Below are 54,047 nucleotides of genomic sequence, written 5' to 3'. Positions count from 1 at the left end.
AGCAGCATGCGGATCGCCACCACCAGCACGATGAAGGCCAGCGCCAGCCGCAGATATTCGGGCTTCATCTTGAGCGCCAGTCGCGCGCCGAGCTGGGCGCCGGTGACGCTGCCGATCAACAGCAGCCCGGTCAGCACCAGGTCGACCGCGCGGGTCGTCATCGCGTGGACCATCGTCGTCGCGGCGGTGACGAACAGGATCTGGAACAGCGAGGTGCCGACCACGACCCGCGCCGACATGCCGAGGATGTAGATCATCGCCGGCACCAGGATGAAGCCGCCGCCGACGCCCATCAGCACCGTCATCACGCCGGTCAGGAAGCCGAGCAGGAAGGGCGCGAGCGGGGAGATGTAGAGGCCCGACCGGTAGAAGCGCCAGCGGAACGGCAGCATCGCGATCAGCGGATGGTGCCGCCGCCCGCTGCCGGGCGGCGATTCGCCGCGCCACTCCGCCAGGATCGCGCCGATCGCGTCGCGCGCCATGACCGCGCCGATGCCGCCGAGCATGACGACGTACATCACCGTCACGACCGTATCGATCTGGCCGGCCTCCTGGAGCAGGCGGAACAGGAAGCCGCCGGCGAGCGAGCCGATCGCGCCGCCCGCGACCAGCACCGCGCCCATATGATAGTCGACCCCGTCGCGGCTGCCATGGGCGAGCACGCCCGAGACGCTGGCGCCGGTGATCTGCGGCGCGGAGGAGGCGACCGCGACGGCGGGCGGGATGCCGTAGAAGATCATCAGCGGCGTCGTCAGGAAGCCTCCGCCCACGCCGAACATCCCCGACAGCACGCCGACCAGCCCGCCCAGGCCGATGATCACCAGCATGTTCACCGAAAGGCCGGCGATGGGCAGGTACAGATCCATGGCGCAGGGCTAGAGCATTTTGGGGGGCGGGGGGAAGGCCGCAGGGCGGAAATATCCCTCCTTTCCCGTCCTGCCTCCGGAGAAGGTGATGGAGAATCCTTGCCCATCGCCCGTCATGCGATATATCCGGGCCTATGGTTCCCTTTTCGTTCTGTTCCGTCGACATGTGCGCATTGCCGGAGGGCGGACTGTTCCACCCCGGCTCGGCTAGCCTGCTGCTCGCCGACCTGCATCTCGAAAAGGCGAGCAGCTATGCGGCGCGCGGCCAGATGCTGCCGCCCTATGATTCGATCGAGACGCTGCGTCGGGTCGCGGCGCTGGCCGGGCGGACCGGGGCGCGGGCGCTCTACTGCCTCGGCGACAGCTTCCACGATCGCGGGGGCATCGCCCGGCTGGGGGAGGAGGCGCGCGGGCTGCTCGGCGAGCTGACCGCGCGGCTGCGCTGGACCTGGATCGTCGGCAACCATGACCGCGCCTTCGACGATCCGCTCGGCGGCCATGTCGTCGCGGAGGCCGAGCTGACGGGGCTGTGGCTGCGCCACGAAGCCGACCCGGCCGATCCTCGCCCGGAGATCTCCGGTCATTACCATCCCAAATACAAGGTCACGCTGCGCGGCCGCCGGGTGTCGCGCCCCTGTTTCGTCGCCGGGCGGAGCAAGCTGATCCTGCCGTCCTTCGGGGTGCTGACCGGGGGGATGGACGCCGCCGATCCGGCGATCCTGCGCGCGGTCGGCCGCGACGCCCGCGCGCTGATCCCGATCCGGGAGAAGCTGCTGGGCTTCCCGCTCGCGGCCTGACGGGGCCAGATAGAGGTTGCCTGACCGGCCCGACCGCCTATCCTTGGGCGAGCTGTAGGATTTCGTGCCAGCCATGCGTTACCAGCTTAGCCCCGTGACCGCGCAGTTCCGCGATGCGGGAACCGAACGGGCGTTCCGGGCCTCGATCCTGCCCAAGGTGCAGGAGGACAGCTGGCTGACGCTGATCGTCGCCGCGGCGGGCATGGCGATGTTCAGCATCTCCGATTACGGCTTCCTCGGCCTGTCGCCGGAATTCTACCTGCTGCTCGGAATCCGGGCGACGCTGATCGTGACCTGCCTGGTCCTCGCGTTCGTGCTGCGGTCGTCGGACGCGTTGCTGACGCGGCCCTGGCTGCTCAGCGTCGCGCCGGTGATGATCGCCACCGGATCGCTGTCGATGATCGTGCTGCGGCCGCATACCCTGACGACGCAGTTCATCGCCGTGGTGATCATCGTCATGGCCTTCTATCTCTTCTCGCCGGTTCTGCTGTGGGGGATGATCGGCGCGAGCCTCTATCTCGGGATCGGCTTCCTCGCCGGCGCCTGGTATTGGGGCAGCCTGCCGTGGGACACGGTGCGCGCCTATGGCCTGTTGCTGATCATGGCGAACGTCGTGGGCTATGTCGTCGCCCGGCGCCTCGCCCGCCTCCAGCGCCAGCAGTTCGAGGCGCTGAGCGAGGAGCGGCTGTCGAAGCAGCGCCTGATGGAGGAGGTCGCGCGCCGCGAGGCGCTGGAGACGCGGCTGCGGATCATGGCCGACACCGACGAGCTGACCGGCCTCGCCAATCGGCGCTGCTTCCTCGAACGGGCGCGGACGGCGTTCGGCATGGCGCGGAGCCGCGAGCGCCCGTTCAGCCTCTGCATGATCGACGTCGACAATTTCAAGGCGATCAACGACGGCTGGGGCCATGACTGCGGCGACGCGGTGCTGCGCGAGGTCGCCGCGGCCTGCCTGCGGACCTTCCGCGAGGGGGATGCGGTCGGCCGTTTCGGCGGAGAGGAGTTCGTCGCGGCGCTGCCCGGCGCCGACATGGCCGACGCCCGCCGGATCGCCGAACGGCTGCGCGAGACGATCGCGGGCTTGCGGCTCGAAGCGCCGCTCGCCGATCTGCGGGTGACCGTGACGATCGGCCTTGCCGAGGTGGAGCCGCTGGAAACCTCGCTCGCACCCGCCCTCAAGCGCGCCGACGCGGCCCTCTATCAGGGCAAGCGCAGCGGGCGGAACATGGTCCTGGACATGGATGCCGGCGGCGGCGGGCCTGGCGAGGCCGGAGCTCAGCCGACCGGGTAGACCGTCACCGCCTGCTTGCGGAAATGGGTGGGGAAGGCGACCTTGAGCGCCTCGACCTTCGGCAGGTCGTTGTAGACGATATAGGGATAGTCCGGCTTCCGGGTCAGGAAGTCCTGGTGGTATTTCTCGGCGGGGAAGAAGCCGCGATAGAGCTCCACCTTGGTGACGATCGGCGTCTTCCACAGCTTCGCCGTGCCGAGCTGCGCGACATAGGCCTGGGCCACAGCCTGCTGCTGCTTCGTCGTCGGGAAGATCGCGGTGCGATATTGGGGACCGCGATCGGGACCCTGGCGGTTGAGCGTGGTCGGATCGGCCACCACCGCGAAATAGATGCGCAGCAAGGTGCCATAGCTGATCCGCCGCGGATCATAGGTGATCTTGACCGCCTCGGCATGGCCGGTGGTGCCGGTGCCGACCGTCTCGTAATCGGCGGTCTGCGCGACCCCGCCCGAATAGCCCGACACCGCCGACGACACGCCGTCGACATGCTGGAACACGCCCTGAACGCCCCAGAAGCAGCCGCCCGCCAGCACGGCGGTGGCGGTCGCGCCCTGTTCCGCCGGATCGACGGCGGGCGCCGGAACCCGGACGATCGGACCGGGATCGACCCGCGGAGCCGGCGCGACGGCCGGGCTGCGGGTCGCCATCGTTCCGGCGGCGACGAGCAGCAGCACACCGGCGGAAATCCCGGCGATCAGCGGCCGGTTAGGACTGTCCGTCAAAAGGGCATCCTTTTTTCCATTCTGTGTCCATTATGTCACAGTTATGGGGAGCCGCAAAATGTTTATCAACTTTTTGCGGGCCTCAGGCGCCGGCGCGGGCATCCGCCCGCTTGGCTTTCCTCGCATAAGCTCGGGCGCGCATTCGCGCTTGCGGAGCCTTGCAGGCTCCGGCGGCGCGAACGGCCGCCGGAGGCAATTACCATCTTCCTACTTCAGCTCGCCGCAGGCGGCCTGGATCCGCTGGCAGGCTTCGGTGAGGATCGCTTCCGACGTGGCGTAGCTCACCCGGAAGGCGGGCTCGAGGCCGAAGGCCGCGCCGTGGACCGCGGCGACGCGGTGGTCGTCGAGGAAATAGTCGATCAGGTCGGCGTCGTTGGCGATGACCTTGCCCGACGGGGTCTTGAGGCCGATCAGCCCCGACACGTCGGGATAGACGTAGAAGGCGCCTTCGGGGCGGGGGCAGTTGATGCCCTTCGCCTGGTTGAGCATCGAGACGACGAGGTCGCGGCGCTTCTGGAAGGCGACGGCCCGCTCCTTGAGGAAGCTCTGGTCGCCCGAGAGCGCGGCGGTCGCCGCCGCCTGCGCGATCGAGCAGGGGTTGGAGGTCGACTGCGACTGCAGCTTCGCCATCGCCTTGATGAGCGGGGCCGGCCCGCCGGCGAAGCCGATCCGCCAGCCGGTCATCGAATAGGCCTTCGAGCAGCCGTTGATCGTCAGCGTCCGATCGTACAGGTCCGGCGCGACCTGCGCGATCGTGGCGAATTCGAAGCCGTCGTAGAGGATGTGCTCATACATGTCGTCGGTCATGACCCAGACATGCGGATGGCGGCGCAGCACCTCGGCGATCGCCTTGAGCTCGTCGGCCGAATAGGCGGCGCCCGACGGGTTGGACGGCGAGTTGAGCAGCACCCACTTGGTCTGCGGCGTGATCGCCGCGTCGATCTGCTCGGGCGTCACCTTGTAGTTCTTGTCGGCGCCGGCCTTGATGAACACCGGCGTGCCGCCCGCGAACTGGACGATGTCGGGATAGCTGACCCAATAGGGCGCCGGGATGATCACCTCGTCGCCGGCCGAGACGGTGGCGACCAGCGCGTTGAACAGCGTGTGCTTGCCGCCGACGTTGACGCTGATCTGCGACGCTTCGTAGGTCAGGCCGTTGTCGCGCCTGAACTTGGCGGCGATCGCGGCCTTCAGCTCGGCGGTGCCGTCGACGTTGGTGTATTTGGTCTGGCCCTTGCGGATCGCCTCGATCGCGGCTTCCTTGACGAACTCGGGCGTGTCGAAGTCGGGCTCGCCCGCCGACAGGCCGATCACGTTGATCCCCTTCGCCTTCAGCTCGAGGACGCGGCTCGACATGGCGAGCGTGGGCGAGGGCGAGATGCGGTTGAGGGCAGGGGCGATGAGGCTCATGGCGCGGCGCTTTCCTGATTGGGACGGTTGGGAAACGCGCGCGCTATAGGGGAGAGGAACCGAAGCCTCAACCATGAGCTTGAGCCTTGTCCGGGGCGGAGGGCCCGAAAGCCGATCAGCCGCGCGCCGTCGCCGGCCGGGCGGCGATCAGGCCGCGCAGCGAATTGCCGATGAAGAAGCCGCCGTTGAGGTCGGCGGGGCGGAGGTCGCCCTCGATCGCCTCGCCCTCGTCGAGCAGGCGCGCGCGCAGGACGCCGGGCAGCAGCGATCCGCCGCGCGGCGTGACCAGCCGGCCGTCGCGCGGCACGAAGAGGCTGGTGAAGCTGCCCTCGGTCAGCAGCCCGTCGGGCGTCACGAACAGCACCTCGAAGGTCCCGGCCCGATGGCGGGCCTCGTCGAGGAAGGCGCGGTCGCTGGTCTTGTGGCGCAGGCGCGGGTCGGACGCGGCGACCGGCAGCGGCACGATCGCGACGTCGACCGGCTCGGCGGGCCGTTCCGGGATCGTGCGGACCTCGATCGACAGCGCGCCGCTCGGCGCCAGCATCAGCCGGACGCGGGCGTCGTTGGTCAGGCGGAAGGTCGAGGCCTGGAGGTCGTTGCGGCAGTCATGGCGGTTGAAGGCGAAGCCCAGCGCATCGGCGCTCGCCTTCATCCGGGCGAGATGGCGTTCCAGCTCGACGAAACCGTCGAGCGCCTCGAACCGCATCGTCTCGATCAGATCGAACGACCCTGTCGTCATCGCGACCACACGCCCCTGTTCACCACGCCCCTGTTCACAATGCCACGCCCCAGATACGTCGCCGCCCGTCCGCTGGTTTCGAGTCGGCAACGGTGGCCAGTCTATCCGCAAGCCATCGATTCGCCTCGGAAATTTTGCGCGAGGATCAGCCTGCCGATCATGCGGGCGGGACGGGCGTCTTGCAATGGCGCGCGCCAGCGATCATCTCGGCCGCATGACCAGCCCCGCCATGCCGCCGCTCAAGGCCGCGATCATCCCCGTCACCGCCTTCCAGCAGAACTGCACCCTCATCTGGTGCACGGCCACGATGAAAGGCGCCTTCGTCGATGCCGGCGGCGATCTCGAACGGCTCAAGGCGGCTGCGGCCGAACATGGCGTGATGATCGAGAAGCTGCTCGTCACCCATGGCCATATCGACCATTGCGGCGGCACCGGCATCCTGGCCGAGCAGCTCGGCGTGCCGATCGAGGGGCCGCATCCGGAGGATCGCTTCTGGATAGCGCGGCTGGGCGACGACGGGCGCGGCTATGGGATCGAGGGCCGGCCGTTCGAGCCCGACCGCTGGCTCGACGACGGCGACCAGGTGACGGTGGGCGACCTCGTGCTCGACGTCATCCACTGCCCGGGCCACACGCCGGGCCATGTCGTCTTCCATCATGCGCCGTCGAACCTGGCGCTGGTCGGCGACGTGCTGTTCCAGGGATCGATCGGCCGCACCGATTTCCCGCGCGGCAACCATGGCGACCTGATCGCCTCGATCACGCGCAAGCTCTGGCCGCTCGGCGGCGAGACGGCGTTCGTGCCGGGGCACGGGCCGATGTCGACCTTCGCCCACGAACGGGCGACCAACCCGTTCGTGGGGGACCGGGTGGTTGGGGGATGAGGTCTAGGCTTTAGGTTTGTTTAGCCCTCAAGCGCCGGGCGCCGGGCATCCGCCCGGCTTGGCTTTCCTCGCATAAGCTCGGGCGCGCGTTCGCGCTTGCGGAGCCCTGACGGGCTCCGACGATCAACTTGTGCAGTGAAACGGGACGCGCCAGCGTCTCGCAAGGCCGAACGGCCGCCCGAGCTTATGCGAGGATAGCCAAGTGCGCGGATGCGCATGCCGGCGCCTGAGGCTCAACCAATCAATGCCCCGCGCCGAGACTGTCGCTGGTGACGGTCGTGATCACGCCGTCCCTGGTCGTATAGGGGATGGTCAGCGCGTAGATGGCGAGGCCGAGCAGCACGGCCCAGGTCGTCAGGATGCCGGCGGCGCGGAGCGGGTTGGCGGTCTGGCGGTCGAGCCCGAACGGGTGCAGCACCCGGCCGATGATGTAGATGATGCCGGCGCCCCACAGCCAGTGGTTGGTGCCGCGGGCGAACTCGATCAGCCCCATCAGGATCAGCACCAGCGGTGTATATTCGATGAAGTTGAGCTGGGCGCGCATCCGTGCGGACAGCAGCGCGTTGCCGCCGTCGCCGATCAGCACCTTGCCCTTGACCCGGACGGCGACGATCCGGATCGCCAGCCATAGGTTCAGGATCGCGGCGGCCCCGGCGATCGTCAGCGTGATGGGCAGGATCATCTTTCCCCCTCCTTGCAATGAGCTGCGTGCTTGGCAGGTCGCGGCGCTACTTGCAACGCGGAGCGAAATCGCTATAGGTCGCGCGCTCGCGGCGAGCCCGCCCCCCTTGGGGGTCCCGGGCGTTCGTCGCTTTATTTGTTTAGCTAGGAACAGGTGCCGACATGGCCGTCCCCAAGAGAAAAACCTCGCCCTCGCGGCGCAACATGCGTCGCAGCCATCACGCGCTGACCGCCGAGGCGTTCCAGGAATGCCCGAACTGCGGCGAGCTGAAGCGTCCGCATAACCTGTGCAACGCCTGCGGCCACTATAACGGTCGCGAAATCGTCTCGGTCGAGGCCTGACAAAAGGCCAAACGGGGGCATGAGCGTGGACGAGGCACCGCGAATCGCCATTGATGCGATGGGCGGTGATGGCGGCCCGGCGACGATCATCGCCGGCGCCGCGCAGGCGCGCGATCGCGATTCGTCCCTGCGCCTTACCTTCACCGGTGACGAGACGGTGATTCGCGCCGAAATGGCGCGTTTCCCGCAGCTCGCCGATTCGATCGTCGTCCATTGCGACGACGTCATCACCGGCGACGACAAGCCCAGCCAGGCGATCCGGCGCACCAAGAGCAGCTCGATGGGAGCCGCCATCCTCGCGGTGAAGGCCGGCGAGGCGGCGGCGGCGCTGTCGGCGGGCAACACCGGCGCGCTGATGGCGATCGCCAAGCTGTCGCTGAGGACGATGCACGGCATCGACCGGCCGGCGCTGGCCGCGCTGATGCCGACGCTCGGCGACAACGACCTGGTCATGCTCGACCTCGGCGCCAACACCGATTGCGACGCGCGCAACCTGGTCGAGTTCGCGGTGATGGGCGCCGCCTATTCGCGGCTCGCGCTCGGCATCGAATCGCCGCGCGTCCGCCTGCTCAACATCGGCACCGAGGAACTGAAGGGCACCGGCGAGCTCAAGGAAGCCGCCGCGATGCTCCGGCAGCAGACCGGCGGCGCCTGGCGCTTCGACGGCTTCATCGAGGCCGACCGGCTGGGCCGGGGCGAGGCCGACGTGATCGTCAGCGACGGTTTCTCCGGCAATATCGCGCTCAAGTCGATCGAGGGCACCGCCCGCTTCATCACCGACCTGCTGCGCCGCGCCTTCTCCAGCTCGCTGCGGTCGAAGGCGGGCTTCATCCTGTCGCGGCCGGCCTTCGCGCTGCTGCGCCACCATCTCGATCCGAACAATCACAACGGCGCGGTCTTCCTCGGCCTCAACGGCCTGGTGGTGAAGAGCCATGGCGGCGCCGACGAGAAGGGCATCGCCAACGCCATCGCGGTCGCGGCGAAGATCGCCCGCGAGGATCTGACCCGTCGGATCACCGACGATCTCGAGGATTTCCGCAGTCATGCGGTGCAGACGGAAGGGGTAGCGTGAGCGGACAGGCGATGCGGCGGGCCGTGGTGATCGGCACCGGATCGGCGCTTCCGCGCCGCCAGGTCAGCAATGCCGAGCTCGCCCGGACCGTGGACACCTCGGACGAGTGGATCGTCGAGCGGACCGGCATCCGCAACCGCTACGTCGCCGGCGAGGGCGAGACGACCTCGACCCTCGCGACCGAAGCCGCGCGCAAGGCGATCGAGGCGGCGGGGATCGCGCCGTCCGACATCGGGCTGATCATCCTGGCGACGGCGACGCCCGACCAGACCTTCCCCGCCTCGGCGACGATGGTCCAAGCGGCGCTCGGCATCGGCGATTGCGTGGCGTTCGACGTGCAGGCGGTCTGTTCGGGCTTCCTCTACGCACTGTCGGTGGCCGACAGCATGATCCGCGGCGGCTCCGCCACCCACGCGCTGGTGATCGGCGCGGAGACGTTCAGCCGCATCCTCGACTGGGAGGACCGGACGACCTGCGTGCTGTTTGGCGACGGCGCCGGCGCGGTGGTACTCAAGGCCGAGGAGGGCGGCGATCGCGGCGTGCTCGCGACCCGGCTCCATGCCGACGGCCGCCATAACCAGCTTCTCTATGTCGACGGCGGCCCGTCGACGACCCAGACCGTCGGCAAGCTCCGCATGAAGGGGCAGGAGGTGTTCCGCCACGCCGTCACCAACCTCGCCCAGGTGCTGCGCGAGGTGATGGGCGATGCCGGGCTGACCGTCGACGACATCGACTGGGTGGTGCCGCACCAAGCCAACCGGCGCATCCTCGACGCCACGGCGCGCAAGCTCGGCCTGCCCGCCGAGCGGGTGATCGTCACCGTCGACCAGCATGCCAATACCTCGGCCGCCTCGGTGCCGCTGGCGCTCGACGTCGCGGTTCGCGACGGGCGGATCAAGCCCGGCGATCTGCTGGTGCTCGAGGCGATGGGTGGCGGCTTCACTTGGGGCGCCGCGGCGATTCGCTATTGATATCGTCGTGCCCGGTCTTTGACCGGTCCCGAGCGGATATCGCTCAGGCGCCGCGCGGGCTTTGCCAGGCGGCGATGGGTCAGGATCATCGCCGCTTGGCATGAACCCTTTGGAATCGGCTTTGATTCGCCCTCCGGTCGCCGTAAGGTGTCCGATACTCAATGTGATTGGGGGGCTGTATGGCGTTGGATCGGGGGACTTTGACGCGAGCGGATCTGTCGGAGGAAGTGCATCGCGAGATCGGCCTGTCGCGCGCGGACTCCGCGGCGGTGGTCGAGCAGGTGCTGGAGCATATGTGCCTCGCGCTCGCCCGTGGCGAGAATGTGAAGATATCGGGCTTCGGGAGCTTCATCCTGCGGGAGAAGGGACAGCGGATCGGCCGCAATCCCAAGACCGGGGTCGAGGTGCCGATCGCGCCGCGCCGCGTGTTGACCTTCCGTGCCAGCCAGATGCTCCGTGATCGGATTGTTTCGGGTAATTAAGGCGTATTTTCAATGACTTCTGGCGGAGAGAAGGCCGAAGACGCATTCCGTACCATCGGGGAGCTTTCGGCCGAACTCGGCATCCAGCAGCATATCCTGCGCTATTGGGAAACACGTTTTCCGCAGCTTCGTCCGCTCCAGCGGGCCGGGAATCGCCGCTATTACCGTCCCGCCGATGCGGCGCTGGTGCGGCGCATCCACAGCCTGCTCAACGAGCAGGGCTACACGATTCGCGGCGTCCAGAAGCTGCTGGCGCAGAAGGCTGCGCCCGCCGAGCAGGCGCCCGAGCCCGCCGCCCCGGCGCCGATCGCGCCGCAGCCGGTGCTGGTCGTGAACCAGTCGACCATCCCCTCGCCGGCGCGCGCCGAGTTGCAGGCGATTCGCGAATCGCTGGTCCAGGCGCTCGCGGCGGACATGGATTGAGCTGAGCGCCCGTTTTCCGAACCTTCATCGTCATCCCGGCGAAAGCCGGGATCTCCCTGCCTTGTCATGGCTTCGCGGCGCTGGGCGAAGAAAAGTGAGATCCCGGCTTTCGCCGGGATGACGGGGAGAGGACGTCAGTCCTGGTCCGGCCCCAGCCCGGGGTCGAGGTCCCGCGGCCGCACGAACAGCGACAGCAGGCCGCCATTGGGGCGGACGTCGTCCCAGCGTTCGACCGGGAAGCTGATCTCGGCGATGCTCGCGGTCGGGAATTTCTCCTCGACCTGGTCGCGCGCCGCGTCGTCGGGGCGGTCGGGGACCAGCATCAGCACCAGATCCTCGAGCCCCGGATTATGGCCGACCAGCAGCAGATTGTCGTAGCGGTCGTCGGCCTCCTGGACGACGTCGAGCAGCGACACCGCCGAGGCGAGGTAGACGCGCTTGTCCCAGGCGGGGGCGATCGTCTCGCCGGTCCCCTCGGCCAGATGCTCGATCGTCTCGACGCAGCGGGCGGCGGGCGAGGAGACGACATGGTCGAAATGCATGTCGTGATCGCGCAGATACTGGCCGATCCGGTGCGCGGCGCGCTTGCCGCGGCCGTTCAGCGGACGGTCGAAATCCCGCGCGACCGGATCGTCCCAGCCCGACTTGGCATGGCGCAACAGCGTCAGCTTCTTCACGATCCCCGGGCTCTCCTTCGGCATGATCCGGTGATGCCCGAAAGATGCGACGGAAGGAAGACCGCAGCGGCGCCCGATCGCGGCATGGGCCGGGACCGGGCGCCGTTCGGGCTCAGAAACGCCGGGTCACGGTGGCGAAGATGTTGCGCTCCGCCCCGATGAAGCAGTCGCCGCGCGACAAGCAGGCGGCATAATATTTCTTGTTGAACAGGTTGGTCGCGTTGATCGCGAACGACCAGTCGCGCCAGCTCACCTCCGCCAGCGCGTCGAACAGCGTGTAGGACGGGGTGCGGACGATCCTGGTGCTGGTGGCGCCGATCGTCCGCGAATAGTTGACGCCGACATAGCGGACGCCGCCGCCGAGGCGGAGGCTGGTGTCGGGATCGACGGCCAGGGTCTTGGTGCCCCACAGCGACGCGCTCTTCTTCGGGACGTTGTCGAGCTGGACGCCGGTGTCGCTCGGTTCGGCCTTGTTGTAGCTGTAATTGGCGATGAGCTGGAAATTGCCGGGCAGGTCGCGGCTCGCCTCGACCTCGAAACCCTTCGAGGTCATCGTGCCGATCTGGGTCTGGCCCCGGATCGTGCCGCCGCTGCCGTCGTCGATGACGATCTCGACCGGGCGGTTGTGCTCGCGGATGTCATAGGCGGTCAGGGTGACGAGCGTCCGGGCGTCGGGGTGGAATTTGACGCCGCCCTCGAACTGCCGCCCGGTCTTCGCCTTGAACGGGTCGCCGGTGATCGTCGTGCCCGAGATCGGCTCGAAGGATTCGGTGTAGCTGAAGAAGGGCGACACGCCCTTGACGATCTCGGCGATGATGCCGGCGCGGAAGGTGGTGGCGTTCTCCTTCTCCGCCGGGGAGCCCGCCGCCTTGGTGCGGACATGGTCGCGCCGCCCGCCGACGACGATCGACACGCGGTCCCACAGCCGGACCTGGTCCTGGATATAGACGCCGATCTGCTTCTGGCGGGTGTCCTCGCTGGAGGTGAAGGCGGTCGGCAGGCCGCCGCCGAAGTTCGACAGCGCGGCATAATCGATGTCGTAGATGTCGATGAACTCATAGTCGAAGCCGCCGGTCTTGCGGACGCGGTTCCAGCTATAGTCGATGCCGGCCAGCACCAGATGCTCGATGCCGGCGCCGGTGTCGAACTTGAACTGGATGTTGTTGTCGGTGGAGAAGATGTTCATCCGCGCATAGCTGCCGTCGGCATAGAGGCCGATGATCCGCTTGGCGGGATCGAGATAGGGATCGTCCGGATTGGCGTAGCTGTCCGGATAATGGGTCAGATAGGTGACGTCGCTGTCGATATAGCGCGCCTTGAGGCTGATCTTCACCTGGTCGTTCAGGCGATGCTCGACGATGCCGGTGCCTTGCAGCAGGCGGCCGTCATAGCGGTCCCAGCCCGGCTTGCCGATGAACAGGCCGTTGCCGAGCTTGCCGTTCGGGTTCGGGTAGAGCGTGCCGACCAGCGGCAGGAACTGCGCGGTCGAGCCGCCGTCATCCTCCTGGTAGAGGCCGAGCAGGGTGACGTCGGTGTCCTCGCCCGGCTGCCAGCGCAGCGACGGCGACACCATCACCCGGTCGTCGGGGACATGGTCGGTCTGGGTATCGGCGTCGCGGACGCGGGCGACGATGCGGGCGGCGAGGCCGTCGGTCAGCGGCCCGGTCAGGTCGGCGAGCGCCTCCTTGCGGTCGAACGATCCGTAGCGCAGCGAGACCTCGCCCGCCGTCTGGAACTCGGGCACCTTGGAGGCGAGGTTGATCAGCCCGCCGATCGAGCCCTGCCCGAACAGCACCGAGGCCGGGCCGCGCACCACGTCGACGCGGGAGAAGTTGTACGGGTCGGCGCGGATGCTGGCATAATAGCTGAAGATGTCGCGCATGCCGTCGCGGAACTGGAGCGCGTCGATGCCGCGGATGAAGGCGCCGTCGACCCGGCTGTCGGGGCCATAGGGATTGGCGATCACGCCCGAGACGTAGCGCAGCGTGTCGGAGACCGAGAGCGCGCCCTGCGCCAGGTAGACGTCGTCGGTGACGACGGTGAGCGCCTGCGGCGTCTGGGTCAGCGGCGTGTCGGTCTTGGTGCCGCTGTTGGTGCGTTCGAGCAGGCCGGTGACGATGATCTGCTGGCTGGCGTCGGCGGCATCGGCGTCCGCATCGGCGGCGTCGGCGGCATGGGCCGCGATCGGCAGCAGGGCGGTGGTCGCGACGAGCGCGAGGCGCAGGGCGAGGCTGGGACGATTCATGGTGACGGGCTCCGGGATCAGAAGCTGCGGGTGAGCGAGAGGCGCCAGTTGCGCGGTTCGCCCGGCGTGACGCGGTCGACGCAGCAGGCGTCGGGGAAGTAGCGCTTGTCGAACAGGTTGTTGACGTTGAGGCGGACGCCCCACGGCCCGAAGCGGTAGGAGATACCGGCGTCGACCAGCGCATAGCTGGGCAGCCTGAAGGCCGCGATCGGATCGGGCACGCCGTCGCCGTCGACATCCTCGGGATAGTTCGCCCCGATCTTGTCGCTGTTGTACTGGAAGGCGAGGTTCAGCCCGAGGCCGGCGAGCGGCCCCTGCGGCACGACATATTCGCCGAACAGGTTGAGGTTGTGCCTGGGCACGTTCTGCAGCCGCGCGCCGACCGGGAGGAGGTTGTCCTTGGTGATCTTCGCGTCGAGATAGGCATAGGCGATCGACAGCGTCCAGGCCGGGGTCGGCCGCCAGGTCGCCTCGACCTCGACGCCGCGGCTGCGCTGCTCGCCCGTGCTGATGAAGAAGAAGGGGTTGGCCGGGTCTTCGGTCGCGACGTTCTGCCGGGTCAGCTCGAAGATCGAGACCATGCCGGTCAGCCGGCTGTCGGGGCTCTGGACCTTGATGCCGGTCTCGATGTTGCGGCCGGTCTCGGGCGGCAGGGCGTCGCCGGCGACGGTGAAGGAGCCGGCCTGCGGCACGAAGGATTTCGACCAGCTCGCATAGAGCGACGCGCCGGGCAGGACGACGTAGGTCGCGCCGACGCGCGGGCTGAACTTGTGGTCCTTCACGCCGCCGTCGCTGTGTGCCCAGTCATAGCGGCCGCCCAGGGTCAGCGTCGCGCGCTCGCCGAAGCGGACATGGTCCTGGATGTAGAGGCCGGTCTGGTCGGACTTGCCGCCGCCGCCATAGGCCGCCGCCGGATCGTGGACGAAGGGTCGATCATAGTCGGGGGCGAGGATGTCGAGCGGGTTGGCGGTCGGATCGAAATTGCCGCCGTCATCGGCGAAGCGGCTGCGGTTCCGGCGATAGTCGAGGCCGACCAATATCTCGTGGCTGACCGGGCCGGTCTCGACCTTCAGCGTGAAATGGCCGTCGGTGGAGAGGTCCTTGTCGCGCTGGCGGAACGGGCCGTAGACGTAGCGGCCGGCGACATGCCCCTGCTGGACGCCGTCGACCACCGCGCCGTCGACGAAGCCGGCCCAGAAGATCCAGTTGTTCCAATAGACCTTGCGGTCCGTGTAGCGCAGCGTCTGGTCGAAGGAGAGCGCGTCCGAGAAGCGGTGCTTGAAGGCGTAGCCGAGATGATAATAGCGCTGGTTGTGGATCGCCTTCGAATCCTTGCCGTTGATGGTGAAGTCGATCGGCAGCTTGCCATGCGCGCTCGGCAGCACCGTCCCCCAGGCGGAGACCGGCGACCAGGGCGAGTCATGGTTGCGCTCGTAGCGGGTGAGCAGGGTCAGCTCGCTGTCCTCGCCCATCCGCCAGGTCAGCGCCGGGGCGATGTGGATGCGATTCTTGTCGGCGAAGCGGACGAAGTCGTTGCTGTCGCGATAGACCAGGTTGAGCCGCGCGAGCAGGGTGCCCGCCGCGTCGAGCCGCATGTTGGCGTCGACCGTCCCCTCGACCAGATTGTAGGAGCCGGTGGCGAGGCCGACATCGACGAAGTCGTCGTCGCGCGGCCGCTTGCTGACCAGGTTGATGATGCCGCCGAGCGGCGCCGATCCGAACAGCATCGACGCCGGGCCCTTCACCACCTCGATCTGTTCGAGGCCGGCGAGCTCGTTGTTCGATCCGGCGACGTTCTGGCTGATCAGCCCGTCGAGATAGACGCTGCCATAGGCCGCGTCGAAGCCGCGGATCTGATAGGCGTCATAATAGCCATAGGTGCTGCTGCGCGAGACGCCGGCGACGCCGCGCAGCGCCTCGGCGAGGCGGACGACGCCGCGCGCCTTGAGCTGCTCGGTCGAGATGATCGAGATCGCCTGGGGCGTCTCGATCAGCGGCACGCCGGATTTGCCGGCGTTGGGCGCGGCCTTCATCTGCTGGCCCAGGACGATGATGTCGTCGCGGTTCGGCGCGGCGTCCGCATCGGCATCGGCCGCGAAGGCCGGCATGGCGAGGGCGGAGCCCATCAGCGCGGCGAGTATCCTGTTGTTGAACGACATGCGCTTTCCCCAATTCGTCGCTGCCGGTGTTCCCGGCCGTCGGGCGGCTGGCTAATGCGAATCAAACGCAATAGCAATCCACTTGCGCATTGGGCTTGTAACTAATATCGAGTCGCAACAGCATAATTTCGAACGCGTGGCAGGGCCGCCGTCGAACGGAGGCAAGGGTCGTCAATGTCGCCCAGAATGCGCGGATGGATCAGGATCGGCTTTGCGGGCCCCGGCGCGGTGATCGTCGCGCTGGTGGTGATGGCCGGCATGGCGCTGTGGCTGCCCGGCGGCGCGGCGGGGATCGACAATCTCGTCCTGCCGCTGGTGCTGGTGCCGCTGATCTGGGCGGCGCTGTTCTTCCATGCCTGCCTCGATTCGCGGCTCGGGCGGGTCGCGCTCGTCGCGGTCGGCCTGTTCGCGGTCCATGCCGGGCTGGTCGCGAACAAGTTCCTCGATACCAGATCCCATGGCCAGCCGGCCGCCGCCGGGGAGGCACGCCGATGATCCACCTGCAGAAGGAAGACACCAAGCTGATGGTGGCCGTCCATGGCTGGTCGGGCATCATCCTCGGCCTGTTGCTCTATGCGGTGGTCGTCACCGGCATGGTGGCGGTGTTCGCCGAGGAGATCGGCATATGGTCGGCCGGGCATATCGAGACCAGCTCGGCGTTCGAGCGGCCGATCGACGCCACCGTGCGCGAGCTCGGCCGGCGCACCCCCGCCAGATATCATGAGGGCGCCGACCTGTTCGAGATCGGCGATCACAATCTCGGCGTCTTCTTCCACCGGCACGAGACCGACGCCGACGGCGATCTCGTCGCGCGCGGCATCTATTACCAGCTCGATCGCGACGGCCGGATCGCCAGCGAACGGCACGGCACCGGCGAGGAGGTGTTCGGCCCGCGCAACGACGACGCGCTGAGCAGCTTCCTGGTCGACACCCATGTCCGCCTGCACGTCCCCGACCCCTGGGGGCTGATCCTCACCGGCATCCTCGGCCTCGCCATGCTGGTCGCGGCGGTCTCGGGCCTGCTGATCCACCGGCACCTGTTCAAGGACATCTTCACGCTGCGGCGGAAGGCCAATCCGGTGCTGGTCGACCGCGACCGCCACAGCGTCGCCGGCACCTGGAGCCTGCCCTTCGCCTTCCTGCTCGCCTTCACCGGCAGCTTCTTCTCCTTCTTCGGCACGATCGGCGTGCCGATCGTAGCGATGGCGGCGTTCGGCGGCGACGTGCAGGCGCTCAACGACGCGGTGTTCGGCAACCCGGCCAAGCCCGACACCCGGATCGTCGGCGTCGGCAATCTCGATCGCATCACCGCCGATTCGATCCGGCGGACGGGCGAGGCGCCGACCTTCGTCACGATCGAGAATTTCGGCCGCGCCGATTCGCAGGTGACCAGCTTCCATCCGCCGCGCGAGCGCGGGCTGGAGCCGCAGACCCTGCTCTACAGCGGCGCCACCGGCGCGTTCGAGCGGGTCAAGCCGTCGATCGGTACCCGGCCCTCGGCCGGCGGCACCCTGGCGGCGGTCATGGCGCCGATCCATTTCGGCAATTTCGCCGGGATCGTCTCCAAGGCGGTGTGGTTCGGGCTGGGCTTCGCGATGTGCTACGTCACCCTGACCGGCCTGCGCCTCTGGCTGGCGCGCCGCCGCGAAGGCGCCCGCTCGCTCGGCTGGCTCGAACGCGCCGTGACGGTGGTCGGCTTCGGCCTGCCCTTCGCGCTGCTGGTGTCGGCCGCGGCCTTCCTGGTCGCGATGCCGCTGGGCGGCGCGGTGTTCTGGACCCCGGCGGCGTTCGTCGGCGCCTGCCTGCTCGCGATCCTCGGCGGCGTCGTGCTGCGCTCCAACGCGCTGCTCGACGCGATCGTGCAGAGCGCGACCGCGGCGACCATGATCGCGCTGCCGATCCTGCGCCTTGCGACGGGCGGTCCCGGCTGGGCGCGCTCGATCGAGGAAGGCCAGCCGGTGATCGTCGCGCTCGACATCGCCTTCGTGCTGGCGGGCGGCTGGATGCTGTGGCGCCTCCATGGCGATCGCCTGCGCCGGGCCGCCACCGCGCCCGCGCTCCAGCCGGCGGAGTGAGCGCGATGCTGGTCCCGATCCTCATCCCGATCTTCGCCATCGCCTTCTCGACGGCGATCATCCTCATCCTCGGCCGCGGCGATCCCAAGCGCCGCCGCACCGCCCGGCTGCCGGGCGGGGGGCAAAGCGTGCGGACCCGCCGGCTGCTCGCCGCGCTCGCCTGCCTGCCCGGCCTCATGTGCGCGCTGAGCGGCGACGCGGCCGCCTTCTTCATCTGGCTCGGCGGCTGTGGGGTTGCGGGCTGGTTCGTCGCGCTAGGATTCGGCCAGTCCCGGCAGGACGTCGCCTGACGCGCCGGCATCGGCCGTCGGGCGGGTGCCGGCGGCTGCCGCGATCCGCGCCACCGCCTCGTCGAGGGTGACGCGCAGCACCGGCACCCCGCCCGGGAAGGCGTCGAGCAGCCGCGACGGCGTCGCCGCGCCGAGCAGGACGAAATGGCCTCGATCACTGGCGCTGCGGATCAGCCGCCCGAACGCCTGCCGCATCCGCGCGCGGACGATGCGGTCGTCGTGGACGCTGCCGCCGCCCGCCGCCTTGCGCGCGGCGTGGAGCACGGTCGGGCGCGGCCAGGGCACCCCCTCCATCACCACCAGCCGCAGCGATTCGCCGGGCACGTCGACCCCGTCGCGCAGCGCGTCGGTGCCGAGCAGCGAGGCGTGCGGATCGTCGCGGAAGATGTCGACCAGCGTTCCGGTGTCGATCGGGTCGACATGCTGGGCGTAGAGCGGCAGCCCGTCGCGCGCCAGCCGGTCGGCGATGCGGGCATGGACGGCGCGCAGGCGCGAGATGGCGGTGAACAGGCCGAGCGTCCCGCCGCCCGCTGCCGCGATCAGCCGGTGATAGGCCTGGCCGAGCTGCGCCACGTCGCCGCGCTTCAGGTCGGTGACGACCAGCACCTCGGCATGGGCGGCATAGTCGAACGGGCTCGGCACCGCGATGTGGCGGGGCGCATGGTCGAGATGGACGGTGCCGGCGCGCGCCTCGGCGATCGTCCAGTCCTCCCCGTCGCGCAGCGTCGCCGAGGTGACGAGCACGCCGTGCGCGGGCTTGAGCACCGTCTCCGCCAGCGGGCGCGAGGGATCGAGCCAGTGGCGATGGAGGCCGATGTCGATCTCGCGCCCCTCGATCCGGTCGACCGCGAGCCAGTCGACGAAGTCGGGGTCGAGCGGGCCGCCGAGCCGGGCGAGCATCGCGATCCAGGCGGCGACGAGCTGGCCGCGCTGGGTGAGCCCGGCGATCGCGCCCTCGATCCGCGCCCGCGCCTGGCCGTCGAGCCAGTCGGGCGCGTCGTCCATCACCGCCGCCAGCCGCTGGCGCAGCCGCGCCATCGGCCGCATCAGGCTCTCCAGCGCCTCGATCGCGGGCTGGGCGGCGTCGATCAGCGCCGGATCGGGCTCGCCGACATCGGTCTCCAGCCCATAGCCGGCGTCCTGCGCGTTCGCCCGCGCATAGACGGTCGCGCGCGCCGCCGCGAGCAGCCGCTCGACCGGGCCGAGCGGCAGGTTTTCGCTTAGTCGCCCGAGCCAGCCGTCGGCGGGCAGCAGCGTCGCCGCCGCCGACGCCGCCTCGATCGCGAGCGCGCCCTCCTCGTCATAGCTGGCGACGTCGGACAGCCGCGCCGACAGCCCGCGCCGCCGCCCGCGCGCCTTGGCCTCCGGGCCGATGATCCAGCGCCGCAGCTCGATCGTCTCCTGCCCGGTCAGCGCGGCGGCGAAGGTCGAGTCGGCGGCGTCGAACAGGTGATGCCCCTCGTCGAACACGATTCGGCCGAGCGGGTGGCCCTCGTCGGCGCGGCGCTGGGCGAGGATCATCACCAGCGCATGGTTGGCGACGACGATGTCGGCGCCTTCCGAGGCGCGCGCCGCCCGCTCGATGAAGCATTTCCGGTAGTGCGGGCAGCCCGCATAGACGCATTCGCCGCGCCGGTCGGTCAGCGCGGTCGATCCGGCCCGGCGGAACAGCGTCGGCAGCCAGCCGGGCAGGTCGCCGCCGACCATGTCGCCGTCGCGCGTGTACATCGCCCAGCGCGCGACGAGCTGGGCGAGGATCGCCGCGCGGTTCTGGAAGCCGCCCTGGATCGCATCCTCCAGGTTGAGCAGGCAGAGATAATTCTCCCGCCCCTTGCGGACGACGACCTTCTCGCGCCGCACCGCCGGGTCGGGGAAGATCCGGCGGGTCTCCTTGTCGAGCTGGCGCTGGAGCGCCTTGGTGTAGGTCGAGATCCACACCGCCCCGTCGGCCTGCTCGGCCCAGAGCGAGGCGGGGGCGAGATAGCCGAGCGTCTTGCCGATCCCGGTCCCCGCCTCGGCGAGGACGATGTTCGGCCGTCCCTCGCCGAAGCGCGGATCGAAGGCGCGGGCGTTGGCGGCGGCGTAGAGCTTCTGCCCGTCGCGCGCCTCGGCGCCCTCGCCGACGAGCCGCGCGAGCCGGTCGAGCGTCTCCGCCTCGCCGAGCTGGACGTTGCGCGGCTGCGGCCGGCCGCCGGCCTCGTCCCATTCGGGCAGGCGCGCGAACAGGCCGCGTTCGGGCCGGGCCGGCGCGGCCAGCACCCGGCCGATCGCCGCCGACCAGGGCCAGCGCAGCCGGGCGAGCGACTGGGCGCTGTTCCACGCGCCATAGGCCTCGGCCCAGCCATCGGGCTCGCCCATCCGCGCGAGCAGCGCCTGCGTGGCCGCGATCAGGAAGGCGGGCGCGCGGGCGTCGTCGACCGGCGGGGCCAGCCCCAGCGCGCGGGCGAGCCCCGCCGGGGTCGGCACCGCGAAGCGCGCGGGATGGACGAAGGCGAACAGCTCGAGCAGGTCGAGGCCGGAGAAGTCGGCGATGCCCAGCCGGGCGGCGGTGACGGCGGCGTTGAGCACGATCATCGGCATCTCCGCCGCCCGCGCCGCCGCCTCGCCCCGCCCGATCCCGCGCACCTCGCCATCCGGCCCGGCGATCCAGATGCCGCCATGGGTCGCGTAGAGCGCGGGATAGGGAAGGGTGGGGGACATTCGACTCGATATGTAGGGGCTCAGGAACGATTGGGGAACAGCTTCTGTTCAAGTTCCTCCCCACGCGCAGCGGGGGGAGGGGGACCGCCGAAGGCGGTGGAGGGGGCGCCGGCGAAGCTGGCGCTGCGCGCCTACCCCTCCACCATCCTTCGGCCCACGGCTGCTTCGCAGCCGGCTTCGCGCTTTCACCATGCCCCCGGCATGGTGACGCACTACGCCCCCCTCCCCCCGCTGCGCGCGGGGAGGAATGGGTGTTCGGCCGGCATGACGGTTTTTTTTTGGTCGGTCTGTCGCTACAGGGGCGCCATATGACCGACAGCATCACCCCCGTCGCCCTGCGCGAAGCCGCGCTCGTCTCCAAGGCCTGGCCCTATGAGGAGGCGCGCAAGCTGCTCAAGCGCTATGAGAAGGGCGCGCCGGCCAAGGGGCATGTGCTGTTCGAGACCGGCTACGGCCCGTCGGGCCTGCCGCATATCGGCACCTTCAACGAGGTGCTGCGCACGACGATGGTGCGCCGCGCCTATGAGGAGATGTCGGACGTCCCGACCCGCCTGATCGCGTTCAGCGACGACATGGACGGGCTGCGCAAGGTGCCGGACAACGTGCCGAACCAGGAGATGCTGCGCGCCCATCTCGGCAAGCCGCTGACGAAGATCCCCGATCCGTTCGGCAAATATGAGAGCTTCGCGCATCACAACAACGCGATGCTGCGCGAATTCCTCGACCGCTTCGGCTTCGACTATGACTTCCGCTCCTCGACCGAGGCCTATGAGAGCGGCCAGTTCGACGAAGCGCTGAAGGATATCCTGCGCCATTATGACGGCATCATGGGGATCATGCTGCCGACGCTGCGCAAGGAGCGGCAGGCGACCTATTCGCCGGTGCTGCCGATCAGCCCGAAGAGCGGCGTCGTCCTGCAGGTGCCGGTCGAGGTGGTCGACGCCGACCAGGGCCTGATCCGCTTCGACGATGAGGGCGAGACGGTCGTCCAGTCGATCCTCGGCGGCAAGGCCAAGCTCCAGTGGAAGGTCGACTGGGCGATGCGCTGGGTCGCGCTGGGCGTCGACTACGAGATGTCGGGCAAGGACCTGATCGACTCGGTCATCCAGTCGTCGAAGATCGCGCGCGAGCTGGGCGCCCGCCCGCCCGAGGGCTTCAACTATGAGATGTTCCTCGACGAGAAGGGCGAGAAGATCTCCAAGTCGAAGGGCAATGGCCTCAGCCTCGAGCAATGGCTGACCTACGGGCCCGAGGAGAGCCTGGCCTTCTACGCCTATCGCGAGCCGAAGAAGGCGAAGCAGCTCCACATGGGCGTGATCCCCAGGGCGGTCGACGACTATTGGCAGTTCCGCGGCAATTATCCCGGCCAGCCGATCGAGCAGAAGCTCGGCAATCCGGTCCACCACATCCACGGCGCGACCGGGGACGCGGTGCCCGACAATGTGCTGCCGGTCACCTTCGGCCTGCTGCTCAACCTCGTCGGGGTGATGGGCGACGCGTCGAAGGAGCAGGTGTGGGGCTATCTGGCCAATTACGTGCCCGACGCCTCGGCCGCGAAATATCCCGAGCTCGACCGGCTGATCGGCCATGCGCTCGCCTATCATCGCGACTTCGTCGCGCCGACGCTCAAGCGCCGCAAGCCGACCGATAATGAGGCGGCGGCGCTGCGCGCGCTCGACGCGAAGCTGGCGGCGATGCCGGCCGACGCCTCGGCCGAGGACATCCAGAACGAGGTCTATGCGATCGGCAAGGAGGAGGCCCATGGCTTCGCCTCGCTGCGCGACTGGTTCAAGGCGCTTTACGAGACCCTGCTCGGCGCCGAGCAGGGCCCGCGCATGGGCAGCTTCATCGCCCTCTACGGGATCGCCAACAGCCGCCGCCTGATCGCCGAGGCGCTGGCCTGACGCGATAATTTCGGCGGGCGGGAAACCCTTGTCCGCGATCGGCGTTACGCTGCCGGTCCATCCCCTTTCGGACCGGCATGGCGGCGACGCGCATGTCGGCCGCGCCGTTGCGTATCAGGCGGCGCGGCCACGGGGGGACGGCTTCGCTTCTTCCCTTCCGTCATTCCGGCGAAAGCCGGAATCTCCCTGCCTTTTCGAGGCTGTTGGAATGGACGCCCAAAGAAGGGAGATCCCGGCCTTCGCCGGGATGACGCGCTTGGGGGCGATTGGCGGCGCCTATTTCGATGCCTTGATCCAGGCGTCGATCTTCGCCTCCAGCACCGACATCGGCAGCGCGCCGGTGTCGAGCACCTGGGCGTGGAAGGCGCGCGGGTCGAACTTCGTGCCCAGCTCCTGCTTTGCCTTGGCCTTGAGCTTGAGGATGGTCAGCGCGCCGATCTTGTAGGCGAGCGCCTGGCCGGGAATCGCGATGTAGCGCTCGACCTCGGCGGTGGCGTCGGCTTTCCCGATGTTCGAATGGGTCAGCATATAGTCGAGCGCCTGGTCGCGGCTCCAGCCCTTGGCGTGGATGCCGGTGTCGACCACCAGCCGCATCGCCCGCAGCATCTCGTCCGACAGGCCGCCGAAGCGCTGATAGGGATCGGTCTCCATGCCGAGGTCCTTCCACAGCGTCTCGGCATAGAGCGCCCAGCCCTCGACGAAGGCGGTGTTGCCGCCGAAGCGCATGAAGGCGGGGAGCGCGGTGTTCTCCTGCGCCAGGCTGATCTGGAAATGATGGCCCGGCACCGCCTCGTGCAGGTAGAGCGTCTCCATGCCCGGCGTGGTCCGCGATTTCAGGTCGTAGGTGTTGTAGTAGAAGACGCCGGGGCGCGACCCGTCGGGGGTACCCTGCTGATAGCTGCCGCCCGCCTCGGTCTTCTCGCGATAGGGCTCGACCGCCTTGATCTCGAGCGGGCTCCTGGGGACCAGCGAAAATTGCTCGGGGATGCGCTGGTCGACGCGCTTGCCGATCCGGAAATATTCGTCGCGCAGCCATTCGGCGCTGGGCGGCTGGAATTTGGGATCGTCGCGCAGATAGACGAAGAATTCGGCAAGGCTGCCCTTGAAGCCGACCTGCGCCTTGATCTTCTCCATCTCGGCGGTGATCCGCGCGACCTCCTTCAGGCCCAGCTGGTGGACGTCCTCGGCCTTGAGCGGCAGGGTGGTGTTGACCTCGATCAGATGGGCGTAGAGCTTGTCGCCGCCTTTCAATCCGACCAGCCCGACGCTGTCGCGCGCGACCGGCAGATATTCGTTCTTCAGGAAGGCGCGGAAGCGCTGATAGGCGGGGAGGATGCCGTCGCGGATCGCGGCGGCGGTCGCGGCGCGCAGCCGGGCCTGGTCGGCGGCGGGGATGCCGGCCGGGAATTCCTTGACCGGGCCGTAGAAGGTCGAGCCCTCGACCCCTTGCGCGATCTGCAGGTCGAGCTGGTCGATCATGTTGTTGACGACCAGCTTGGGTTCGACGACGCCGGTCTTCATCCCCTGGCGGAAGCGTTCGATCCAGCGGTCGACCATCACCACATAGTCGCGGTGCCGCTGCAGGTTGTTCTCATAGTCCTGGACGGTGTGGAACGGCGCCGCGCCGCCGCCCGAGGCGAAGCCCGGATAGAAGGTGTGGAAGCCGGAGAAATGATCGACCGGCTGGACCTTGGTGACGTCGATCAGGTCGGGCGCGAAGCCCTTCAGCGTGATCTCGGTCTGCCATTGGAACACGTCGTAGGCGATCTGGTCGGTGGGCGTCAGCTTCGACCGGTCGATCTTGCGGAGCGCGGCGAGGTCCGCCTCGGCGGCGGCCTTCTCGCCCGCATAATAGTCGTCGCTGACATAGTCGCCGAGCCGGCCGGCATAGCGCATGTCGCCGCGGAACATGCCGCTGATCGGATTGCGCTTGAGCGACGCTTCGTCGCTGTCGTGGAACAGCCTGGTCAGCGCGGCGTCCTCGGCGGAAGAGGCGGCGGGTTCGGCGGCCCGGGCGGCGGGAAGGAGCATCGGGCTCATGGCCGCCAGGAAGGTCGCGGCGAGCAGCATGGGACGAAGGGTCATGGAAGGGGGCATCCTGATGAGGTTATGCCTCCGTGCTATTCCCCTAACACAGTACATGCAAGCGGCCCCGGCATCGCGGGGATGCCGGGGCCGACAGGCGTCGTCGCCTTACCAGAAGAAGGAACGATGGACCTGGACGACGCGGCCGGTGCGGACGTTCACCAGCACCACGTCATTGCCGTAGCGGACCCAGCGGTTCACGCCGGTGGTGGCCGGCAGGCGATAGCGCCACGGGTCGTTGATCACATAGCGCGAGCCGTAATAGGCCGGCGCGAAGCGATGGCCGGGAGCGACCGGCCGATAGGCATAGCCGCGCGGGCCGACATAGGCGGGACGGCGATAGACGTCGCGGTGCGACTGGCGATAGTCGCGCCAGTCCTCACGCGCCTCGCGCTCGGCGTGGCGCAGGTCCTTGCGCGCGTCGCGGACGTCGTGGCGGTCGCCGTAACGCTGGGCGTCGCGCAGGTCGCGGCGCTGCTCGCGGACGTCGCGCTGGCTCTCGCGCGCCTCGCGCAGCGACTGGGCCTGGGCGATCGACGGAACCGCGACCGCAGCCATCAGCGCCAGGATGATCGGTGTACGCATCGGATTTCTCCTTCTCACTCTCACTTCCGAATATCGGTCGTGGCGGCGTCAATGATCGGCGCCAGCACAGGTTCCCGAATCGCACGGCGGGGCTGAACCCGGCGGGAACGGACTCGTCAGCGAAATGAAAGGAAAAGAGGCGGGCTTCCGCCGTTCGTCAGGCGGGGCGCTTGGCCAGATAGGCGTCGATCAGCGCGTCGCTCGCCGCGACCATCGTCGCGCAGGGGCCCTGGCTGCCGAAGATGTGATGGGTCGCCATGCCGCCCTCGATGATCAGCATCAGCCCGTCGGCCAGCTCCTCGGGATCGTCGATGTCGAGCTGCCGGGTCACGGCCGCGATCATCGCGCGCATGTCGGCCTTGCAATTTTCGAGGACGGTGCGGCCCGGATGGCCGGGCTCGGGAATCTCGACCGCGGTGTTGCTCATCGGGCAGCCGCGGAAATCGGGGGCGGCGATCTTGCGGGCGAAATGGCGCATCATCGCGCGGAGCTTGTCGTGCGGATTCTCGCCGCCTTCCTCCAGCACCGATTCGAGTGCGGCGCGGCTTTCGCGGCCGCTTTCTTCCAGGCAGGCGGCGATCAGATCATCCTTGGAGGCGAAGGCGCGATACAGGCTGGGCTTGGTCACGCCCGCCTTGCAGACGATCTCGTCGACGCCGACGGCGCGGATGCCGCGATGGTAGAAAAGATCGCGCGCCGCCTCGAACACGCGAGTCGCTGCGGTCTTCTTGAGACCCGTCATGTCGCCGCCACAACAATCGGCCTTCTTCGATGCAGCCACCGGCAGTCCATCCTTGTCTACGACTACCATGTAACAGTTCGGTACGCCTGTTTCAATATGCCTGCAATATCGTGTCAATAGGCTTCGTCAACCGTCGTCGCACGGCGATGGCGGCGGGGCGATCACCGGGTCGACCTTGGCGCGAAGCTCGGCATATTCGGCGGCCGGCGCGCTGTCGGCGACGATGCCGCCGCCCGCGCGCGCGACCAGCCGGGTCGGGGTGGCGGCGATCGACCGGATGATGATCGAGCTGTCCATCGCGCCGTCCGTTCCCAGCGCGAAGACGATCCCGAAAAACGGGCCGCGCCCCGAATCCTCGATCGCGTCGATGATCTCCACCGCGCGGCGTTTCGGCGCCCCGGTGATCGACCCGCCGGGGAAGGTCGCGGCGATCAGGTCGATCGCGTCGCGTCCCCGCCGGAGCCGGCCATGGACCGCCGACACCAGGTGCCAGACCGAGGCGAAGCCCTCGAGCCGGGCGAGCTGCGAGACGGTGACGCTGCCCTCCTCGGCGACGATCGACAGGTCGTTGCGCAGCAGGTCGCAGATCATCAGATTTTCGGCGCGGTCCTTGGCCGAGCGGGCGAGTCGCTGGCCGGTCCGTCGGTCCTCTTCGGGGTCGGCGGCGCGGGGGGCGGTGCCCTTGATCGGCCGCGTCTCGATCGCGCCGCCCGCGTCGCACTGGACGAAGCGCTCGGGCGAGGCGCTGAGCAGCGCGCAGCCCCGGCCGAGGTCGAGATAGGCGGCGAACGGGGCCGGGGTACGACGGCGCAGCGCGCGATAGGCGGCGGCGAGCGAGAGGCCCGGCGGCCGCTCCGCGACGAAGCGGGTGCTGATGTTCGCCTGATAGATGTCGCCCGCCGCGATATAGGCGAGCGTCGTTCCGAGCATCGCGGCGTGGCGTTCGGGGCCGGTCTCCTCGATCCAGTGGAGAGGCGCGGCTTCCGCTTCGGCGGCCGGCGCGGTGGCGGCGAGCAGGCGATCGATCCGCGCGTCGGCGCTCGTCCCGGCGCGGGGCCGGGCGAAGGCCCAGCAGCGGCGCGCCCGATGATCGAAGCCGAGGACGAGGTCGTAGCGGCGCACGACCAGCGCCGGCAGCTCGGGATCGCGCGGGTGCCGGCTGGCGACGCCCAGCGCGCTCGGGCCCAGCGCGTAGGACAGCAGGCCGATCAGCCCGCCGGTGAAGGGCAGGGGCCCTCGCGCGTCGTCGGGGCGGTGCAGCCGGCGCAGCTCCGCCAGTGCGTCGTCCATCGATCCGTCGGCGAGCACGACCTCCTCGGCCGGATCGATCGCGACATAGGAGGCCGCCGAGCGCGGATCGCCCTCGGCGGCGCTGTCGAGGAAGGCGATGCCCGGCCGGTCGGCCAGGCGGGCGAACCACTCGGCCGGATCGGTCCAGGGAAGTTCGCGGATCGTCAGCGGGCCGCTCATTTGGCGCGCGCCTTGATCCACAGGTGGCGGGCCAGCATCAGCGGCGGCATCCGCATCCAGTGCGAGCGGACGTAGAAGCCGAGCCGGTTGAAGGGCCGGGTCGCGCGGCCCCAGCCGTCGCGCGCGAGCAGCCGCCGGACGAACAGCGTGTCGCGCATCCGGTCGTGGCCGGCGAGGCGGGGTTCGACCGGCGTCGCGAACAGCCGGTCGGCGAGGCGCAGCGCCAGGGCGACCGGCTCGACCATCTGATGCCGGCGCGCGCGCGCGTCGAGCCGCGTCCAGAAATCGGGCGTCGCCGCGAACAGGCGCAGCAGCCGGTCGACGTCCCACAGGTTGCGCAGCCCGCCGGCCAGGTCGCCGTCGGCGAACAAATGGGTCGCGGCGTGGACGATCATGTCGGCGGGGGAGAGGATGCGTAGCCCCGGCGCGATCTCGACGCTGTCCTCGATCAGCGCGGCGGCGTCGGGCCGGCGCCGCGCGGTCAGCGGCAGGATGCTGTGGTGGACGTCGATCATGCCGCCGCGATCGCGATGCACCAGCGGCGGCAGCTCGTGCATCCAGCGGCGATAATAGGCCTGGCTGTAGTCATCGTCCTTCGCCCATTCGAAGCCGGCGGCGAGCAGGGCCGCCTCGGCCTCGTCGAGCCGGTCGCGCGGCAGCAGGACGTCGAGGTCGCCGACCACGCGGCCGATCGCGGCGGGCAGGCCGGCGAAGGCGAAGGCGCTGCCCTTGAGCAGGATCGGGGCGATGCCGAGCGGGGCGAGCGCGCGGCGCGCCATCTCGACCTCCCACAGCGCCTGGGTCCGGCCGAATTCGGCCCGCGCGCGGGCATCCTCCAGCGCGCGGGCGACCGGCGCCGGCAGCGGCATGTCGGCGAGGCGATAGGCGAGGCTGCCGTCGAGCCGCTCGGCGCGGGCGATGGCGAGCAGGCTCGTCCAGCCGTCGGGCGCGAGGCCGAGCGTCGAGACCGGATCGGCAAGCGCGGCCGCCAGCGCGCGCGCATCCCTCATGACCGGAGGGTTCACAGGCCGGCCTCGGCGCAGAACTGCTCGACGATCGCGATGCCGCTGTCGGTGTCGGGATAGGCGAAGCGCGCGGCGGGGATCGTCCCGGCGATCCGCAGGACATGGTCGAAGGCCGGCTCGCCGAGCGCGATATAGTTGGTCGATCCCTCGGTCAGCCGCATGAACAGCTCAGACCGGCTGACCCCGTCGCTGGCCGGCTCGAAGCCGTAGGAGGGGAACAGGATCAGCGCCGGCTCGGCCGGCTCGTCCATCCGGGCGATCGCCTCGGCGTTGGGGCGCAGGTGGCGCAGCTCGCCCTTGGGCGTGGCGCTCAGATGCGGACCGAAACGGGCGGGATCGGCGATCCGCGCCTCGGCCTCGGCGATCGCGCTGTTCTTCAGGCTGATCGCGCGGGGGAAGGGGATCACCCGGCCGGTCGCCAGGTCGATCATCACGAACTCGTCGGCCAGCAGCCGCCAGCCCCGCTCGGCCAGCAGCGCGGCGAGGGTCGATTTGCCCGAGCCGGAATCGCCCGGCATGATCAGCGCCTTGCCGCCGCGCTCGACCGCCGAGGCGTGGATCAGCAGGTGGCGGCACTCGCCGAGCGCCACCTGCATGTTCATCGCCATCTCGATCGCCAGCAGGGCGTGGTCGAACGCCATCGGCACCGTGTCGGGCAGGCTGTGGTCGCCCTCGATCGCGACCTGCGGGCGGATCCAGCGGCGCCAGGGGCGCGGCGGGCCGATCCGCGCCGTCACCGTGGCGATGCCCTCGTCCGGCGCGGGATAGCCGGCGTAGAGGCGGCGCAGCGCGACGATCGGCGCGGCCCAGGCCGATCCGATCCGATAGGATATCGGGCCCACCCTGACGTCGAAGCCGTGCATCAGCCGGGCTGGACCAGGCCGATGGCGACGAGGTCGGCGAGCCGCGCCTCGACCACGGCGCGCGCCTCGTCGTCCTCGGGCAGGCCGAGCGTCGCGCAGAGTTCGGCGGTCAGCCGGGCCGCGTCCATCGGCGCGGCGGCGAGCAGCGCCAGCATCTCGGGCAGCGGGCTGTCGAGGAAGTGGGTCGCCCCGGACGGCCGGTGGAAGACCAGGGTCAGCCCGTCGATCGGGTGCGTCCGGCAATCCTGGGGGAAGTCGCTGCGATAGGTCGGGATCGTCACCGGTCAGCCATGGCCGGCGGCCTTACTGGCGGCCCGGACTCTGGAGCGAGGCATAGCAGGTATAGCCCTGTTTCCCGATGGTCAGCTTCTTGATGTACTTGTTGTAGGCGTCGGTCTGCTGCGAGCTGTAGCCCGGATAGCTGGTGCCGTATTTCAGCGAATTCTTGACGTCCTCGCCCTTCAGCGGCGACGATGGCGGCTTGTAGCTGTTGGCGGTGTTGGGGTTCACCACGTCGCCGTTGTTCTTGATCCACTTGTTCGACTGGCTGCTCTGCGGCACCGGGATCTGGCAGGTCAGCGCCGAGACCGCGGCATGGGCGATGCCGGGACGCACCGTCACCACGGCGGCGGTGCCGAGCGCGCCTATCCGCAGCATCGCGCGGCGCGTCTGCGCGGTCTCCGCCTGCTCGGGCGCGGCGTCGTCGGGTCGCTCCGCTTCGGGCTGGTCATCCTCGGTACGCATAATCATCCCCCACTCGTCCCGCCGTCTTACCGCCAATCGCCGATCGAGGCGAGGCCGGAATGTCGGGCTGGCTTTTATGTCCGATAGAATTCACAATTCGGTTATAATGGGGACGGATGAAGCATGAACCGCTGCCGGATATCGGCGAGGACGGCGCCGTGAAGCAGCGCGGCAGGGGCATTCGCACCGTTTCGGCGTTCGGCCTGGTGGCGGTGGCGGCCTGGCTGTTGTCCGCGCCGATGGCGGCGGCGCTGGTGGTCGGCGTGATCGCCGCCTTCTTCGCCTGGCTGCCGGGGGCATCGCCGCACGAGCCGCCTGCACTGATCCCGGCCCCGGTGCTCGACCTGCCCGATCGCACCCAGGAGGTGATCGACGCCGTCGACGACGCGCTGCTGATCATCGAGCGGCAGCGGATCGTGACCGCCAACGACGCCGCCCGGCGGCTGTTCGGGGCGGAGCGGGTGCAGGGCGATTTCCGGCTGGCGCTGCGCCATCCCGCCGCCGCCGACCTGATCACCTCCGACCGCGACACCGAGACCCCGGTCGAGATCGCCGGGATCGGCGAGGCCGACCGCCGCTGGGTGATGAGCGTCCGCCACATCGCCGGCGGCGCCAGGCTGGTCACCCTGCGCGACCGCACCGAAAGCTGGATCGCCGAGCGGATGCGCGTCGATTTCGTCGCCAATGCCAGCCATGAGCTGCGCACCCCGCTGGCGACGATCATCGGCTTCATCGAGACGCTGGGCGAGGGCGGCGGCGCCGAGGACACCGCGATCCGGCAGCGCTTCCTGGGCATCATGATGGGCGAGGCGAAGCGCATGCAGCAGCTCGTCGACGACCTGATCTCGCTGTCGCGGATCGAGGCCGATCGCTTCTCGACGCCGCAGACCCCGCTCGCGCTCGGCCCGGTGGTCGAGGAGGTGGTGGGGGTGATCCGCTCGGGCATGCGCGACGACGGCGACCGCGACCGGATCGAGCTGACCATCGCCCGCGTCCCCGACGTCCGCGCCGATCGCGTGCAGATCGCCCAGCTGCTCCACAACCTGATCGGCAACTCGATCAAATATGGCAAATCGGGGACACCGATCCGGGTGCTGCTCGATTCGATGCAGGGCAAGGTGCGCCTCCGCGTGGCCGACGAGGGCGAGGGGGTGCCGGCCGAGCATCTGCCGCGCCTGACCGAGCGCTTCTACCGGGTCGATGCCGGCCGCAGCCGCTCGATCGGCGGAACCGGCCTCGGCCTGGCGATCGTCAAGCATATCGCCGAACGGCATCGCGCGGTGCTCGACATCGCCTCGCGGGTCGGAAAGGGCACGACCGTGACTGTAACATTTCCGGCTTTGTCGGGGGATGCATTGTCATCATAGTGCAACAACTAGCTCCCATAGGCCGCGCCAAGGCGGCGCCGGCCCCCGGAGCCGAAGGGAAGTGAAGCGATGGCATCGGGACATACCGTCAAGGCGTTCGACGAGGATCTCGGCCAGCTCCGGGCGCTGATCTCGGAGATGGGCGGCCGCGCCGAGGCGGCGATCATCGGCGCGCTCGAGGCGCTGGTCAATCGCGACCTCGAATCCGCCGTCCGCATCGTCGAGGGCGATCGCAGGATCGACGAGCTCGAGGCCGAGGTCGAGCGCCAGGTGGTGCGGCTGATCGCGCTGCGCGCGCCGATGGCCGACGACCTGCGCGAGGTGCTCGCCGCGCTCAAGATCGCCGGCGTGGTCGAGCGGATGGGCGACTATGCCAAGAACATCGCCAAGCGGATCGCGCTGCTCCAGGAAGCGCGCGGCATGGAGGCGATGGCGGTGCTGCCGGCGATGGGCAAGATCGCGGCCGAGATGGTCCGCAACGTGCTCGACGCCTTCGTGCTGCGCGATGCCGAGGCGGCGGTGGCCGTGGCGGCGCGCGACAAGGCGGTCGACGATTTCTACAACAGCCTGTTCCGCACCCTGCTCACCTACATGATGGAAAATCCGCACAATATCACGGCGTCGACGCATCTGCTGTTCATCGCCAAGAATATCGAGCGGATCGGCGATCATGCCACCAACGTGGCCGAAATGGTCTATTTCGCGGCGACCGGCCAGCAGATGGCGGAACGCGCGAAGGGCGAAGACCCGCTCAGCGGAGATATTTGATGGCACGTGCTCGGGTACTGCTTGTCGAGGACGACGCGGCGCTCGCCGAACTGGTCAGCTGGCACCTCGAACGCGAGGATTTCGAGGTCGAGCGCACCGCCGACGGCGAGGAGGCGATCCTGCTGGCGCGCGAGACCCCGCCCGACCTGGTGCTGCTCGACTGGATGATCGAAGGCGTGTCGGGGATCGAGGTCTGCCGCCGCCTGCGCCGGCTGGCCGACACCGCCAACGTGCCGATCATCATGCTCACCGCGCGCGGCGAGGAGGAGGATCGCGTGCGCGGCCTCGAAACCGGCGCCGACGACTATGTCACCAAGCCGTTCAGCCCGCGCGAGCTGGTCGCGCGCGTCGGCGCGGTGCTGCGCCGCGTCCGTCCGGCGCTGGCCGGCGAGCGGCTGTCCTACGCCGACATCGAGATGGACACCGCCAGCCACCGCGTCCGCCGCGGCGGATCGCCGATCAGCCTGGGGCCGACCGAGTTCCGGCTGCTCAAGCATTTCCTCGAGCATCCCGGCCGCGTCTTCTCGCGCGAGCGGCTGCTCGATTCGGTCTGGGGCCGCGACAGCGACATCGAGCCGCGCACCGTCGACGTCCATATCCGGCGCCTGCGCAAGGCGATCAACCTCGCCGACGCGCCCGACCTGATCCGCACGGTCCGCTCGGCCGGCTACGCCCTCGACAGCGAGGGCATGGCCTGACCGTCGGCCAAGACTGTATTGTTCTTATAATACAGTTCTGCTAATCTCCCGCCCACAGGATCGGGAGAAACACCCATGTACAGCGAGAGCGATATCGATTCCGCGGTGCAGGCCGGGGCGATCAGCCCCGACGCGGCCGGCGCGCTGCGCGCCCATGTCGCCGCCCAGCGCGCGGTGCCGGCAGTCGACGAGGAGAGCTTCCGCCTGCTGACCGGCTTCAACGACATCTTCGTCTCGATCGCGACGGTGCTGATGCTGGTGGCGATGGGCTGGATCGGCAACATGGTCCGGCTGCTGGCTCCCGACCACGGACCGTCGCCCTTCGCCGGCTTCGCGGTGGCGGGCGCGGCCTGGGGCCTCGCCGAATATTTCACGCGCGAGCGGCGCATGGCGCTGCCCAGCATCGTCCTGCTGCTCGCCTTCGCGGGCGGGCTGTTCGCGGGTCTCGTGATATTGCTGCTGACGGCGCTCGGCCTGACGGAGACGGGACCGGGCGACGAGCGGCTCTCCGCGCTGGCGATCGCGGCCGGCGCCGCGCTGTCGGCGGGCGGCGTCTGGCTGCACTGGCGGCGCTTCCATGTGCCGATCACGGTCGCGGCCGGGGCGGCGACGCTGGCCGCCCTGTCGCTCGCGCTCGCCGTCGCGGCGGCGCCGATCCTCGCCGATCACATGCTCAAGCTGGTCCTGCTCGCGGGGCTCGGCGTCTTCGCCCTCGCCATGTGGTGGGACATGGGCGACCGGACCCGCACCACCCGCCGGACCGACGTCGCCTTCTGGCTCCACCTGCTGGCGGCGCCGATGCTGGTCCATCCGATCTTCGCCGGGCTCGGCATGCTGCACGGCGAGGCGGCCGCGGCGCAGGCGGCGTTCGTCATCCTGATCTACGTCGCCCTGGGGCTGGTCGCGCTGGCGATCGACCGGCGCGCGCTGATGGTGTCGGCGCTCGCCTATGTCCTGTTCGCGCTGTCGAGCCTGATCAAGCAGAGCGGCGCGGTCGATCTCTCCTTCGGACTGACCGCGCTGATCATCGGATCGGCGCTGCTGCTGCTCTCGGCCTTCTGGACGGCGGCGCGGCGGCATGTGGTCGCGCTGCTGCCGGCCGAGCTGGCGGTGAAGCTGCCCGTGATCGATCGGTTCCAGCCGGCCTGAGCCGGCTGGATCTTCGAACCCCATCCGCCAAGCGGAGCTTTCCCGAAGAGAATATAATTTTTCCTGGATTTATTTCTATCTAATCGATAGAGAAATGGATGTGGGTTGAATTCTCAACATCTCAGGAAAGATCGATGAGCAGAAAACAGGGGGGCCGGGCGCAGATCCAGAGCGTGGAGTCCGCACCGATCCCATTCGACGTCACGCGTCCGCCGGCGATGATGCCGGCCAAGGCCATGTGTTCGATGCGCGCCTGATCCGCGCGCCGAAACCATCCCCCATGGACCGGCCCCCGCACCCGCGCGGGGCGTGATCGCGATCAGCGAACCGTAGACGCGGCGATCCGTCGCGAAGGCAGGCCGGTCCCATATTCTTCCATCGCCTCTCATGGCGGCGACCTGTGCCCCCGCGCACCGGTCGCTTCCGGCCGCGCGCGCCATGAGCCTTCAAGAAAGATCCGCCGTGAACATCCAAGGACATCTGCCCGTCTCCTCCCGCCACGATCCGCGCCTTCCCGCGTCGCGGCGGCGGGCGCCGAACAAGGCCCGCCTCTATCTGGGCCTGGCGTCGATCGGACTGCTGGGCTGGCAGAACCCCGCGCAGGCCGAGGACCAGCCGGACGAGCAGGACTCGATCGTGGTCGTCGGCTCGCGCAGCGGCAATGCCCGCGCGCTCGAAAGCTCCGCGCCGATCCAGGTCGTCGGCGGCGACACCCTGCGCGACACCGGATCGCGGACCCTGTCCGAAGCGCTGCAGCGGACCGTGCCCTCGTTCAACTTCCCGACCTCGGTGCCGTCGTCGAACGCCGCCAGCTTCGTCAAGGGCGTGTCGCTGCGCGGCCTCGCCGCAGACCAGACGCTGGTGCTGATCAACGGCAAGCGCCGCCATGCGACGGCGCAGCTCAACGCCGGCGGCGGCACGACCAAGGGCGCCCAGACGGTCGACCTCAACAGCATCCCGCTGAGCGCGGTGGAGCGGGTCGAGGTGCTGCTCGACGGCGCGTCGGCGCAATATGGATCGGACGCGGTCGCCGGCGTCGTCAACATCGTCCTGAAGCAGGGCAGCGAGGGCGGCGACATCGCGCTGCTCTACGGCATCAACGACAAGGGCGACGGCAAGACCAAGAGCGTCGAGGGATCGTTCGGCCTGAAGCTTCCGGGCGACGGCTTCGTCCGCTTCGCCTTCGACGCGTGGGACATCGGGCGCACCCGCCTGTCGGTGCCCGACACCCGCCAGATGTATTTCGCCGGCGACCCGCGCGAGGCGAGCTATCCGAACCGCGACTGGTTCTACGGCAGCGGCGCGACCAAGCGGCAGAACATCTTCATCAACGGCGAGACCACCGTCGGCGGGGTGACCTTCTACGCGCAGGGCAGCTATGGCTGGCGCAAGGACGAGGGCTTCGGCAATCTTCGCCAGCCCAATTCCGACCAGACGGTGCGCGCCCTGTTCCCGGACGGGTTCCAGCCCTTCCTCCACATCCGGTCGCGCGACGCCGCCGCCGCCGTGGGCGCGCGCTGGGGCTCGGCCGCCGCGGGCGATTTCGACCTGAGCGCCAATTACGGCCGCAACCGGGTCAAGAGCGTGGTGTCGAACACCAACAACGCCAGCCTCGGCGCCGCCAGCCCGATCGCCTTCGACACCGGCGACCTGCTGAACGAGCAGACCAACGTCAACTTCGACTGGAAGCGCCCGTTCGCCGTGGCGTTCCTGCCGACCCCGCTCAACGTCGCCGCCGGCCTGACCTATCGGCACGAGGCCTATGAGGTGTTCGAGGGCGACTATGGCTCCTGGGCCAATGGCGGCGTGCCGATCCTCGACGGCCCCAATGCCGGCAAGGTGGCGACGCCGGCTTCGCAGGGCTTCGGCGGCTTCTCGCCCGACGATGCCGGGCGCCTCTCCCGCAACGTCTATGGCGGCTATCTGGAGCTGGAGAATTCGCCGACCGAGAAGCTGCGGATCACCCTGTCAGGCCGGTTCGAGCATTATTCGGACTTCGGATCGACCACCAACGTCCGGCTGGCGACCCGCTACGAGCTCACGCCGACGCTGGCGTGGCGGTTCAGCGCGGGCACCGGCTATCGCGCGCCGTCGCTGGGCCAGTCGGCCTATTCGCGCACCATCCCGAACATCACCAACGGCGTGCTCGCCACCAACCGCCTCGCCCGGGTCGACAGCGTGGAGGCCCGCGCGCTGGGCGCGACGGCGCTCAAGCCCGAAAAGTCGGTCAACCTGTCGACCGGCTGGGTATGGACGCCCAGCCCGGCCTTCTCGGCGACACTGGACGTCTACCAGATCAGCATCGACGACCGGATCGTCCTGTCGGAGACGCTGACCGGGGCGCTGGTCCGCCAGGTGTTGGCCAATGCCGGCTTCCCGACCTATTCGGGCCTGCAATATTTCACCAACGCGGTCGACACCCGGACCCGCGGCATCGACGCCACGGCCCGCTACCGGTTCAATCTGGCGTCGGGTGCCAGGCTCGACCTGAGCGCCGGCTTCAACTGGAACGAGACCAAGATCACCCACGTCAAGGACACGCCCGCCGTGCTGAGCGGCAGCGGGCTCGTCCTGATCGGGCGCGAGGCCTCGTCGCTGATCGAGGAGGCGAACCCCGATACCTTCCTGCGGCTGGCGGCCGACTATGGCGCGGGGCCGTTCGAGGCCCATCTCTCCGGCGTGCGCTACGGCGTCTACCGGACCCGCCACACCAGCAACCCGGCCTTCGACCAGCGCTACGGCCCGCAGGTCGTGGTCAATATCGCCGCCGGCTACGCGCTGTTCGAGGGGGTCAAGCTGTCGGCCGGCGTCAACAACCTGTTCGGCAGCCATCCCGACAAGGTCCTGACCGCGATCCGCAACCCGGTCGTCTCGGTCTATTCGGGCCTGTCGCCCGAGGGCGGCGCCGGCCGCACCTATTTCGCCCGCCTCGGTTATTCCTTCTGAGCCCCCTTTCGCGGAGACTTCCCATGAAATCCGTCCTCCTGAGCGCCCTGCTCGCCGTCGCCGTCCCTTCGATCCTCGTCCAGCCCGCCCAGGCGGCCGAGGGAGGGCCGGTGAAGGAGCATGGCACCCCCCAGGTCCGCGCGCAGGTCGTCCAGGCGATCGACGCCTGGCGGGCCGCCGTGGTGGCCAAGGACCGCGCCGGTCTCGAACGCGCCTATCATGACGACCTGTCCTATGGGCACACCGATGGCGCGGTGCTGACCAAGGCCGAGCAGATCGACCGGACCATCGTCCCCGACCGCGACTTCACCGCCGTCGACGTCAGCAACCTGGCGGTTCGTTCCTACGGCAATGTCGCCTATGTCACCGCGACCTACGCCTTCCACCTCCTGTCGAAGGGCGAGACGGCCGAGCGCGTCTCGACCCTGCCCGGCCTCGACGTGTGGACCAGGGGGCCGAAGGGCTGGCAGCTCATCGCCCGCCAGCTCACCCGCACCGCGAAATAGTCCTTCCCCGGTTCATCGAGAGGTTCCCATGACCAAGCGCTCCATCCGTTCGACCCTGGCCCTGCTGCTCGCTGGCACGCTGCTGCCGCTCGCCGCCGCCCAGGCCGATCCCTTCACGCCCGCCCAGATCGAGGCCGCCGCCGCCTTGCAGGACCGGCACGTCACGCTCGACAACCATCTCGACATCCCGTTCGAGTTCGGCAGCGGCGATCTCGATGCCGGCAAGGACGGCGCGTCGCAGTTCGACCTCGTCAAGGCCGAGCGCGGGCATCTGAAGGGCGCGGTGATCGCGATCTTCGTGCCGCAGGGCGCGCGCACGCCGGCCGGCTATGCGGCGGCGGCGGCGCAGGGCCGGAAGAAGCTGGCCGCGCTCCAGTCGGTCGTCGCGGAATATCCGCAGCGCGCGGCCTTCGCCACGTCGCCGGCCGAGCTGGAGGCGATCGAGGCGTCGGGCCGCTTCGCGATCGTCCTCAGCATCCTCAACGGCCATCTGATCGGCAAGGACCTGTCGCAGCTCGACGCCTGGTATCGGGACGGCGTCCGCATCTTCGGCTTCACTCATGCCGGCAACAACGACCTCGCCGATTCGGCGCGGCCCAACCTGCTGCGCGGCGACAAGCTGGACGAGCATGGCGGGCTGTCGCCGCTCGGCCGCGCGGCGGTCGCCAGGCTCAACGACCTGGGCATCGTGATCGACGTGTCGCAAATCTCGGGCCGGGCGCTCGCGCAGGTGCTGTCGCTGACCCGCGCGCCGGTCGTCGCATCGCATTCCAACGCGCGCGCGATCATCGATCATCCGCGCAACCTCGACGACGCGCAACTGGCCGCGATCAGGAAGAATGGCGGCGTCGTCGCGATCAACGCCTACAGCTCCTGGGTCCGTCCGCTGCCGCAGGAGGCGATCGACCAGGGCAACGCCGTCCGCCGCCGCTATGGCGTGCCGGAAGAGAATAGCGTGGCGGGGATCCAGCCGCTGACCGAGGCGGGGGTCAAGGTCCTGCCGGCCGAACGGTTCGAACAATATAGCAAGGAATTCCATGCCATCACCGGCGATCCGCAATATCGCGCGACCCTCGCCCAATATGTCGACCAGCTCGACTATGTGGTGAAGAAGATCGGCATCGACCATGTCGGCATCTCGTCGGACTTCAACCATGGCGGCGGCGTGATCGGCTGGAACGACGTCGGCGAGTCGGCGAACGTGACGGCGGAGCTGCAACGGCGTGGCTATAGCGAGGACGACATCGCCAAGCTGTGGGGCGGCAATTTCCTGCGCGTCTGGGCCCGGGTGCAGGCGCTCGCCAAGACGCCGGCGGGGCATTGACCATGGACCGGCGGCAAGCCCTCCAGCTTCTCGCGGCGTCGGCCTTCGCGCTCGGATCGGCGCGGCCGGCGCTTGCCGCCCCGGGCGGCCCGCGCAAGGTGGTGGTGATCGGCGCCGGCATCCTCGGCGCGGCGATCGGCTATGAACTGGCCAAGCGCGGGGCGGACGTGACGATCCTCGATCGCACCGGCCCCGCCGCCGGCGCCACCGGCAACAGCTTCGCCTATCTCAACGCCTCGACCAAGGCGTCGTCGCGGCCCTATTTCGGGCTGAACTGGCTGGGCATGGCGGGATGGCGCGCCTGGCAGCAGGAGGCGGGCGCGGCCCTGCCGCTGCGCTGGGGCGGCGCGGTCTATTGGCGGGGCGACGCGGCGGCGACGCAGCAGCTCGCGGCGTCGCTGAATACGGTCCATGGCTGGGGCTATGCCGGCCAGGCCGTGGACGGCGCCGACATCCGCCGGCTGGTGCCGTCGGTCACCGTGCCCGGCGATCCCAGCGGGGCCTTCTTTCCCGAGGAGGGCAGCGTCGATCCGGCCGAGGCCGTGGCGGCCCTGCTGGCGCGGGCCCGGCAGCATGGCGCGCGGACCGTCTTTCCGGCGGAGGTCACCGGCCTGATCGTCGCGGGCGGGCAGGTTCGCGGCGTCCGCACCCGCGAGGGCGAGCTGAGCGCCGACGCGGTCGTCCTCGCGGCGGGCCTCGGCAGCGGGGCGTTGGCGCGGAGCCTGGGCGTGCCGTTGCCGCTGACCTCGTCGCCCGGCATCCTCATCCACACCAAGCCGCAGCCGCCTCTGATCGACCGGCTCGTCTTTGCGCCGCACAGCAGCTTTCGCCAGACCGTCGACGGCCGCATCGTCAGCAGCAGCAGCGGCCATGAGGGCGGCGGCGGCACCGGCGATCCCGCCGCGATCGGCCGCGCCATATTGGCCGGCGCGGCGGACTATCTGCCGCAGATCCGCGACGCGGCGATCGACCGGGTCACGATCGGCCAGCGGGTGCTGCCCGGCGACGGCTTCCCGATCGTCGGCTTCGTCCCCAAGGTCGACCGGCTCTACGTCGCCGTCACCCATAGCGGCGTCACGCTGGCGCCGGTGCTGGGGCGCTGGGCCGCGACCGAGATCCTCGACGGGGCGCGGGTCGACCTGCTCGATGGCTTCCGCCCGGCGCGGTTCGGCTGAGCCCCCGCGCGCGTCGTTCAGTCGACCAGCTTCATCAGCCGGCGCTCGACCGGGGCGAGCACCGGGCCCAGTTCCTGGCCGCGCTTGAGGATCGAGCCGCCTTCGCCGATCAGCGCCCACATGCCCTGGCGGGTGCGCAGGGCGGGGCGCTTCTCGATGCGATATTCGGGCCGCTCGGCGGAGCGGCGGAAGGCGGCGAAGGAGGCGGCCTCGCGGCCCAGGTCGATCGCATAGTCGCGCCACAGCCCGGCTGCGACCATCCGGCCGTAGAGATCGAGGATACGCATCAGTTCGAGCCGGTCGAACCCCACTTGCAGGGGCTTGGCCGGGAAGGGGGCCACCGTCCCCATCAGGCCCGTTCGCGATCCTCGTCGATCTTGGCGCGCGCGGCGTCGCGCTCGTCGATCAGCTTGGCGATGCGGCCGCGCAGCACCTCCAGCTCGCAGCGCAAGATTTCGAGTTGCTGGGTCTGCGGGTCGAAGCGTTCGCTGCACGGCGTGCCATAGGGCACGAAGCCCTTCTGATATTCCTTGGCATCGACCAGCATCGGCTTGGCCGGGATGCCGACCACGACCTGACCCTCGGCGACGTCGCGGGTGACGACCGCATTGGCGCCGACCCGCGCGCGCGCGCCGACCGTGATCGGGCCGAGGATCGCCGCGCCCAGGCTGATGATCGCGCCGTCGCCGATCGTCGGATGGCGCTTGCCGCCCTCGCCGTTGGTCGGATTGGTGCCGCCCAGCGTCGCGCCCTGGTAGATGGTGACGTCGTTGCCGATCACCGCCGTCTCGCCGATCACGACGAAGCCATGGTCGATGAAGAAGTTGCGGCCGATCTGCGCGCCCGGATGGATGTCGATCGCGGTGATCATCCGCGAGAAGTGGTTCACGAAGCGCGCGAGGAAATAGAGCTCGGCCTGGAACAGCCAGTGCGCCACGCGGTGGAGCCCCAGCGCGAGCACGCCCGGATAGAGCATCACCTCCCACCGGGACCGGGGCGCGGGATCGCGCGCCTTGATCGAATCGAGGTAGGAAATCAGTCCGTCGAACATCCGAAATCCTTCAGGGCCCACTCCATCGGGAACGGCCAATATAGGCCGGCCGTTGCGCCCTGCAAAGATGTTCCTGAACGGTACGTGATAAGTCCAGCTTGTCAGGTGGCCGGTTTCCTCCCCGAAACAGGGAGGAAACCGGGATTTTTCACACCGCCGTCGCGTGGACGGTGGCGGCCGCCTTGATCACCGCGCCGACGCGCGCGGCGGTCTGGATCACGTCGGCGGCGACGCCGTGCTGGCGCAGCACCTTCTCATGACTGTCGATGCACAGGCCGCAGCCGTTCATCGCCGACACGGCGAGGCTGAACAGCTCGAAATCGTCCTTCTCGATGCCGGGCGAGCCGATCACGTTCATCCGCAGCTTGGCCGGCATCTGCCCATATTCCTTGTTCGAGGCGAGATGGACGAAGCGGTAATAGACGTTGTTCATCGCCATCACCGCGGCGGCGGCGCGGGCGGCGTTGGCCGCCTCGGGGCTCAGCTTGCCGGCCACCTCGGCCTCGGTCGCCTCGACGATCGGCTTGTAGCCCGAGCCATGGGCGCAGGCGAGCAGCAGGCCATATTTGCGCTGCTCGGTCAGCGTCTGGTCGCCGAGCAGCGAGCCGACGTTGAGCCGGATGTCCTTGGCATAGTCGGGCAGGGCGTCGGCGAATTCCTTGAGCGACATCGAATCTTCCTCTCGACAATCAAACGAACGGGACGGGGCGACGGTCAAAAAAAAGAGGGCGCGGAGGCCGGCCATCGTCCTCCGCGCCCCGTTTGTCGCGCGCGTGGGGGGAACGCGCGCGACGGGCTACCTGAAAAGGGGATCAGGCAGCGGGCTTGAGAACCTCGTCGCCGGCCTTCCAGTTGCACGGGCAGAGCTCGTCGGTCTGGAGGGCGTCGAGGACGCGGATGGCTTCCTGCGGGTTGCGGCCCTGGTTGAGGCCGTTGACCGTGACGTGCTGGATCACGTTGTGCGGATCGACGATGTAGGTCGCGCGATAGGCGACGCCGGCGTCCGCATCGACGATGCCGAGCGCGTCGGCCAGCTTCTTCTGGTTGTCGGCGATCCAGGGGAAGTCGCAATTGGCCAGACGCTCGTCCGACTTGCGCCACGCGAAGTGGACGAAATCGGTGTCGGTCGAAGCGCCGATCAGAACGGCGTCACGATCGGCGAAATCCTTCTGCAGCTCGCCATAGCCGATGATCTCGGTCGGGCAGATGAAGGTGAAGTCCTTCGGCCAGAAGAAGACGACCTTCCACTTGCCACCGGTATCGCCGGTGTCGATGGTCTCGCCGGCCGGAAGCGCGGAGACGCCCTGCTGCACGGGCAGGACGAACGACGGAAATTTGTCACCAACGGTAAGCGCCACGGGGAGTCTCCTTGTTGAGGCGATGGATGATCCGGTGATGGCGTCTTGGCAGGCTGGACCTGAGTGTTCAAATTGATTATTTCGCCACTAATGATCGAAGGAGGCGATGAATGGCCACCTACCTGCCAACCCTGAAGCAGCTCCAATATCTGGTGGCGCTCAAGGATCACGGCCATTTCGGCCGCGCGGCGGACGCCTGTTTCGTGACTCAGTCGACCCTGTCGGCCGGGCTGCGCGAGCTCGAATCGCTGATCGGCATCACCCTGGTCGAGCGGACCCGGCGAGTCGTGCGCTTCACCCCGCTCGGCCTGCGCATCGCGGAGAAGGCGCAGCGCGTCCTGCGCGAGGCGGAGGAGCTGGGCGACCTCGCCCGCGCGGCGGGCAAGCCGTTGTCGGGCGACCTGCGCATGGGGGTGATCCCGACGATCGCGCCCTTCCTGCTGCCGCGCATCCTGCCGAAGCTGCGGTCGGCCTGGCCCGACCTCAAGCTCTACCTGCGCGAGGAGACGACGGGGGCCGCCTGCGACTCGCTCCATCGTGGCCATCTCGACTGCGTGCTGCTGGCGCTGCCCTATCATTGCGGCGACATCGAATCGGTCGACCTGTTCCTCGACCGGCTGTTCGTCGCCTTCCCGAAGGGCGAGATGGACGGGCCCGCGCGCGGCATCGTCGCCGACGACATCGACGAGAGCCGGCTGCTGCTGCTCGAGGACGGGCATTGCCTGAAGGACCATGCCCTCGCCGCCTGTAACCGGCCCGAGCTGCGCGCCGAGGCGGCGATGCTGGGAACCTCGCTCCACACGCTGGTGCAGATGGTCGACAACGGGCTGGGCGTCACGCTGCTGCCGAAGATGGCGCTCGACGCCGGCATCCTCGAAAACACCCATGTCGTCGCCAAGCCGCTCGACGCCGACCATCCGGCCCGCCGCATCGCGCTCGCCTGGCGCCGCGGCTCCCCGCGCGAGAAGGAGTTCAAGCTGCTCGCCGACGCCTTGCGCGAGGCGGAGTAAGGCTTTCCCTTGCCTCACCTCCTCGTCATTCCCGCGAAAGCGGGAATGACGAGGAGGGCTAGGAACCCATTCGTCCCGTGCGGAGCGCGATCGCCCAGTCGGGCCGCTCCTGCGCCTCGGCGGCGCGGGCGGCGGCCTCCCAGTCATAGTCGACCGCGATCGGCTCGGCGGTCCAGCCGCCGTCGGCCTGCCGCTCGGCGATCGCATAGCATGCCTGCGGCGTCCCGCTCTCCATGACGTGCGGAAAGGGCCGGTCGTCCGCATAAGCGGGCAGGCCGACCGAGCCGGGATTGACGATCATCTGCCCGTTCGGACGGCGATGGGCCCGGGGCAGGTGGGTGTGGCCGCACAGGATCAGCGCGGCGGTTTCCGGCCCCGTCCTGGCGGCGATCTCGTCGGCCGTCGCCGGGCGCACGCCGTCGGGGCCGACATGGTCGAGATAATAATCGAGGTCGCTGTCCGGCGTGCCGTGGCAGAGCAATATGTCGGGCGCGAGCCGCATCGTCGCGGGCAGGCTCGTCAGCCAGGCGCGGTGCGCGTCGGTGAGCAGCGGGGCGGCATGGGCGTCCGACGCCCCCATCGCCGCCGGCTCGAGGGTCAGGAGCTGCCGCTCGTGATTGCCGCGGATCGTCGGCAGGTCGAGCGCGATCAGCCGGTCGGCGGTGGCGGCGGGGTCGAGCGGGCCCGACAGGATGTCGCCGAGGTTGACGATCCGGTCGACGCCGCGCCGGCCGATGTCGGCCAGCACCGCGTCGAGCGCGGCGAGATTGCCGTGAATGTCGGAGATGGCGGCGATCCTCATCGCCGGCTCCTATCAGCTCGTCGGCAGCGAGACCATCCGGCCCGAATAGACCACCGGCCCGGTCGGCAGGCCGGTCGGCGACCCGCCCTTGGGCTCGACCGACACCGCGATCGTCATCTCCTGCTGCAGGTCGAGCGCCATGCGGTCGAGCGCGGTCGCGCCGTCCTCGCGCATCAGGCCGATTGATTTGGGCGCCGCCTTGCCGGCGATCACCCAGAGTTCCAGGCTGTGGCCGGGACGCGGCGCGACGTTCACCGGCATCACCCGCATCTCCTTGCGGTCGCGGTCATAGGTGACGAGCAGCGCCGGCGCGCCGCCCTGTTCGCTGAGCGCGGCGACCGACTGGAACAGCGGCGAGGGAGCCTGCTGCGCGACCTGTGGCGCGGGCGCGGCCGGTTCGATGCGGGGGCGAAGCGCGACGCCGGTGCTGACCAGCGCGACGAGCGCGGCGGCGACCGTCGCGACCTGCCAGCGGCGCAGGCGGCCATTGTCGTTGGCCGGGCCGCTGTCCGCGCCGATCCGCGTCCACAGTCCGGTCGGGGGCGCTTCTTCCGGTACGGCGAGGAGCAGCGGGGACAGGCGCTCCTGCCATGTCGCCACCGCCGCGACCGCGGCCGGGTCGGTCAGCAGCCGGCGCTGGAAGGCGCGGCGTTCGGCGTCGTCGAGCGTGCCGAGCACATATTCGCCGGCGAGCATGTCGATGTCGTCAGCCATCGAGACAGCCTTTCAGCCGGGCGAGGCTGCGGTGCAGCCAGCTCTTGATCGTTCCGGTCGGATGGCCGAGCCGCTCGGCCAGCTCCTCGCGGCTCTCGCCGTTCAGATAGGCGGCGAGCACCAGCGCGCGCTGATCGGCGTCGAGCCGGTCGAGGCAGACGCGCAGCGCGGCGAGCTGCTCGGCCGACACGTCCTGCGGATCGCGGAGCGCATCGAAGTCGAAATCCTCGTCGCGGGTGCGGCCGGCGGGCCGCTCGCGTCGGCGCAGGTCGATCGCGACATTGCGCGCGATCGTCGCCGCCCATGTGATCGGGCTGCCGCGCCGGGCATCGAACCCCGCGGCGTTGCGCCAGATCTTCGTATAGGCTTCCTGCATCGCGTCTTCCGCCATGGCTCTCTCCGGCAAGATACGCAGGACCACGCCGAAAAGTTTTGCCGAGGTCCGCTCGTAGAAGCGGGCGAAGGCGGTGCGGTCGCCGTCGGCGACGGCCAGCAGCAGGTCGGGAAGCTCCTCGGCGCTCATCGTTCGATGGTCTCCCCTGTCATTGCTTTCGCGGTCATGCCCGCTTCGCCTCCCACCGCGCCGCGGCGGCATCGTCCTCGGCGCGCGCCTCGACCCAGCGGCTGGCGCCGTCGGTGAAATGCTCCTTCTTCCAGAAGGGCGCGCGTGTCTTGAGCCAGTCGATCAGGAAGCTGATCGCCTCCAGCGCCGCCGCGCGGTGCGGCGATGCCGCCGCCGCCAGCACGATGCGCTGGCCGGGCAGCAGCCGGCCGTGGCGGTGGATCGCGGTGACGCCGAGCAGCGGCCAGCGCGCCGCCGCCTCCTCGGCGATCCGCGTCATCATCGCCTCGGTCATGCCGGGATGATGCTCCAGCTCGAGCGCCTCCAGTCCGCCGCCGCCGCGCACCACGCCGGTGAAGCTCGCGACGCCGCCGCCGCCGAGTGCCTCGAGCCGCGCCAGCTCGGCGCCGACGTCGAAGTCGGCGGCCTGGACGCGGACGAGGATCGCCGCGCTCATCCGCCGGTCACCGGCGGGAACAGCGCGATCTCGCGCGCGCCGGCGATCGGGGCGTCGGGGGTCACGAAGCCGTCGCCGATCGCGGCGCGCACCCGCGCCCGGTCGGCGAACGCCTCGGCATAGCCGCCGCCGCGCGCGGCGAGCCAGTCGACCAGCGCGGCGACGGTCGCGACCTCGGCGGGTGGCGACACCGTCTCGGCGCTGCGGCCGATCGCCTCGCGGACCCGGGCGAAATAGAGCAGCTCGATGGCCATGGTTCCGGTCCGTGCCCCGCTCAGTCCATGTGCCGGATGCCGACGCGGAGATAGTCCCATCCGGTGATCAGCGTCAGCACCGCGGCGGCCCACAGGCTGAACAGGCCGACCTGTTCGATCCATGGCCATTCCGGCAGCGCGCCGCCCAGGATGATCGCGCCGAGCGAGACGAGCTGGAAGGTCGTCTTCCACTTGGCGAGCTGGCTGACCGGCACCGACACGCGCACCCCCGCCAGGAATTCGCGCAGGCCCGACACCGCGATCTCGCGCAGCAGGATGATCAGCGCGGCGATCGTCGCGAAGCCCGACACGTCGTCGGTCAGCACCAGCATCAGGATCACCGCCGCGACCATGATCTTGTCGGCGATCGGATCGAGGAAGACGCCCAGCTTGGACACCGTTCCCTGCGCGCGGGCGAGATAGCCGTCGAAATAGTCGGTGATCGCCATCAGCGCGTAGAGGCCGAAGGCGATCGCATAGTCGATCCTCCCCGGCTGGGGCCACAGCAGGAAGACCAGGATCGGCACCGCCAGGATGCGCGAAAGGGTGAGAATGTTCGGCAAGGTCAGCATTCTGACCAATGCTCTAGCGTGGATGGAGAAAAGAGATAAGCCCCCCTGCCGCACGATCGGGAATATCCCGGGCCGGCCGGCCGTAGATGGGCAGGGCGGTCATGGAACCGACACGCCCCGACGTTATCGGCTTGGACCTCGCAACGGCTATCGGCTATGGGGAGGCCCGAGCGATGCCTAGAAACCGATAAGGCGCAGAATTCCCGCATGACACCTTCTTTCCGGCTTCTCGCCAAGCGCCGGTTCCTGCCGTTGTTCACCACCCAGTTTCTGGGCGCCTTCAACGACAATCTGTTCCGCACCGCGATGATCATGCTGGTGATCTACCGCATCTACAACGATCCGGCGCAGGAAGCGGCCTTCTCGGCGGTGGCGGGCGGGCTGTTCATCCTGCCCTTCTTCCTCTTCTCGGCGCTGTCCGGCCAGCTCGCCGACTGCCACGACAAGGCGAAGATCATCCGCGTGGTGAAGACCGCGGAGATATTGATCATGATCGCGGGCGCGGGCGGGCTGCTGCTGGGCAACATCCCGCTGATGCTGCTGGCGCTGCTCTGCATGGGCGCCCACTCGACCTTCTTCGGGCCGATCAAATATGCGATCCTTCCCCAGCATCTCGACGACGACCAGGTGCTGCCCGGCACCGGCCTGGTCGAGGCGGGCACCTATATCGCGATCCTGGCGGGCACCATCGTCGGCGGCATGATCGCCGCCGAACATGCCGCGATCGGCGTGCTGCTGGTCGCCGCGATCGGCTGGGTGGCCGGGCGGCAGGTGCCCCCCGCGCCGCCGCTGACCCAGGACGCCGGGGTCGATTTCCATATCATCCGGTCGTCGATCAAGCTGGTGTCGGACACGATGCACGTCCGGCGGCTGTTCCTCGCCATCCTCGCGATCAGCTTCTTCTGGGCGCAGGGCACGATCCTCGCCGCGCAGTTCCCGCCGCTGGTCAAGAACGTGCTCGGCGCCAACCAGGACGTGGCGACGCTGTTCCTGGCGATCTTCTCGGTCGGCGTGGCGATCGGCTCGATCGCGATCAACCGCATCCTCGGCGGCACCGTCTCGGCGCGCTGCTCGCCGGTCGCGGCGCTGGTGATGGGCGCCTTCGTCTGCGACATGTGGTGGACCGCGCACAACTGGCCGGCGCCCGACGGCGCGCTGCGCCATTTCGCCGCCTTCATGGAGATGCCGGGGTCGGAGCGGGTGATGATCGACCTGCTCGGCATCGCCGTCGCCGGCGGCATGTTCGTCGTGCCGCTCTACGCTTTCCTGACCACCACCGTTGCGAAGGCGCAGACCGCGCGCACCGTGGCCGCCAACAACATCGTCAATTCGGGGGCGATGGTCGCCGCGACGCTGGTGCTGGCGTCGATGGTCCATATGGGCGTGTCGGTGGCGGAGACGCTGCTGATCGTCGCGGTGGCGAGCCTGGGGGCGTCCTACCTCGCCTGGAAGCTCCACAAGGCCTGCGACTGATATCGCGCGACTGATATCGCGCGACTGGCGCCGCGTCAGGGCAGCAGTGCGCTGAAAGCGATGATCCCCAGCACATAGGCGAGGATGAACAGGCGCAGGTCGTAGCGCCACCGCTCGCTGTTCGGATCGAATCGCATCGTCCCGATCATGCAGGATGGCGGCGTGGCCGGGAAGCCGCGCCGCCATCCGTTCCCGCCCGTCCCCGTCCCGCGAAGGGACGGGCAAGCCTCATCCGTTGACCGCTATGCCCGAGGTCTCCGCCGGCGCCTCGGCCCCGTTCTGGCCGCGGCCGCGGAAGCGGGTGATGTTGTCGCGGGCCTGGTCGATCCGCTCGTGCGCCATGGTCGACAGGTCGTCGGCCGCCTTGCGCAGCCGCTCGCCGCCGCTGTTGGCGGCGGCCTTCAGCCGGTCGCGGTTCATGAAGATCGCCACGCCCGCGGCGACGATGCCGGCGATGACGCCGGCCGCGATCGACAGGCTGGTCCGGTCGGTCGGCACCTTCCGGGCGGCGCGGGTCGCGCGGGTGCGGACCGAGCGGATCGCCGTCTTGGCTTCGTCGGTCAGCGCCTGGGCGCGCGGGGTGCGCTTGGCGGCAGTGGTCTTGGCGCCGCTGCCGGTCCGGCGGCGCGACGTCGAACGCGTGCCGCCCGAGCGCGAACGGGTCGTCGTGCTTTTGATGGCCATGGTCTCTCTCCATTGAAGACAGCGGAAAATATCTGGGGAAAACGCCACGCTTCCGGGCGGGTTCCGCTTCCTTCGGCCTCGCTGCGACGAATCCTCCGCTGGCAAGGACCGGCCGGTTGATGTATCTGCTTTGTTCCATGGAGCGGCCCGATCAGCCAGCGGATGGGGAGGAAAGCGGCGAAGGTGGCCGCAAGATCATCCATATCGACATGGATGCCTTCTACGCGTCGGTCGAACAGCGCGACGATCCGGCGCTGAAGGGCAGGCCGGTCGCGGTCGGCGGCACCCGCGAGCGCGGCGTCGTCGCGGCTGCGAGCTACGAGGCGCGGAAATATGGCGTGCGATCGGCGATGGCGTCGGCGCTGGCGCGGCGGCTGTGTCCCGACCTGCTCTTCGTCCGCCCGCGCTTCGAGGTCTATCGGGAGGTGTCGCGCCAGATCCACCTCATCTTCGCCGACTATACCGATCTGGTCGAGCCGCTGTCGCTCGACGAGGCCTATCTCGACGTCACCAACAACCATCAGGGCATCGCCACCGCGACCGAGGTCGCCCGCCAGATCCGCGCCCGCATCCGCGAGGAGACCGGGCTGACCGCCTCGGCCGGGGTCTCCTACAACAAGTTCATCGCCAAGCTCGCCTCCGACCATAACAAGCCCGACGGGCTGTGCGTCGTCCGGCCGGACCAGGGCCTGGCCTTCATCGCCATGCAACCGGTCGGGCGCTTCCATGGCGTCGGGCCGGTGACGGCGACGCGGATGGAGAAATTGGGCATCCACACCGGCGCCGACCTGCGCCGGTGCAGCCGCGAATTCCTGGGGCAGCAGTTCGGCAAGTCGGGCGACTATTTCTACCTTGCCGCCCGCGCGATCGATCATCGCGCGGTGCGGCCCGATCGGGTGCGCAAGTCGATCGGGTCGGAGAACACCTTCTTCCACGATCTCTATTCGCACGAGGACCTGGCGGCGGCGCTGCTCGAATCGAGCGAGTCGGTCGCCCGCCATGCCGAGCGGACCGGCAAGGCGGGGCGGACGATCTCGATCAAGCTGCGCTATTCCGACTTCCGGACCCTCACCCGCGCCCGCACCCTGCCCGCGCCGGTCGCCGACGCGGCGCGCATCCAGGAGGTGGCGCTCGCGCTGCTCGCACCGCTCGAACCGGTCGCGCTCGGCGTCCGCCTGCTCGGCGTCACCCTGTCGAGCCTCGGCGAGGGGGACGACGAGATGGTGGTGACGGCCGAGCAATTGGCGCTCGCCTTCGAATGACTATATAGGGGTCCCCAGCGAGAGGACGCCGCCATGGCCACCCCGATCAAGATCGACTTCGTCTCCGACATCTCCTGCCCATGGTGCGTCATCGGGCTGCGCGGGCTGGAACAGGCCATCGAGCGGACCGGCGGCGAACTGGCGGCCGAGATCCATTTCCAGCCGTTCGAGCTCAACCCGGCGATGGCGAAGGAGGGCGAGAATCTCGCCGAGCACGTCGCCCATAAATATGGCTCGACCCCCGAGCAGTCGGCCGCGACGCGCGAGATGATCCGCGACCGCGCCGCGCAGGTCGGCTTCGCGATCAACCATGGCCCCGACAGCCGCATCTACAACACCTTCGACGCGCACCGCCTGCTCCACTGGGCGGGCACGCTCGGCGGCGAGCGGCAGCGGGCGCTCAAGCATGCGCTGTTCGAATCCTATTTCACCGAGCAGCGCGACCCGTCCGACCGCGCCGTGCTGATCGACGCGGCGACGGAGGCCGGGCTGGACCGCGACGAGGCCGCCGCGGTGCTCGCCTCGGACCGCTACGCCGCCGAGGTGCGCGATGCCGAGCATCTGTGGCAGCGGCGCGGGGTCCATTCGGTGCCGGCGATCATCGTCGACGACCGCTACCTGATCTCCGGCGGCCAGCCCGCCGACGTGTTCGAGCAGGCGTTGCGCTCGATCGCGGCGGAGAAGGCCCCGGCCTGACTCGGTTCAGGCGACGGCTTGCCGCGCGTCGTCGCGGGAGAGCATGCCCGCCAGGCGATCGGCGATGATCCCCCCGGCCTCGGCCATGATCCGGTCGATCAGCTCCTTGCAGGTCGGAATGTCGTGGATCAACCCCTGGACCTGTCCGGCCCAGACGAGGCCCGCGTCCAGGTCGCCGGTCCGCAGCGCCTCGCGGCCCTTGATGCCCGAGACATAGGGGCGGATATCCTCGAACACCGCGTCGGGCCGGGCCGAGATCTCGACCACCTTGTCCGACACCGCGCTCTTCGCGACCCGCGCGGTATTGTGGAACTTGCGGAAGATCAGGTTGGTCCCACGCTCGTCATTGGCGACGATGAAGCGCTTGATATCGTCGTGGATCGGCGCCTCGACCGTGGCGCAGAAGCGGGTGCCCATGTTGATCCCCTCGGCCCCCAGCGCCAGCGCGGCGGCGAGGCCGCGTCCGTCGCCGAAGCCGCCGCTGGCGATCATCGGTATCCTGACCTTGTCGGCCGCCGCCGGGATCAGGATCAGGCCGGGAATGTCGTCCTCGCCAGGATGGCCGGCGCATTCGAAGCCGTCGATCGAGATCGCGTCGACCCCCATCCGCTCGGCCGACAGCGCGTGACGGACGGCGGTGCATTTGTGGATCACCTTGATCCCATGCGCCTTGAATTCGTCGACATGCTCCTGCGGCTTGTGGCCGGCGGTTTCGACGATGGTGATGCCGCTGTCGATGATCGCGCGGCGATACTCGGCATAGGGCGGCGGGCTGACCGAGGGCAGGATCGTCAGGTTCACCGCGAAGGGCTTGTCGGTCATCGACCGGCAGCGGTCGATCTCGCGGCGCAGGTCGTCCGGCGTCGGCTGGGTCAGCGCGGTGAGGATGCCGAGCCCGCCGGCGTTGGAGACCGCGGCCGCCAACTCGGCATAGCCGACCCACATCATGCCGCCCTGGACGATCGGATGCTCGATGCCGACCAGTTCGGTGAAGCGGGTGCGCAGGGTCATCGGCCACCTGTGAAATCGGGTTTGCGCTTGGCGAGGAAGGCTGCGACGCCCTCCCGTCCGTCACGGCCGGAGATCGCGGAGGCGATCCCGCGCGCTTCCAGTTCGAGATGCGTTTCCCAGCTATTGGCGTAGGAATCGAGAAGCAAGGCGCGGACCGAACCGATCGCATATGTGGCGGACGCCGCCAGCTTCGCGGCGATCGCGGCGCCCTCGGCGGCGAGGGCGTCGTCGTCGACGGCGCGGGTGATCAGGCCCATCGCCTCCGCCTCCTCGGCGCCGACCTTGCGGTTGGTGAGGATGATCTCCTGCGCGCGGCGCAGACCGACGAGGCGCGGCAGCAGCCAGGTCAGCCCGCCGTCGGGCGACACGCCGAGCATGCCATAAGCCGGCGTGAAGCTGGCCGAGCGGGCCATCAGCACCACGTCGCCGCTCAGCGCCATGCCGTAGCCCGCGCCGGCGGCGGGGCCGTTGACGATGGTGACCAGCGGCTTGCTCATCCGGGCGAGGTGCGACATCGCCAGATGCAGGGTGCTGGCGAGTTCGGCCGTGGCGGCGGCGGTCTTGTCGCCCGCGCCGGCCATATAGGCGACGTCGCCGCCCGCGCAGAACAGCCGGCCCGCGCCGGTCAGCGTGACGCAGCGGATCGCCGGATCATGTTCGCAGTCGAGCGCGGCGGCGACCAGCGCGCGGGCGAGGTCGATGTCGAGGGCGTTCGCCGCTTCGGGGCGGTTGAGGGTGAGCTTCGCGACCGCGCCCTCGCGCTCGACGAGCAGGTTGGCGGCGCTCATCGCGGCGCCATCCGGATCGCGCCGTCGAGGCGGATCGTCTCGCCGTTGAGCATCGGGTTCCTGAGGATGCTCTCGACCAGCATCGCATATTCGGCAGGGTCGCCGAGCCGGCTGGGGTGCGGCACCTGCTGGCCCAGCGAGTCCTGCGCCGCTTGCGGCAGGCCCTTCATCATCGGGGTCATGAAGATGCCGGGAGCGATCGTCATCACCCGGACCTTGTGCTGGGCGAGGTCGCGCGCGGCGCACAGGGTGAGGCCTGCGACGCCGGCCTTGGACGAGGCATAGGCCGCCTGGCCGACCTGTCCGTCGAACGCGGCGACCGAGGCGGTGTTGACGATCACGCCGCGCTCCTCGCCGATCGGATCGGCGGTGACCAGCCGGGCGGCGAATTTCGACAGCGTGTTGAAGGTGCCGATCAGGTTGATCTCGATCACCTTGCGATAGAGGTCGAGCGCGTGGGGGCTGCCGTCCTTGGCGACGATGCGCGCGGGCGGGGCGATGCCGGCGCAGTTGACCAGGACGCGGGCGATGCCGTGCCTGGCCTCGGCCTCGGCGATGCCGGCGGCGACGCTGGCGTCGTCGGCGACGTTGACCGCGACGAAATGGCCGCCGATCTCGGCCGCCGTCTTCGCGCCGTCATCAGCGTTGAGGTCGAAGATCGTCACCCTGGCGCCGTTGGCGGCGAGCATCCGGGCGGTTTCCCCGCCCAGGCCCGACGCGCCGCCGGTGACGATCGCGGCTATGCCCTTCAGTTCCATTCAGCATTCCCCTTCCTGCGCCGCCATGGCGGCTGCATCAGACCAGTTCGACCGCCATCGCCGTCGCTTCGCCCCCGCCGATGCAGAGGCTGGCGACACCGCGCTTCAGCCCGCGATTCTGCAGCGCGGCGAGCAGGGTGGCCAGCACCCGCGCGCCGCTGGCGCCGATCGGGTGGCCGAGCGCGCAGGCGCCGCCGTTGACGTTCAGCTTCTCGGCCGGAATGTTCAAGTCCTTGGCGGCGATCATCGCGACCACGGCGAAGGCCTCGTTGACCTCGAACAGGTCGACGTCGTCGACGGTCCAGCCGGCCCTGGCCAGCGCCTTGCGGATCGCCGGCACCGGCGCGGTGGTGAACAGGCCGGGCTCATGCGCATGGGCGGCGTGGCCGGTGACCTTCGCCACGACCGGCAGGCCGAGC

Annotated in this window: 57 protein-coding genes (2 of these 57 only partly in view); 25 read left to right on the top strand and 32 right to left on the bottom strand. The window is 69.2% G+C overall.

The genetic code is table 11. From position 1 onward, the window contains the following. Positions 1-866, bottom strand: partial view of a sulfite exporter TauE/SafE family protein gene (locus HRJ34_RS14030; protein WP_012049732.1) — the 5' portion only. 49 nt of this gene lie to the left of the window's left edge; the window shows 866 of its 915 coding nt (coding positions 1-866); its start codon is at positions 864-866; its stop codon lies off the left edge, out of view. Between the two features lie 134 nt (positions 867-1,000). Here HRJ34_RS14030 and pdeM point away from each other — a divergent pair, with 134 nt between their 5' ends. Together pdeM and HRJ34_RS14020 are read left to right on the top strand one after the other, a co-directional pair. Next, a complete protein-coding gene (gene pdeM / locus HRJ34_RS14025; protein ID WP_208631538.1) occupies positions 1,001-1,663 on the top strand; it encodes a ligase-associated DNA damage response endonuclease PdeM in 663 nt (220 codons plus the stop codon). A 73-nt stretch (positions 1,664-1,736) separates the two neighbouring features. Further along, positions 1,737-2,954 carry a GGDEF domain-containing protein gene (locus HRJ34_RS14020; protein ID WP_029993669.1) on the top strand — a complete coding sequence of 406 codons (1,218 nt, stop codon included), beginning with the start codon at positions 1,737-1,739 and terminating at the stop codon, positions 2,952-2,954. On the opposite strand, the gene msrA is transcribed toward HRJ34_RS14020, so the two are convergent. The 3 genes from msrA to HRJ34_RS14005 all read right to left on the bottom strand — a co-directional run bounded on the left by msrA (position 2,939) and on the right by HRJ34_RS14005 (position 5,825). After that, complete coding sequence (gene msrA / locus HRJ34_RS14015; protein WP_012049735.1) at positions 2,939-3,676, bottom strand: peptide-methionine (S)-S-oxide reductase MsrA; 738 nt, start codon at positions 3,674-3,676, stop codon at positions 2,939-2,941. The genes HRJ34_RS14020 and msrA overlap by 16 nt on opposite strands. A 207-nt stretch (positions 3,677-3,883) precedes the next feature. After that, positions 3,884-5,086, bottom strand: a complete 1,203-nt coding sequence (locus HRJ34_RS14010) for a pyridoxal phosphate-dependent aminotransferase (protein ID WP_208631537.1) — start codon at positions 5,084-5,086, stop codon at positions 3,884-3,886. Between the two features lie 115 nt (positions 5,087-5,201). After that, entirely contained in the window at positions 5,202-5,825 is a 624-nt protein-coding gene (locus tag HRJ34_RS14005) for an aminotransferase class IV (protein ID WP_208631536.1), read from the bottom strand. A 214-nt stretch (positions 5,826-6,039) separates the two neighbouring features. On the opposite strand from HRJ34_RS14005, the gene HRJ34_RS14000 reads away from it, so the two are divergent. Further along, complete coding sequence (locus HRJ34_RS14000) at positions 6,040-6,708, top strand: MBL fold metallo-hydrolase (RefSeq protein WP_208631535.1); 669 nt, start codon at positions 6,040-6,042, stop codon at positions 6,706-6,708. Positions 6,709-6,949: 241 nt separating this feature from the next. Here the strand turns inward: HRJ34_RS14000 and HRJ34_RS13995 are convergent, their stop codons facing one another. Next, positions 6,950-7,390, bottom strand: a complete 441-nt coding sequence (locus tag HRJ34_RS13995; protein WP_012049738.1) for an MAPEG family protein — start codon at positions 7,388-7,390, stop codon at positions 6,950-6,952. A 161-nt stretch (positions 7,391-7,551) separates the two neighbouring features. On the opposite strand from HRJ34_RS13995, the gene rpmF reads away from it, so the two are divergent. The 5 genes from rpmF to HRJ34_RS13970 all read left to right on the top strand — a co-directional run bounded on the left by rpmF (position 7,552) and on the right by HRJ34_RS13970 (position 10,679). Further along, the gene (gene rpmF, locus HRJ34_RS13990; RefSeq protein WP_012049739.1) at positions 7,552-7,731 is read left to right on the top strand and encodes a 50S ribosomal protein L32; all 180 of its coding nucleotides are present in this window, start codon (positions 7,552-7,554) and stop codon (positions 7,729-7,731) included. A gap of 25 nt (positions 7,732-7,756) precedes the next feature. Further along, positions 7,757-8,803, top strand: coding sequence for a phosphate acyltransferase PlsX (gene plsX, locus HRJ34_RS13985; protein ID WP_012049740.1), 1,047 nt, complete (start codon positions 7,757-7,759; stop codon positions 8,801-8,803). 11 nt (positions 8,804-8,814) lie between these two features. Continuing rightward, entirely contained in the window at positions 8,815-9,774 is a 960-nt protein-coding gene (locus HRJ34_RS13980) for a beta-ketoacyl-ACP synthase III (RefSeq protein ID WP_012049741.1), read from the top strand. Positions 9,775-9,953: 179 nt separating this feature from the next. Then, positions 9,954-10,256 (top strand): integration host factor subunit alpha, encoded by a 303-nt coding sequence (locus HRJ34_RS13975; protein WP_012049742.1) that lies wholly within the window; start codon positions 9,954-9,956, stop codon positions 10,254-10,256. A 12-nt stretch (positions 10,257-10,268) separates the two neighbouring features. Then, on the top strand, positions 10,269-10,679 hold the full coding sequence (locus HRJ34_RS13970; protein WP_016744249.1) for a MerR family transcriptional regulator: 411 nt from the start codon (positions 10,269-10,271) through the stop codon (positions 10,677-10,679). A gap of 134 nt (positions 10,680-10,813) precedes the next feature. Here HRJ34_RS13970 and HRJ34_RS13965 read toward each other — a convergent pair whose 3' ends face one another. The 3 genes from HRJ34_RS13965 to HRJ34_RS13955 form a co-directional block, all read right to left on the bottom strand. Next, entirely contained in the window at positions 10,814-11,380 is a 567-nt protein-coding gene (locus HRJ34_RS13965; RefSeq protein WP_012049744.1) for a SixA phosphatase family protein, read from the bottom strand. Between the two features lie 88 nt (positions 11,381-11,468). Beyond that, positions 11,469-13,601 carry a TonB-dependent siderophore receptor gene (locus HRJ34_RS13960; protein WP_029993674.1) on the bottom strand — a complete coding sequence of 711 codons (2,133 nt, stop codon included), beginning with the start codon at positions 13,599-13,601 and terminating at the stop codon, positions 11,469-11,471. Positions 13,602-13,618: 17 nt separating this feature from the next. Beyond that, on the bottom strand, positions 13,619-15,760 hold the full coding sequence (locus tag HRJ34_RS13955) for a TonB-dependent siderophore receptor (RefSeq protein ID WP_208631534.1): 2,142 nt from the start codon (positions 15,758-15,760) through the stop codon (positions 13,619-13,621). A 186-nt stretch (positions 15,761-15,946) separates the two neighbouring features. Between HRJ34_RS13955 and HRJ34_RS13950 the strand changes: the two genes are divergently transcribed. The 3 genes from HRJ34_RS13950 to HRJ34_RS13940 are packed head-to-tail and all read left to right on the top strand — an operon-like array spanning position 15,947 to position 18,125. Then, positions 15,947-16,255, top strand: a complete 309-nt coding sequence (locus tag HRJ34_RS13950) for a hypothetical protein (RefSeq protein ID WP_148218954.1) — start codon at positions 15,947-15,949, stop codon at positions 16,253-16,255. Next, entirely contained in the window at positions 16,252-17,835 is a 1,584-nt protein-coding gene (locus HRJ34_RS13945; protein WP_208631533.1) for a PepSY-associated TM helix domain-containing protein, read from the top strand. The genes HRJ34_RS13950 and HRJ34_RS13945 overlap by 4 nt, the downstream gene beginning before the upstream one ends. A gap of 5 nt (positions 17,836-17,840) precedes the next feature. Further along, entirely contained in the window at positions 17,841-18,125 is a 285-nt protein-coding gene (locus HRJ34_RS13940) for a hypothetical protein (RefSeq protein ID WP_208631532.1), read from the top strand. Here HRJ34_RS13940 and HRJ34_RS13935 read toward each other — a convergent pair. After that, entirely contained in the window at positions 18,090-20,825 is a 2,736-nt protein-coding gene (locus tag HRJ34_RS13935; RefSeq protein ID WP_208631531.1) for an ATP-dependent DNA helicase, read from the bottom strand. The two genes, HRJ34_RS13940 and HRJ34_RS13935, sit on opposite strands and share 36 nt — an antisense overlap. Before the next feature lie 308 nt (positions 20,826-21,133). Between HRJ34_RS13935 and HRJ34_RS13930 the strand changes: the two genes are divergently transcribed. Continuing rightward, complete coding sequence (locus HRJ34_RS13930; protein WP_208631530.1) at positions 21,134-22,729, top strand: lysine--tRNA ligase; 1,596 nt, start codon at positions 21,134-21,136, stop codon at positions 22,727-22,729. Positions 22,730-23,005: 276 nt separating this feature from the next. Here HRJ34_RS13930 and HRJ34_RS13925 read toward each other — a convergent pair whose 3' ends face one another. The 8 genes from HRJ34_RS13925 to HRJ34_RS13890 all read right to left on the bottom strand — a co-directional run bounded on the left by HRJ34_RS13925 (position 23,006) and on the right by HRJ34_RS13890 (position 30,243). Beyond that, a complete protein-coding gene (locus tag HRJ34_RS13925) occupies positions 23,006-24,814 on the bottom strand; it encodes a DUF885 domain-containing protein (protein ID WP_208631529.1) in 1,809 nt (602 codons plus the stop codon). Between the two features lie 108 nt (positions 24,815-24,922). Further along, the gene (locus HRJ34_RS13920) at positions 24,923-25,399 is read right to left on the bottom strand and encodes an RcnB family protein (protein ID WP_012049753.1); all 477 of its coding nucleotides are present in this window, start codon (positions 25,397-25,399) and stop codon (positions 24,923-24,925) included. Positions 25,400-25,556: 157 nt separating this feature from the next. Beyond that, the gene (locus tag HRJ34_RS13915; protein ID WP_016744241.1) at positions 25,557-26,141 is read right to left on the bottom strand and encodes a TetR/AcrR family transcriptional regulator; all 585 of its coding nucleotides are present in this window, start codon (positions 26,139-26,141) and stop codon (positions 25,557-25,559) included. 126 nt (positions 26,142-26,267) lie between these two features. Continuing rightward, positions 26,268-27,611: an anthranilate synthase component I family protein gene (locus tag HRJ34_RS13910; protein ID WP_208631528.1), complete on the bottom strand. Its 1,344-nt coding sequence runs from the start codon at positions 27,609-27,611 to the stop codon at positions 26,268-26,270. Then, positions 27,608-28,621, bottom strand: coding sequence for a nucleotidyltransferase domain-containing protein (locus HRJ34_RS13905; protein WP_016744239.1), 1,014 nt, complete (start codon positions 28,619-28,621; stop codon positions 27,608-27,610). Before HRJ34_RS13905 ends, HRJ34_RS13910 begins: the two co-directional genes overlap by 4 nt. Positions 28,622-28,632: 11 nt before the next feature. Next, positions 28,633-29,502, bottom strand: coding sequence for an HprK-related kinase A (locus HRJ34_RS13900; RefSeq protein ID WP_404947172.1), 870 nt, complete (start codon positions 29,500-29,502; stop codon positions 28,633-28,635). After that, the gene (locus tag HRJ34_RS13895; protein ID WP_030091621.1) at positions 29,499-29,780 is read right to left on the bottom strand and encodes an HPr-rel-A system PqqD family peptide chaperone; all 282 of its coding nucleotides are present in this window, start codon (positions 29,778-29,780) and stop codon (positions 29,499-29,501) included. Before HRJ34_RS13895 ends, HRJ34_RS13900 begins: the two co-directional genes overlap by 4 nt. A gap of 22 nt (positions 29,781-29,802) precedes the next feature. Then, on the bottom strand, positions 29,803-30,243 hold the full coding sequence (locus HRJ34_RS13890) for a hypothetical protein (RefSeq protein ID WP_037505821.1): 441 nt from the start codon (positions 30,241-30,243) through the stop codon (positions 29,803-29,805). 116 nt (positions 30,244-30,359) lie between these two features. On the opposite strand from HRJ34_RS13890, the gene HRJ34_RS13885 reads away from it, so the two are divergent. The 9 genes from HRJ34_RS13885 to HRJ34_RS13850 all read left to right on the top strand — a co-directional run bounded on the left by HRJ34_RS13885 (position 30,360) and on the right by HRJ34_RS13850 (position 40,176). Further along, positions 30,360-31,610, top strand: a complete 1,251-nt coding sequence (locus HRJ34_RS13885) for an ATP-binding protein (RefSeq protein WP_012049760.1) — start codon at positions 30,360-30,362, stop codon at positions 31,608-31,610. Between the two features lie 69 nt (positions 31,611-31,679). Continuing rightward, on the top strand, positions 31,680-32,378 hold the full coding sequence (phoU, locus tag HRJ34_RS13880; protein ID WP_012049761.1) for a phosphate signaling complex protein PhoU: 699 nt from the start codon (positions 31,680-31,682) through the stop codon (positions 32,376-32,378). Then, the gene (gene phoB, locus HRJ34_RS13875; RefSeq protein ID WP_012049762.1) at positions 32,378-33,076 is read left to right on the top strand and encodes a phosphate regulon transcriptional regulator PhoB; all 699 of its coding nucleotides are present in this window, start codon (positions 32,378-32,380) and stop codon (positions 33,074-33,076) included. Before phoU ends, phoB begins: the two co-directional genes overlap by 1 nt. A gap of 75 nt (positions 33,077-33,151) precedes the next feature. Next, the gene (locus HRJ34_RS13870) at positions 33,152-34,225 is read left to right on the top strand and encodes a hypothetical protein (protein ID WP_012049763.1); all 1,074 of its coding nucleotides are present in this window, start codon (positions 33,152-33,154) and stop codon (positions 34,223-34,225) included. A 134-nt stretch (positions 34,226-34,359) separates the two neighbouring features. Then, entirely contained in the window at positions 34,360-34,482 is a 123-nt protein-coding gene (locus HRJ34_RS29465; protein ID WP_016744234.1) for a hypothetical protein, read from the top strand. A gap of 205 nt (positions 34,483-34,687) precedes the next feature. Next, positions 34,688-37,171, top strand: coding sequence for a TonB-dependent receptor plug domain-containing protein (locus HRJ34_RS13865; protein WP_226948786.1), 2,484 nt, complete (start codon positions 34,688-34,690; stop codon positions 37,169-37,171). 23 nt (positions 37,172-37,194) lie between these two features. Further along, the gene (locus HRJ34_RS13860; protein WP_208631526.1) at positions 37,195-37,677 is read left to right on the top strand and encodes a nuclear transport factor 2 family protein; all 483 of its coding nucleotides are present in this window, start codon (positions 37,195-37,197) and stop codon (positions 37,675-37,677) included. 28 nt (positions 37,678-37,705) lie between these two features. Then, complete coding sequence (locus tag HRJ34_RS13855; protein WP_208631525.1) at positions 37,706-39,001, top strand: dipeptidase; 1,296 nt, start codon at positions 37,706-37,708, stop codon at positions 38,999-39,001. 2 nt (positions 39,002-39,003) lie between these two features. Continuing rightward, positions 39,004-40,176 carry an NAD(P)/FAD-dependent oxidoreductase gene (locus HRJ34_RS13850; protein ID WP_208631524.1) on the top strand — a complete coding sequence of 391 codons (1,173 nt, stop codon included), beginning with the start codon at positions 39,004-39,006 and terminating at the stop codon, positions 40,174-40,176. Between the two features lie 17 nt (positions 40,177-40,193). Here the strand turns inward: HRJ34_RS13850 and HRJ34_RS13845 are convergent, their stop codons facing one another. The 4 genes from HRJ34_RS13845 to HRJ34_RS13830 form a co-directional block, all read right to left on the bottom strand. Beyond that, positions 40,194-40,526 (bottom strand): DUF2794 domain-containing protein, encoded by a 333-nt coding sequence (locus HRJ34_RS13845; RefSeq protein ID WP_012049769.1) that lies wholly within the window; start codon positions 40,524-40,526, stop codon positions 40,194-40,196. Further along, positions 40,526-41,227: a serine O-acetyltransferase EpsC gene (epsC, locus tag HRJ34_RS13840; protein ID WP_012049770.1), complete on the bottom strand. Its 702-nt coding sequence runs from the start codon at positions 41,225-41,227 to the stop codon at positions 40,526-40,528. Before epsC ends, HRJ34_RS13845 begins: the two co-directional genes overlap by 1 nt. Before the next feature lie 148 nt (positions 41,228-41,375). Then, the gene (locus tag HRJ34_RS13835; RefSeq protein ID WP_029548473.1) at positions 41,376-41,897 is read right to left on the bottom strand and encodes a carboxymuconolactone decarboxylase family protein; all 522 of its coding nucleotides are present in this window, start codon (positions 41,895-41,897) and stop codon (positions 41,376-41,378) included. 142 nt (positions 41,898-42,039) lie between these two features. Further along, the gene (locus tag HRJ34_RS13830) at positions 42,040-42,585 is read right to left on the bottom strand and encodes a peroxiredoxin (protein ID WP_012049772.1); all 546 of its coding nucleotides are present in this window, start codon (positions 42,583-42,585) and stop codon (positions 42,040-42,042) included. 110 nt (positions 42,586-42,695) lie between these two features. Here HRJ34_RS13830 and HRJ34_RS13825 point away from each other — a divergent pair, with 110 nt between their 5' ends. Beyond that, positions 42,696-43,595 carry a hydrogen peroxide-inducible genes activator gene (locus HRJ34_RS13825; RefSeq protein ID WP_208631523.1) on the top strand — a complete coding sequence of 300 codons (900 nt, stop codon included), beginning with the start codon at positions 42,696-42,698 and terminating at the stop codon, positions 43,593-43,595. A gap of 58 nt (positions 43,596-43,653) precedes the next feature. Here HRJ34_RS13825 and HRJ34_RS13820 read toward each other — a convergent pair whose 3' ends face one another. From HRJ34_RS13820 to pgsA, 6 genes are read right to left on the bottom strand one after another with little or no spacing between them, the layout of a single operon-like run. Next, entirely contained in the window at positions 43,654-44,397 is a 744-nt protein-coding gene (locus tag HRJ34_RS13820; protein ID WP_208631522.1) for a metallophosphoesterase family protein, read from the bottom strand. 12 nt (positions 44,398-44,409) lie between these two features. Next, complete coding sequence (locus tag HRJ34_RS13815) at positions 44,410-45,111, bottom strand: anti-sigma factor (protein ID WP_208631521.1); 702 nt, start codon at positions 45,109-45,111, stop codon at positions 44,410-44,412. After that, positions 45,104-45,634: a sigma-70 family RNA polymerase sigma factor gene (locus HRJ34_RS13810; protein ID WP_012049776.1), complete on the bottom strand. Its 531-nt coding sequence runs from the start codon at positions 45,632-45,634 to the stop codon at positions 45,104-45,106. Before HRJ34_RS13810 ends, HRJ34_RS13815 begins: the two co-directional genes overlap by 8 nt. Positions 45,635-45,668: 34 nt before the next feature. Further along, positions 45,669-46,130, bottom strand: a complete 462-nt coding sequence (locus HRJ34_RS13805; protein ID WP_208631520.1) for a molybdenum cofactor biosynthesis protein MoaE — start codon at positions 46,128-46,130, stop codon at positions 45,669-45,671. Then, positions 46,127-46,384, bottom strand: coding sequence for a molybdopterin converting factor subunit 1 (moaD, locus tag HRJ34_RS13800; protein ID WP_012049778.1), 258 nt, complete (start codon positions 46,382-46,384; stop codon positions 46,127-46,129). The genes HRJ34_RS13805 and moaD overlap by 4 nt, the downstream gene beginning before the upstream one ends. Positions 46,385-46,404: 20 nt before the next feature. Then, on the bottom strand, positions 46,405-46,956 hold the full coding sequence (pgsA, locus tag HRJ34_RS13795; RefSeq protein ID WP_012049779.1) for a CDP-diacylglycerol--glycerol-3-phosphate 3-phosphatidyltransferase: 552 nt from the start codon (positions 46,954-46,956) through the stop codon (positions 46,405-46,407). A gap of 207 nt (positions 46,957-47,163) precedes the next feature. On the opposite strand from pgsA, the gene HRJ34_RS13790 reads away from it, so the two are divergent. Next, positions 47,164-48,429, top strand: a complete 1,266-nt coding sequence (locus HRJ34_RS13790; protein WP_030091078.1) for an MFS transporter — start codon at positions 47,164-47,166, stop codon at positions 48,427-48,429. A gap of 228 nt (positions 48,430-48,657) precedes the next feature. Here the strand turns inward: HRJ34_RS13790 and HRJ34_RS13785 are convergent, their stop codons facing one another. Further along, a complete protein-coding gene (locus tag HRJ34_RS13785) occupies positions 48,658-49,113 on the bottom strand; it encodes a hypothetical protein (RefSeq protein ID WP_029993695.1) in 456 nt (151 codons plus the stop codon). 137 nt (positions 49,114-49,250) lie between these two features. Here HRJ34_RS13785 and dinB point away from each other — a divergent pair, with 137 nt between their 5' ends. Together dinB and HRJ34_RS13775 are read left to right on the top strand one after the other, a co-directional pair. Then, positions 49,251-50,375, top strand: a complete 1,125-nt coding sequence (gene dinB / locus HRJ34_RS13780; protein WP_226948785.1) for a DNA polymerase IV — start codon at positions 49,251-49,253, stop codon at positions 50,373-50,375. Between the two features lie 33 nt (positions 50,376-50,408). After that, positions 50,409-51,071 carry a DsbA family oxidoreductase gene (locus HRJ34_RS13775; RefSeq protein ID WP_208631519.1) on the top strand — a complete coding sequence of 221 codons (663 nt, stop codon included), beginning with the start codon at positions 50,409-50,411 and terminating at the stop codon, positions 51,069-51,071. 6 nt (positions 51,072-51,077) lie between these two features. On the opposite strand, the gene HRJ34_RS13770 is transcribed toward HRJ34_RS13775, so the two are convergent. The 4 genes in view from HRJ34_RS13770 to HRJ34_RS13755 are tightly spaced (at most 37 nt apart) and all read right to left on the bottom strand, a layout consistent with a single transcriptional unit that may run on beyond the window. Continuing rightward, positions 51,078-52,082 (bottom strand): NAD(P)H-dependent flavin oxidoreductase, encoded by a 1,005-nt coding sequence (locus HRJ34_RS13770; RefSeq protein WP_208631518.1) that lies wholly within the window; start codon positions 52,080-52,082, stop codon positions 51,078-51,080. Continuing rightward, a complete protein-coding gene (locus tag HRJ34_RS13765) occupies positions 52,079-52,870 on the bottom strand; it encodes an enoyl-CoA hydratase/isomerase family protein (protein ID WP_208631517.1) in 792 nt (263 codons plus the stop codon). The genes HRJ34_RS13770 and HRJ34_RS13765 overlap by 4 nt, the downstream gene beginning before the upstream one ends. After that, on the bottom strand, positions 52,867-53,628 hold the full coding sequence (locus tag HRJ34_RS13760; RefSeq protein ID WP_012049786.1) for an SDR family NAD(P)-dependent oxidoreductase: 762 nt from the start codon (positions 53,626-53,628) through the stop codon (positions 52,867-52,869). The genes HRJ34_RS13765 and HRJ34_RS13760 overlap by 4 nt, the downstream gene beginning before the upstream one ends. 37 nt (positions 53,629-53,665) lie before the next feature. Further along, positions 53,666-54,047, bottom strand: partial view of an acetyl-CoA C-acyltransferase gene (locus HRJ34_RS13755; protein WP_012049787.1) — the 3' end only. The gene runs 803 nt beyond the window's last position; 382 of the gene's 1,185 nt are visible here — the last part of the coding sequence; its start codon lies off the right edge, out of view; the stop codon is at positions 53,666-53,668.

The sequence above is a fragment of the Rhizorhabdus wittichii genome, from assembly GCF_017607425.1.
Classification (GTDB): domain Bacteria; phylum Pseudomonadota; class Alphaproteobacteria; order Sphingomonadales; family Sphingomonadaceae; genus Rhizorhabdus; species Rhizorhabdus wittichii.
This window is presented reverse-complemented; position numbering and strand designations above follow the sequence as displayed.

Bases quoted from the DNA above. Each gene is read 5' to 3' on its own strand.
- moaD (WP_012049778.1), bottom strand. From the start codon at position 46,384: ATGGCCATCGAGCTGCTCTATTTCGCCCGGGTCCGCGAGGCGATCGGC.
- HRJ34_RS13760 (WP_012049786.1), bottom strand. From the start codon at position 53,628: ATGGAACTGAAGGGCATAGCCGCGATCGTCACCGGCGGCGCGTCGGGC.
- phoU (WP_012049761.1), top strand. From the start codon at position 31,680: ATGGCATCGGGACATACCGTCAAGGCGTTCGACGAGGATCTCGGCCAG.
- HRJ34_RS13980 (WP_012049741.1), top strand. From the start codon at position 8,815: ATGCGGCGGGCCGTGGTGATCGGCACCGGATCGGCGCTTCCGCGCCGC.
- HRJ34_RS14010 (WP_208631537.1), bottom strand. From the start codon at position 5,086: ATGAGCCTCATCGCCCCTGCCCTCAACCGCATCTCGCCCTCGCCCACG.
- HRJ34_RS13970 (WP_016744249.1), top strand. From the start codon at position 10,269: ATGACTTCTGGCGGAGAGAAGGCCGAAGACGCATTCCGTACCATCGGG.
- HRJ34_RS13775 (WP_208631519.1), top strand. From the start codon at position 50,409: ATGGCCACCCCGATCAAGATCGACTTCGTCTCCGACATCTCCTGCCCA.
- HRJ34_RS13940 (WP_208631532.1), top strand. From the start codon at position 17,841: ATGCTGGTCCCGATCCTCATCCCGATCTTCGCCATCGCCTTCTCGACG.
- HRJ34_RS13855 (WP_208631525.1), top strand. From the start codon at position 37,706: ATGACCAAGCGCTCCATCCGTTCGACCCTGGCCCTGCTGCTCGCTGGC.
- HRJ34_RS14000 (WP_208631535.1), top strand. From the start codon at position 6,040: ATGACCAGCCCCGCCATGCCGCCGCTCAAGGCCGCGATCATCCCCGTC.
- HRJ34_RS13785 (WP_029993695.1), bottom strand. From the start codon at position 49,113: ATGGCCATCAAAAGCACGACGACCCGTTCGCGCTCGGGCGGCACGCGT.
- HRJ34_RS13950 (WP_148218954.1), top strand. From the start codon at position 15,947: ATGCGCGGATGGATCAGGATCGGCTTTGCGGGCCCCGGCGCGGTGATC.
- HRJ34_RS13930 (WP_208631530.1), top strand. From the start codon at position 21,134: ATGACCGACAGCATCACCCCCGTCGCCCTGCGCGAAGCCGCGCTCGTC.
- HRJ34_RS14005 (WP_208631536.1), bottom strand. From the start codon at position 5,825: ATGACGACAGGGTCGTTCGATCTGATCGAGACGATGCGGTTCGAGGCG.
- pdeM (WP_208631538.1), top strand. From the start codon at position 1,001: ATGGTTCCCTTTTCGTTCTGTTCCGTCGACATGTGCGCATTGCCGGAG.
- HRJ34_RS13835 (WP_029548473.1), bottom strand. From the start codon at position 41,897: ATGTCGCTCAAGGAATTCGCCGACGCCCTGCCCGACTATGCCAAGGAC.
- HRJ34_RS13810 (WP_012049776.1), bottom strand. From the start codon at position 45,634: ATGAGCGCCGAGGAGCTTCCCGACCTGCTGCTGGCCGTCGCCGACGGC.
- HRJ34_RS13805 (WP_208631520.1), bottom strand. From the start codon at position 46,130: ATGAGCGCGGCGATCCTCGTCCGCGTCCAGGCCGCCGACTTCGACGTC.
- HRJ34_RS29465 (WP_016744234.1), top strand. From the start codon at position 34,360: ATGAGCAGAAAACAGGGGGGCCGGGCGCAGATCCAGAGCGTGGAGTCC.
- HRJ34_RS13945 (WP_208631533.1), top strand. From the start codon at position 16,252: ATGATCCACCTGCAGAAGGAAGACACCAAGCTGATGGTGGCCGTCCAT.
- HRJ34_RS13870 (WP_012049763.1), top strand. From the start codon at position 33,152: ATGTACAGCGAGAGCGATATCGATTCCGCGGTGCAGGCCGGGGCGATC.
- HRJ34_RS13995 (WP_012049738.1), bottom strand. From the start codon at position 7,390: ATGATCCTGCCCATCACGCTGACGATCGCCGGGGCCGCCGCGATCCTG.
- HRJ34_RS13915 (WP_016744241.1), bottom strand. From the start codon at position 26,141: ATGACGGGTCTCAAGAAGACCGCAGCGACTCGCGTGTTCGAGGCGGCG.
- HRJ34_RS13920 (WP_012049753.1), bottom strand. From the start codon at position 25,399: ATGCGTACACCGATCATCCTGGCGCTGATGGCTGCGGTCGCGGTTCCG.
- HRJ34_RS13770 (WP_208631518.1), bottom strand. From the start codon at position 52,082: ATGACCCTGCGCACCCGCTTCACCGAACTGGTCGGCATCGAGCATCCG.
- HRJ34_RS13955 (WP_208631534.1), bottom strand. From the start codon at position 15,760: ATGTCGTTCAACAACAGGATACTCGCCGCGCTGATGGGCTCCGCCCTC.
- HRJ34_RS13765 (WP_208631517.1), bottom strand. From the start codon at position 52,870: ATGAGCGCCGCCAACCTGCTCGTCGAGCGCGAGGGCGCGGTCGCGAAG.
- HRJ34_RS13860 (WP_208631526.1), top strand. From the start codon at position 37,195: ATGAAATCCGTCCTCCTGAGCGCCCTGCTCGCCGTCGCCGTCCCTTCG.
- HRJ34_RS13925 (WP_208631529.1), bottom strand. From the start codon at position 24,814: ATGACCCTTCGTCCCATGCTGCTCGCCGCGACCTTCCTGGCGGCCATG.
- rpmF (WP_012049739.1), top strand. From the start codon at position 7,552: ATGGCCGTCCCCAAGAGAAAAACCTCGCCCTCGCGGCGCAACATGCGT.
- HRJ34_RS13885 (WP_012049760.1), top strand. From the start codon at position 30,360: ATGAAGCATGAACCGCTGCCGGATATCGGCGAGGACGGCGCCGTGAAG.
- HRJ34_RS13975 (WP_012049742.1), top strand. From the start codon at position 9,954: ATGGCGTTGGATCGGGGGACTTTGACGCGAGCGGATCTGTCGGAGGAA.
- HRJ34_RS13850 (WP_208631524.1), top strand. From the start codon at position 39,004: ATGGACCGGCGGCAAGCCCTCCAGCTTCTCGCGGCGTCGGCCTTCGCG.
- HRJ34_RS13815 (WP_208631521.1), bottom strand. From the start codon at position 45,111: ATGGCTGACGACATCGACATGCTCGCCGGCGAATATGTGCTCGGCACG.
- HRJ34_RS13965 (WP_012049744.1), bottom strand. From the start codon at position 11,380: ATGCCGAAGGAGAGCCCGGGGATCGTGAAGAAGCTGACGCTGTTGCGC.
- HRJ34_RS13890 (WP_037505821.1), bottom strand. From the start codon at position 30,243: ATGCGTACCGAGGATGACCAGCCCGAAGCGGAGCGACCCGACGACGCC.
- pgsA (WP_012049779.1), bottom strand. From the start codon at position 46,956: ATGCTGACCTTGCCGAACATTCTCACCCTTTCGCGCATCCTGGCGGTG.
- HRJ34_RS13910 (WP_208631528.1), bottom strand. From the start codon at position 27,611: ATGAGCGGCCCGCTGACGATCCGCGAACTTCCCTGGACCGATCCGGCC.
- HRJ34_RS13935 (WP_208631531.1), bottom strand. From the start codon at position 20,825: ATGTCCCCCACCCTTCCCTATCCCGCGCTCTACGCGACCCATGGCGGC.
- dinB (WP_226948785.1), top strand. From the start codon at position 49,251: ATGGAGCGGCCCGATCAGCCAGCGGATGGGGAGGAAAGCGGCGAAGGT.
- HRJ34_RS14020 (WP_029993669.1), top strand. From the start codon at position 1,737: ATGCGTTACCAGCTTAGCCCCGTGACCGCGCAGTTCCGCGATGCGGGA.
- HRJ34_RS13960 (WP_029993674.1), bottom strand. From the start codon at position 13,601: ATGAATCGTCCCAGCCTCGCCCTGCGCCTCGCGCTCGTCGCGACCACC.
- HRJ34_RS13825 (WP_208631523.1), top strand. From the start codon at position 42,696: ATGGCCACCTACCTGCCAACCCTGAAGCAGCTCCAATATCTGGTGGCG.
- HRJ34_RS13820 (WP_208631522.1), bottom strand. From the start codon at position 44,397: ATGAGGATCGCCGCCATCTCCGACATTCACGGCAATCTCGCCGCGCTC.
- HRJ34_RS13905 (WP_016744239.1), bottom strand. From the start codon at position 28,621: ATGAGGGATGCGCGCGCGCTGGCGGCCGCGCTTGCCGATCCGGTCTCG.
- phoB (WP_012049762.1), top strand. From the start codon at position 32,378: ATGGCACGTGCTCGGGTACTGCTTGTCGAGGACGACGCGGCGCTCGCC.
- epsC (WP_012049770.1), bottom strand. From the start codon at position 41,227: ATGTTCGACGGACTGATTTCCTACCTCGATTCGATCAAGGCGCGCGAT.
- HRJ34_RS13845 (WP_012049769.1), bottom strand. From the start codon at position 40,526: ATGGGGACGGTGGCCCCCTTCCCGGCCAAGCCCCTGCAAGTGGGGTTC.
- HRJ34_RS13790 (WP_030091078.1), top strand. From the start codon at position 47,164: ATGACACCTTCTTTCCGGCTTCTCGCCAAGCGCCGGTTCCTGCCGTTG.